The organism is Enterobacter cloacae complex sp. P13B, assembly GCF_014895915.1.
GTDB lineage: Bacteria > Pseudomonadota > Gammaproteobacteria > Enterobacterales > Enterobacteriaceae > Enterobacter > Enterobacter bugandensis.
Window position 1 is genome coordinate 56,107 of sequence record NZ_JADBQN010000002.1, and the last position, 56,401, is coordinate 112,507.

The window sequence follows — 56,401 nt, forward strand, 5'->3', positions numbered from 1 at the left end:
TAGTGTGATGCACTGTACCAGTACAAGAGTACAAAGGGAATAAAAAAAGCCCCGATAGCGTGTATCGGGGCTGTATATTTTACTTTACGTCAGAAGCGAAAGGCTTACGCGTCACCGAAACGACGACGGCTGGTGCCTTCTTCACGACGTGGGCCACGGCTTTCGCGGCGCTCGCCGGAGAAACGACGACCTTCACCACCGCGACCTTCACTGCGACCGCCTTCACGACGCTCGCCGCCGAAACCGCGACCACCGCCACGACGTTCGCCACCGCGGTCAGGACGTGGCTGCGCATCGCCCAGCAGCTGCATGTTCATCGGCTTGTTCAGGATGCGGGTGCGAGTAAAGTGCTGCAGTACTTCGCCCGGCATGCCTTTTGGCAGTTCGATGGTAGAGTGGGATGCGAACAGCTTGATGTTACCAATGTAACGGCTGCTGATGTCGCCTTCGTTAGCAATCGCGCCAACGATGTGACGAACTTCAACACCATCATCACGGCCCACTTCAATGCGGTACAGTTCCATGTCACCTGCGTCGCGACGTTCACGACGTGGACGATCTTCACCACCACGCTCTGGACGGTCACCACGTGGGCCACGATCGTTACGGTCGCCACGACGTTCGAAACGATCGTCACGGTCACGGAACTCACGCTTAGGACGCATCGGCGCATCTGGTGGCACGATCAGGCTACGTTCGCCCTGAGCCATTTTCAGCAGTGCTGCGGCCAGGGTTTCCATGTCCAGCTCTTCGCCTTCAGCAACAGGCTGGATCTGCGACAGCAGCGCGCGATACTGATCCAGATCGCTGCTTTCCAGCTGCTGCTGTACTTTGGCGGCGAATTTTTCCAGACGGCGTTTGCCCAGCAGGTCTGCGTTTGGCAGGTCGGCTTCTGGAATGGTCAGCTTCATGGTGCGTTCAATGTTGCGCAGCAGACGACGCTCGCGGTTCTCAACGAACAGCAGCGCACGGCCAGCACGACCCGCACGACCGGTACGACCGATACGGTGAACGTAAGACTCGGAGTCCATCGGGATGTCGTAGTTTACAACCAGGCTGATACGCTCAACGTCCAGACCACGTGCTGCCACGTCGGTTGCAATCAGGATATCCAGACGACCGTCTTTCAGACGCTCCAGCGTCTGCTCACGCAGGGCCTGGTTCATGTCGCCGTTCAGCGCTGCGCTGTTGTAGCCGTTACGCTCCAGCGCTTCAGCCACTTCCAGGGTCGCATTTTTGGTACGCACGAAGATAATCGCCGCATCAAAATCTTCCGCTTCCAGGAAACGGACCAGCGCTTCGTTTTTGCGCATGCCGTACACGGACCAGTAGCTCTGGCTGATGTCCGGGCGAGTGGTCACGCTGGACTGAATACGCACTTCCTGCGGCTCTTTCATGAAGCGGCGGGTAATGCGACGGATCGCTTCTGGCATGGTTGCAGAGAACAGAGCGGTCTGGTGACCTTCCGGGATCTGCGCCATGATGGTTTCTACGTCTTCGATGAAGCCCATACGCAGCATTTCATCTGCTTCATCCAGTACCAGGCCGCTCAGTTTAGAGAGGTCCAGAGTACCGCGCTTCAGGTGATCCAGCAGACGGCCCGGCGTACCGACGACAATCTGTGGGCCCTGGCGCAGGGCGCGTAACTGCACGTCATAACGCTGGCCGCCGTATAGGGCTACCACGTTTACGCCGCGCATATGTTTAGAGAATTCCGTCATTGCTTCAGCAACCTGAACAGCCAGTTCACGAGTTGGAGCCAGGACGAGGATCTGCGGTGCACGCAGGTCCGGATCGATGTTGTTCAGCAGCGGCAGCGAGAACGCTGCAGTTTTACCGCTACCAGTCTGGGCCATGCCCAGCACGTCACGACCAGAAAGCAGATGCGGGATACATTCTGCCTGGATCGGAGATGGTTTTTCGTAACCCAGATCGTTAAGGGCTTCAAGGATAGGAGCCTTCAGGCCCAGATCTGCAAAAGTGGTTTCGAATTCAGCCATGTAGTACGAGTGCCTCAATGTCAATGGCGGCCAGTCTACTTAGCTCATCGTGAAAATGATTAGCAATTTTCATTGAAAAGTGTGAACCGGCTCAAAGTAGGTGTATTGACGAACAACAACGCCCTCACCAGTGAAGGTGATGGCAATCAAAAGATTACGGGCTGATGTTTATGTCGTCAGCTATTGCTGGTCCGATTCTGCCAGGTCGTCTTGCTCCTGGCCCAAGAGCGATAATTCCAACAATGCATAACGGTGCTCAACGAAGTTATGTACGTTGTTAGCAACCGCTAATTTGAACAGTGCCGTAGCGCTGTCCATATCCCCCAGACTTAGGTAGTACTTACCTAAATAGAAGTTGGTTTCACTGAGATGCTCAGCGAGCGAGGTGTTATCCGTTGCGTCCGCCTTGAGGCGTTCCATCAGCGTTGCTTCGCTAATGTTGCCCAGGTAGAACTCGACAATGTTCCATCCCCACTGTTCCTTATCCGATTTCTCGAAGCGCTGTTGTAGTGCTTCTTTTGCCTGCTTCTCATCGAGCTTCCGCTCAACGATGTAAAGCCACAGGCTACGGAAAGGATCATTAGGATCGTCTTGATAAAACGCCAGCAGATCATCTTGCGCTAACTTATCACGACCGCCGTAATACAATGCGATACCGCGATTCAAGTGCGCGTAGTTGTAAGTTGGATCAAGCTCAAGTACAGAATCAAACGCTTCATAGGCAGCATCAAAATTGCCTGCCTGCGTTAAATAAATGCCTAAGTAATTGAATACTTCAGGCATATCAGGTCGGATAGCCAGCGCTTGTGAAAAATCATTTCGCGCTAATGCCCTCAGACCGAGACTATCATACAACACTCCGCGCTCATATAAAAGCTGTGCGCGTTCGTCATCGGTTAAAGCCCGACTGGCAAGTATTTGTTCCATGCGTGCCAGAATCACTTCCTGCTGCAAAGTCGGTTGCAATGGCACTGCGAGGACTTCGCTCTTACGCCAGGCAGAGTTGCTGCATCCTGCCAGCGTTAAAGCTGTCGCAACGAAACACCAGCGCAAAAAAGGCTTCATTTCCCACTCCCGAAGACAACTATTGGATGAACGTCCTGTCCCCCGGCGGCTTAACAAGGCGTCCTGCCTGATAACAGGCCCTCCGCAAAGCGGAGGGCAAATGGCAACTTACTCGCCTTGCTGTTCAGCAGCCGGAGCTTCCGGTGCCGCAGCAGGTTGAGACTGCTCGGTTGCTTCTTTAATGCTCAGACGGATACGGCCCTGACGGTCAACTTCCAGAACCTTAACCGGCACTTCCTGACCCATCTGCAGGTAATCGGTCACTTTCTCAACGCGCTTGTCAGCGATCTGAGAGATGTGAACCAGACCTTCTTTACCGCCACCGATGGCAACGAACGCACCAAAGTCAACGATACGGGTCACTTTACCCGCGTAGACGCGGCCCACTTCGATTTCAGCAGTGATTTCTTCGATGCGACGGATCGCGAATTTCGCTTTCTCGCCGTCGGTTGCTGCGATCTTCACAGTACCGTCATCTTCGATTTCGATGGTGGTGCCGGTCTCTTCGGTCAGCGCGCGGATAACAGAACCGCCCTTACCGATAACATCTTTGATCTTGTCTGGATTGATCTTGATGGTGTGAATACGCGGAGCGAATTCAGAGATATCACCGCGTGGCGCGTTGATAGCCTGTTCCATCACGCCCAGGATGTGCAGACGCGCACCTTTAGCCTGGTTCAGAGCAACCTGCATGATCTCTTTGGTGATACCTTCAATTTTGATATCCATCTGCAGGGCAGAGATACCGTCGCGGGAACCCGCTACTTTGAAGTCCATATCACCCAGGTGGTCTTCGTCACCCAGAATGTCAGACAGAACAACGAAGTTGTCGCCTTCTTTCACCAAACCCATTGCGATACCCGCAACGGCGGCTTTGATCGGCACGCCCGCATCCATCAGCGCCAGAGAGGCACCACACACGGAAGCCATGGAAGAAGAACCGTTGGATTCGGTGATTTCAGAAACCACGCGAACGGTGTACGGGAATTTGTCAGCTTCCGGCATCACTGCCAGCACGCCGCGCTTCGCCAGACGACCGTGACCAATTTCACGACGCTTCGGTGAGCCAACCATACCGGTTTCGCCCACAGAGTACGGAGGGAAGTTGTAGTGGAACAGGAAGTTGTCAGTACGCTCGCCCATCAGTTCGTCGATGATCTGCGCGTCACGTGCGGTACCCAGGGTTGCGGTAACAAGCGCCTGCGTTTCACCACGGGTGAACAGCGCAGAACCGTGAGTACGCGGCAGTACGCCAGTGCGTACGTCCAGACCACGAATCATGTCTTTTTCACGGCCATCGATACGCGGCTCGCCTGCCAGTACGCGGCTACGAACAACGTTTTTCTCGATAGCGTGCAGAATTTCGCCAATTTCGTTAGCGTCCAGCGTTTCGTCTTCGGCAACCAGGGTCGCGGTTACTTCAGATTTGATCGCGTCAACCTGAGCGTAACGCTCCTGTTTGTCGGTGATGCGGTAAGCGTCGCTCAGACGAGATTCTGCCAGTGCCGCAACGCGTGCGTTCAGCGCATCGTTTGCTGCTTCTGGCTGCCAGTCCCAACGTGGCTTACCGGCTTCTTTCACCAGGTCGTTGATGTTCTGGATAACAATCTGCTGCTGCTCATGACCGAACACCACAGCGCCCAGCATCTGGTCTTCGCTCAGCAGTTCAGCTTCGGATTCAACCATCAGCACAGCCGCTTCAGTACCGGCAACAACCAGGTCCAGCTTACTTTCTTTCAGCTCTTCCTGAGTTGGGTTCAGCACGTACTGGTCATTGATGTAACCGACGCGCGCGGCACCGATTGGGCCATTGAATGGAATACCAGACAGTGACAGGGCAGCGGAGGCACCGATCATCGCAACGATGTCCGGGTTAACCTGTGGGTTAACGGAAACAACGGTCGCAATAACCTGCACTTCGTTAACGAAGCCTTCCGGGAACAGCGGACGAACCGGGCGGTCAATCAGACGCGCGATCAGGGTTTCGCCTTCGCTTGGACGGCCTTCACGACGGAAGAAGCCACCCGGGATTTTACCGGCAGCGTAGGTACGCTCCTGGTAGTTAACGGTCAGCGGGAAGAAGTCTTGACCTGGTTTAGCTTTTTTCTGGCCCACAACGGTCACGAATACCGCGGTGTCATCCATGCTTACCATAACGGCAGCAGTCGCCTGGCGTGCCATCATGCCGGTTTCCAGCGTGACGGTATGTTGACCATACTGGAATTTACGAACGATCGGATTCAGCAAAATTCTATCCTTTCTTAAATGTATGACAGCACACCGCCGGCGTGCTGTCGATTTAACCCGACCTTCTTCGCATCCTCGCGACTAATGACAACCGACACCCCCATGGGTGAAGCCTCTCATTAGCCGCGCGAACCTCTGCAATGAAGATCATTTATAGCAACAATACAATAGTTTCCATTGAATTGCTGCCGTCTGGTTGAAAAAAGGGGCCATCAGGCCCCCTTTTCTGAAACTCGCAAGACTTAGCGACGCAGACCCAGACGCTCGATCAGCGCGGTGTAGCGTGCAACATCTTTACGCTTCAGGTAGTCGAGCAGTTTACGACGCTGAGAAACCATGCGCAGCAGACCACGACGGCTGTGGTGATCTTTTTTGTGCTCTGCAAAGTGACCCTGCAGGTGGTTAATCTGTGCAGTCAGCAGTGCAACCTGAACTTCGGTAGAACCGCTGTCGTTAGTACCACGACCAAACTCAGAAACGATTTTAGCTTTAGCTTCAACGCTTAGAGACATTTTCAAACTCCAAAGTATAAAAAATGTAAGGGTGCCGATCTCTAATTCAGCGACCCCATGTACGCCCCGCAGATTGTTAAACAATTTACCGGGCGTTAAGCGGCGATATTCTACTCGTCTCCCCTGCTTATCGCAAGGTGAGGCGTAATCACCGTCACGCGTCGACCGGATATTCGACGACCAGACGACGCGGCGCAACGCGCCCTTCACCGTCCATTTCGCCCATACCGATGAATTTCCCTTCGTCACCTTCCGTCACGCGTACCAGTCCATCCAGCGGCGCATCCGTCGTACGAACCGGGTTTCCGTTTTTAAAGTAAACGGACGATGTTAAAGGAAGATTAACGATCGGGAAGTCCGCTGCCGGACTGTCCATTGGCATCAGCAATGGATCCAGCAAATCTGCTGGTTCCACTCCCTGCGCTTGTGCCTGTTCAGCCAGCGCGCGCAGCTGCTCAAGCGTCACCATGCGTTCCACCGGATATTTACTGACCGCCAGACGACGCAGATAAATCACATGCGCACCGCAGCCCAGCTTTTCACCCAGGTCGTCGATGATGGTGCGAATATAGGTCCCTTTCGAACAGTGGACTTCCAGCTCCAGCTCGTCACCTTCGTGGCGAATGAACAGCAGCTCATACACGGTTATCGGACGCGCTTCGCGCGGGACGTCAATTCCCTGGCGCGCATATTCGTAGAGCTTCTTGCCCTGATATTTCAGCGCCGAATACATCGATGGCACCTGCATCGTGTCTCCGCGGAAGCTCTCCAGGGCCGCATCAAGCTGTTCGGCGCTGAAGGTCACCGGGCGCTCTTCCACCACCTGACCATCCGCGTCGGAAGTATCCGTACGCTGGCCCAGCTTAGCGATAACGCGGTAGCGTTTATCGGAATCGAGCAGGTACTGGGAAAACTTTGTCGCTTCACCCAGGCAAATCGGCAGCATGCCGGTCGCCAGCGGATCCAGTGCGCCGGTGTGGCCCGCACGGTTAGCGTTATAAATACGCTTCACTTTTTGCAGCACGTCGTTGCTGGATGCACCCTGTGGTTTATCCAGCAGCAGCACGCCATGCACGTCGCGACCGCGACGACGAGGACGACTCATCAGTCCTCCTTGCTGTCGTCCGTCGGGTTAACACGACGTTCGTCGTCATGTTTCACCACGCTGGTCACCAGGTTGGACATGCGCATACCTTCGACCAGCGAGTTGTCGTAGAAGAAGGTCAGCTCGGGAACAATACGCAGGCGCATCGCTTTGCCGAGCAGAGAGCGGATGAAACCAGAGGCTTCCTGCAGTGCTTTAATGCCGTTTTTAACCGCCGCTTCGTCCTGATCGTTCAGGAAGGTCACGAACACTTTGGCATAGGCCAGGTCACGAGACATTTCCACGCCAGAGACGGTGGTCATCATACCGATACGCGGATCTTTGATTTCGCGTTGCAGGATGAGTGCGATCTCTTTCTGCATCTCCTGCGCCACGCGCTGTGGGCGACCAAATTCTTTCGCCATAATAAATTCTCCAGACAAAAAAGGGGCTAAAAGCCCCTTTTAAAATTATTGCCGGGTGGCACGAGGCGATCCCGGCCTACATATGGACTTATCCCTAAGGATTAGTCGATGCTGCGTTGGATCTCGATGATTTCGAACACTTCGATCATATCGCCAACGCGAACGTCGTTGTAGTTCTTAACGCCGATACCACATTCCATGCCGTTACGGACTTCGTTAACGTCATCTTTGAAGCGGCGCAGGGATTCCAGCTCGCCTTCGTAGATAACCACGTTGTCACGCAGTACGCGGATTGGGTTGTGACGCTTGATGGTACCTTCGGTAACCATACAGCCCGCGATCGCACCGAATTTCGGTGATTTGAACACGTCACGCACTTCAGCCAGACCGATGATCTGCTGTTTCAGCTCAGGAGACAGCATACCGCTCATCGCGGCTTTCACTTCGTCGATCAGGTTATAGATGACGGAGTAGTAGCGCAGATCCAGGCTTTCCGCTTCGATCACGCGGCGAGCAGATGCATCAGCACGCACGTTGAAGCCAACCAGGATAGCGTTGGATGCCGCAGCCAGGGTTGCGTCGGTTTCGGTGATACCACCTACGCCAGAACCGATGATCTTCACTTTCACTTCGTCGGTAGACAGTTTCAGCAAGGAGTCGGAGATCGCTTCCACAGAACCCTGAACGTCTGCTTTCAGAACGACGTTCACTTCGTGAACTTCGCCTTCAGCCATGTTCGCAAACATGTTCTCAAGTTTAGATTTCTGCTGACGCGCCAGCTTAACTTCACGGAATTTGCCCTGACGATACAGTGCCACTTCACGCGCTTTCTTCTCGTCACGCACAACGGTCACTTCATCACCGGCAGCCGGAACACCGGACAGCCCCAGGATTTCCACTGGAATGGACGGACCTGCTTCCAGCACTTCCTGACCCAGTTCGTTACGCATCGCACGAACACGACCGTATTCGAAGCCACACAGAACGATGTCGCCCTTGTTCAGCGTACCTTCGCGAACCAGAACCGTTGCAACCGGACCACGACCTTTATCCAGGAAGGATTCGATTACCGCACCGCTCGCCATACCTTTACGAACGGCTTTCAGCTCCAGAACTTCGGCCTGAAGCAGGATAGCGTTCAGCAGGTCGTCGATACCAGTACCCGCTTTTGCAGATACAGGGATGAACTGCGCTTCGCCGCCCCACTCTTCCGGCATAACACCGTACTGAGACAGTTCGTTCTTCACGCGGTCCAGATCGGCTTCTGGCTTATCGATTTTGTTGACAGCAACAACCAGAGGCACCTGCGCCGCTTTCGCGTGCTGGATAGCTTCAATGGTCTGTGGCATAACGCCATCGTCTGCTGCAACAACCAGTACAACGATATCCGTAGCCTGAGCACCACGAGCACGCATTGAGGTGAACGCTGCGTGGCCTGGGGTATCCAGGAAGGTGATCATGCCGTTTTCGGTTTCTACGTGGTAAGCACCGATGTGCTGGGTAATACCACCCGCTTCGCCGGAGGCAACTTTCGTAGAACGAATGTAGTCGAGCAGAGAGGTTTTACCGTGGTCAACGTGACCCATGATGGTCACAACCGGTGCACGCGGTTCAGCCGCAGCGCCAGTGTCACGGTCGCTCATTACTGCTTCTTCCAGCTCGTTTTCACGACGCAGGATAACTTTGTGGCCCATCTCTTCGGCAACCAGCTGTGCGGTTTCCTGGTCGATAACCTGGTTGATGGTCGCCATTGCGCCCAGCTTCATCATCGCTTTGATGACCTGAGAGCCTTTAACCGCCATCTTGTTCGCCAGATCGCCAACGGTGATGGTTTCGCCAATCACGACGTCACGGTTAACCGCCTGAGCTGGCTTCTGGAAGCCCTGCTGCAGAGAAGAACCTTTACGCTTACCGCCTTTACCACCGCGAACCGCTGCACGAGCTTCTTCGCGGTCAGCTTTAGATTCAGCGTGTTTGTTACCTTTCTTAGCCGGACGCGCGGCTTTTGCATTACGACCACGGCCACGGCCGCCTTCTACTTCACGGTCGTTATCATCTTCAGCCTGACGCGCATGCTGAGAAGTGGTCACGTGATAGTCGCTGGTGTCTTCAGTCGGTTCAGCGGTATTCACGCCATTCTTCTCGTTTTCTTCTGCCATACGGCGCGCTTCTTCAGCGACGCGGCGAGCTTCTTCTTCCAGCTTACGGCGGGCTTCTTCTTCCGCTTTACGCTTCAGCTCGGCAGCTTCATTTTCACGGCGGGCTTTTTCAGCCTGGGCGGTTTTGGTCATTTCGTCTGTCTGTTGATTGCTCACTTTGTCTTTTTCCGCAGCGTCACGCTTCACTTTATCACTGGCGTCGCGTTTCGCTTTTTCTGCGGCCTCACGTTCAGCTTTTAATTCTGCTTCACGTTTGGCGGCTGCTTCCGCCTCACGCTGAGCTTGTTCTTCCGCTTCACGCTGTGCCTGCTCTTCCGCGGCCAGGCGTTCTGCCTCTTGCGGATCACGTTTTACAAAGGTGCGCGTCTTGCGGACTTCAATTTGTACCGATTTGCTTTTGCCACCGGTACCAGGAATGTTTAACGTGCTGCGCGTTTTGCGCTGCAGCGTTAACTTGTCAGGCGTAGAACCGTGTTCGCGGTTCAGGTGCGTTAACAAGGTTTGTTTTTCTTGCGCGGTCACCGAGTCATCAGCGGACTTCGGGATCCCTGCATCAGCAAATTGCTGTACCAGGCGGTCCACGGAGGTCTGAATCTCAGCAGCCAGCGATTTTACAGTTACATCAGTCATGCTGTTCCTTCCTGCTACAGTTTATTACGCTTCGTCGCCGAACCAGCAAATATTACGTGCGGCCATGATGAGTTCGCCGGCTTTCTCGTCGGTTAAACCTTCGATATCGGCCAGGTCATCAACGCCTTGCTCAGCGAGATCTTCCAGCGTACAAACACCACGGGCAGCCAGCTTGAACGCAATCGCACGATCAAGACCTTCCAGATTCAGCAGGTCATCAGCCGGCTTCTTATCGCCAAGGCTTTCTTCCTGAGCCAGTGCCAGGGTGGTCAGTGCGTTTTTAGCGCGTTCACGCAGGGCTTCAACGGTTGGCTCATCCAGACCGTCAATTTCCAGCAGCTCTTTCATTGGCACATAGGCCAGTTCTTCCAGCGTAGAGAAACCTTCTTCTACCAGAACAGTGGCGAAGTCTTCGTCAATGTCGAGGTATTTGGTGAAGGTATCGATCGCCGCATGGGCTTCAGCCTGATGCTTAGCCTGCAGGTCATCAACGGTCATGACGTTGAGTTCCCAGCCGCTCAGCTGTGACGCCAGGCGTACGTTCTGACCGTTACGGCCAATCGCCTGCGCCAGGTTGCCCGCTTCAACAGCGATATCCATGGTGTGTTTGTCTTCGTCAACAACGATAGACGCGACATCAGCCGGAGCCATTGCGTTGATCACGAACTGCGCCGGGTTGTCGTCCCACAGAACGATATCAATACGCTCGCCGCCCAGTTCGGTAGAAACCGCCTGAACGCGCGCGCCGCGCATACCGACGCAAGCACCGACCGGATCGATACGCTTGTCGTTGGTTTTCACCGCAATTTTCGCACGAGAGCCTGGATCGCGAGCTGCTGCTTTGATCTCAATAACTTCTTCGCCGATTTCCGGCACTTCGATGCGGAACAGTTCAACCAGCATTTCTGGTTTAGAACGGGTCACGAACAGCTGTGCACCACGCGCTTCAGGGCGCACGGCGTACAGAACACCACGAATACGGTCGCCCGGGCGGAAGTTTTCACGCGGCAGCATGTCTTCACGCAGGATCACGGCTTCAGCGTTGCCCGGCATCCCTTCGGATTTAATTTCCAGAGAGATGTTGTCACGGTTCACTTTCTTCACCACGCCAGTGATGATTTCGCCTTCCTGATCGCGGAACTGATCGACAACCAGCGCGCGCTCGGCTTCGCGCACTTTCTGCACGATAACCTGCTTAGCGGTCTGGGTGGTGATACGGTCGAAGGTCACAGATTCAATCTGATCTTCAACGTAGTCACCCACGTTCAGACTTTCGTCTTCAAAACGTGCCGCTTCCAGGGTGATCTCTTTGGTCGGCTGGGTCACTTCTTCAACGATTACCCAACGACGGAATGTATCGAAGTCACCGCTTTTACGATCGATTTCTACGCGAACATCGATCTCTTGTTCGTATTTTTTCTTGGTTGCTGTAGCCAGTGCACTTTCCAGCGCTTCGAAAATTTTCTCACGCGGCAGTGATTTCTCGTTGGAGACGGCTTCAACAACAGCCAAAATTTCTTTGTTCATCGCGGGCTTTTCACCTCAATCCAGACTGTTAAAAGTGGGGAACCAGGTTCGCCTTCTGGATATTACTCAGCGCGAACACTTCATCTTTGCCTTCGACTGTTACCGTGATCATTTCACCATCAACGGCTTTGATAATTCCCTGCCATTTACGGCGGTTCTGTACGGCCATACGCAGAACGAGAGCCACTTCTTCACCGGTAAAGCGCACATAGTGCTCGGCCGTGAACATCGGGCGATCCAGGCCAGGTGAGGAAACTTCCAGGTTGTACGCAACGGTAATCGGGTCTTCAACATCAAGAACCGCACTCACCTGGTGGCTGACATCAGCACAATCATCAACATTGATGCCATCTTCACTATCAATATAGATGCGCAGCGTCGATGTACGGCCGCGAACGAATTCGATGCCGACCAGTTCGTAGCCCAGTGCTTCGACCGGTGCAGTAATCATCTCTGTTAATTTTTGCTCTAATGTGGACAAGCCCACCCCCAAGACATAAAAAAAGGGCGTAAAGCCCAGTTATTCTGTAGTCAGATAACAAAAAACCCCGATAAATCGGGGCTTTAGATAACTGAACCCTATAGCCACAACTGTGGCCTGGAGCACTCTCCGAAAGAATTTTTTCAAATCCAGCTACGAAGGCTCTAAGTCTTCACAGTATATTTGAAAAAGAACTTTATGGGAAAGTGGTTGCGGGGGCCGGATTTGAACCGACGACCTTCGGGTTATGAGCCCGACGAGCTACCAGGCTGCTCCACCCCGCGCCTGAAACGTGGCAAATTCTACGCGTTTTGGACAGAATTTGCAAATAATGCTGGGATTTGGTACCGAAGACGGGACGTAAAATCGGCGTTTAGTATATTGATAGTTGACCCCACCTGTCAACCCAGCTTCCGCCAGAGAGAACAGGCCAAATTTTTTACAAAAAACGCATGAGTCTCTTCCGGTATTCGATAAAAGATGATTAAATGAATACTCACTTATTTTGCATAAAAATGCACAAGAGAACGAAAGCGGTCTCTAATCAGTCAATCAAGCAGGGTTTTATTCTATGACGACGATTCTCAAGCATCTTCCGGTAGGACAACGTATTGGCATCGCTTTCTCAGGCGGCCTGGATACCAGCGCTGCACTGCTGTGGATGCGCCAGAAGGGAGCGGTTCCGTATGCATATACTGCGAACCTGGGTCAGCCGGATGAGGACGATTACGATGCTATTCCTCGTCGCGCTAAAGAGTATGGCGCAGAAAACGCGCGACTGATTGACTGCCGTAAGCAACTGGTTGCTGAAGGTATCGCCGCTATTCAGTGCGGTGCGTTCCATAACACCACGGGCGGCCTGACCTATTTCAACACCACCCCGCTGGGCCGTGCCGTCACCGGCACCATGCTGGTTGCCGCCATGAAAGAAGATGGCGTAAACATCTGGGGTGACGGCAGCACCTATAAAGGCAACGATATCGAACGTTTCTATCGTTATGGCCTGCTGACCAACGCGGAGCTGCAGATCTACAAGCCGTGGCTGGACACCGACTTCATCGACGAGCTGGGTGGTCGTCATGAGATGTCCGAGTTTATGATTGCCTGCGGCTTTGACTACAAAATGTCCGTTGAGAAAGCCTACTCTACCGACTCCAACATGCTGGGTGCGACGCACGAAGCGAAAGACCTGGAATTCCTGAACTCCAGCGTGAAGATCGTTAACCCGATCATGGGCGTGAAGTTCTGGGACGAGAGCGTGAAGATCCCGGCAGAAGAAGTGACCGTGCGTTTCGAACGTGGTCATCCGGTTGCCCTGAACGGTAAGACCTTCTCTGACGACGTTGAACTGATGCTGGAAGCAAACCGCATCGGCGGTCGTCACGGTCTGGGCATGAGCGATCAGATTGAAAACCGTATCATCGAAGCGAAAAGCCGCGGTATCTATGAAGCTCCGGGGATGGCGCTGCTGCACATCGCTTACGAGCGTCTGCTGACCGGTATTCACAACGAAGACACCATTGAGCAGTATCACTCTCATGGCCGTCAGCTGGGCAAACTGCTGTATCAGGGTCGCTGGTTCGATCCGCAGGCGCTGATGTTGCGTGACGCGCTGCAGCGTTGGGTAGCGAGCGCGATCACCGGTGAAGTGACGCTGGAGCTGCGTCGTGGTAACGACTACTCCATTCTTAACACCGTGTCGGACAACCTGACCTATAAAGCCGAGCGTCTGACCATGGAAAAAGGTGAGTCTGTGTTTTCTCCGGACGACCGTATTGGTCAGTTGACCATGCGTAACCTGGACATCACCGATACCCGCGAGAAGCTGTTCAACTACGTTGAGAATGGCCTGCTCTCCGCGAATTCCGGTAACGGCCTGCCGCAGGTTGAAAACCTGGAGAATAGCGATAAGAAGTAATTGGCTGCAAGACATGTAAAAGGCGCCCAATGGGCGCCTTTTTTGTGGTCTTTTGTAGGCCCGTTAAGCGCAGCGCCACCGGGCAAAATGGCGGGTGGCGCTGCGCTTACCCGCCCTACGAAAACAACACATAATCTACAGACGAAAAAAAAGACGCCTTTCGACGTCTTTCTTCTGGAATATTGGTACCGAGGATGGGACTCGAACCCACAAGCCCGTTAGGGCACTACCACCTCAAGGTAGCGTGTCTACCAATTCCACCACCTCGGTACGGAATACTTACTGCGGGATATCGCTGGTTGGCTTAGCCGGTGCAGCTGGCTGAGTCTGCTCAGTTTTCGCTGGCGCGCTCAAATTTTCCCACTCGCTTCCTTTGCTGGTTTTGTTGCTGTTGATATTGCCCAGCACCAGACTGATGATGAAGAACAGCGTAGCCAGAATCGCCGTCGTGCGGGTCATGAAGTTCGCAGAACCACTTGAACCGAACAGCGTACCGGAAGCGCCTGCTCCGAAGGAGGCTCCCATATCAGCGCCTTTACCTTGCTGCAGCATAATCAGCGCTACGAGAGCGATGGCTACAATAAGGAAAATAACTAAAAGAGCTTCGTACATAATCAACCTGTTCCTTGCGGATTTGCCGCATACCAATGCTTCGACCAATTAGCAGGATTTTTGTTTCCCACTGAAGCGGGTGTGAATACTAACCAAAGCGAATCACCTTCGCAAGGGCATTTTCGACGCATTGTATCAACTGCGGAAAAAAACAGCAAAAAGCCATTAATTGCTTAAAACAAAGGCGGCAAACGCCGCCTTTTTAAACATTTAGCGTGCAAGACTATGCAGCTTTTACGGCATCCGCAATACGGTGCGCAAATTCGGTGACCTGCGCTTCGTCTTCGCCTTCCACCATCACGCGGATCAGTGGTTCGGTACCGGACTTACGCAGCAGCACGCGTCCACGGCTGCCCAGCGCCGCTTCAACGTCAGCCATTACAGCTTTCACGTTGTCATTTTCCAGCGGATCGCCTTTACCCGCAGTGAAACGCACGTTCACCAGGATCTGCGGGAACATTTTCATCCCGCTGCACAGATCGTGCAGGCTCATATGGTTGCGCGCCATCGCGGCAACCACCTGAAGCGCAGCTACGATACCGTCGCCAGTCGTGGTTTTGTCAAGCAGGATCACGTGGCCGGAGTTCTCAGCACCAATGCGCCAGCCTTTCTCCTGCAGCTTTTCCAGCACGTAGCGGTCGCCCACTTTCGCACGAACAAAAGGAATACCGAGCTGTTTCAGCGCCAGCTCCAGACCCATGTTGCTCATCAGCGTCCCAACCGCGCCGCCGCGCAGCTGGCCCTGGCGCAGGCCTTCACGGGCAATGATGTAGAGGATCTGATCGCCGTCAACCTTGTTACCTTCGTGATCGACCATGATCACGCGGTCACCATCGCCGTCCAGGGCAATACCCAGATCGGCTTTTTCCGCCAGCACGCGCGCCTGCAGGGCGCGCACGTCCGTCGCCCCGACTTCTTCGTTAATGTTCAGACCATCCGGCTCGCAGCCGATGGCGATCACTTTCGCACCCAGCTCGCGGAAGACATTCGGCGCGATGTGATAGGTCGCACCGTTCGCACAGTCCACCACAATTTTGAGATGCGCCAGGCTCAGCTCGTTCGGGAAGGTGCCTTTGCAGAATTCGATATAACGACCCGCCGCATCGACGATACGGTTCGCTTTACCCAGCTCGGCGGAATCAACACAGGTGATCTCTTTTTCCATTTCGGCTTCAATGGCCTCTTCCACTTCGTCCGGCAGCTTGGTGCCGTCAATGGAGAAGAACTTGATGCCGTTGTCGTAGAACGGGTTATGAGACGCCGAAATCACAATTCCCGCTTCCGCGCGGAAGGTGCGCGTAAGGTAGGCAACAGCAGGCGTTGGCATTGGGCCAGTAAAAGAGGCTGAAAGCCCTGCAGCCGCCAGACCCGCTTCCAGCGCAGATTCCAGCATATAGCCCGAAATACGGGTATCTTTACCAATAATGATCTTACGTGAGCCATGACGCGCCAGTACCTTGCCGGCAGCCCAGCCGAGCTTCAGAACAAAATCAGGGGTAATTGGAGCATCGCCTACGCGCCCACGGATACCATCGGTACCAAAATATTTACGGTTACTCATAGCGTTTGTTTTCCTTCGCTGCCAGTGTGGCTTCCACCACACGCATGGCTTCTACTGTTTCTTTGACGTCATGGACACGGATAATGTGCGCGCCTTGCATCGCCGCAATTACCGCGCAGGCCAGGCTGCCACTCAGGCGCTCGCTCGGTCCTACATTCAGCAATTGGCCAATCATCGACTTTCTCGACATACCCACCAGCAGCGGCAGACCAAAGTGATGAAATTCCGATAAGCGCGCAAGCAACGCATAATTGTGTGAGAGATTTTTACCGAAACCGAACCCCGGGTCGAGCAGCAATTTCTCTTTTGGGATGCCTGCACGCTCACAGCGTTCAATATGCTCAATAAAGAAGCGATTCACGTCGGCAAAGACATCATCATACTTCGGCGCTTCCTGCATGGTTTTCGGTTGCCCCTGCATGTGCATCAGGCATACCGGCAGACCGGTTTCTGCAGCGGCCTCGATCGCACCCGGTTCGGTCAGCGAGCGGATATCATTAATAATGTGAGCACCCACTCTCGCCACTTCACGGATCACTTCTGGTTTGGACGTGTCGACGGAGATCCACACCTCGAAACGTTGCGCGATTGCCTCAACCACCGGCACCACGCGCGCCAGCTCTTCTTCCACCGAAACATCTGCCGCGCCGGGACGCGTCGATTCACCGCCCACGTCAATGATGGTGGCACCCGCGTTGATCATTAGATTTGCGTGCTTAACCGCGTCGATAAGCGTGTTATGCGTGCCGCCGTCAGAGAAGGAGTCAGGGGTAACATTCAGGATCCCCATCACGTGCGGATGTGAAAGATCAAGATGCGAGTCCTGGGCGAAGAGTTTCATGGTCAAATCCCTGGTTTTAGTATGGTTTAACGGAAAAGAAAAACCCCGGAGCAAGCTCCAGGGTTTGGGGTACAGACAAACGCTTCAACAGCAGTGACTTACTTGTCGCCCAACTGCTCTGACATGGTGTTGCCCGGGTTTGGCGTACGCGGTTCATCGACCGGACGCGGCGCGCGCGGGGTACCATTGTTGTCAGAATTGTTGGAAGCGCCTGGGTCTTCCCAGCCTGCTGGCGGGCGCACTTCGCGGCGAGCCATCAGGTCGTCAATCTGCGGTGCATCGATGGTCTCATATTTCATGAGCGCATCTTTCATCGAATGCAGAATGTCCATATTGTCGTTCAGGATCTGACGCGCGCGACCGTAGTTACGTTCAATCAGCGCTTTCACTTCCTGGTCGATGATACGTGCCGTCTCATCGGACATATGTTTTGCTTTCGCCACGGAGCGGCCCAGGAATACTTCACCCTCTTCCTCTGCATACAGCAGCGGACCGAGTTTGTCGGAGAAGCCCCATTGAGTCACCATGTTACGCGCCAGGTTTGTCGCCACTTTAATGTCGTTCGACGCACCGGTAGAAACATGTTCTGGCCCGTAGATGATCTCTTCTGCCAGACGACCGCCGTACAGGGTCGAAATCTGGCTTTCCAGCTTCTGACGGCTGGCGCTAATCGCGTCGCCCTCAGGCAGGAAGAAGGTCACACCCAGCGCACGGCCGCGCGGAATAATCGTTACCTTGTGTACCGGATCGTGTTCCGGCACCAGGCGACCGATAATCGCGTGACCCGCTTCGTGGTAAGCCGTGGACTCTTTCTGCGCTTCCGTCATCACCATGGAGCGACGTTCCGCACCCATCATGATTTTGTCTTTCGCTTTCTCGAACTCCACCATGGAGACCACGCGCTTGTTACCGCGAGCGGCAAACAGTGCAGCTTCGTTGACCAGGTTAGCCAGGTCCGCACCGGAGAAGCCCGGGGTACCGCGCGCAATGATGGCCGCGTCGATATCTGGCGCCAGCGGTACGCGACGCATGTGCACTTTCAGAATCTGTTCACGACCACGAACATCCGGCAGACCGACAACAACCTGACGGTCGAAACGGCCTGGACGCAGCAGCGCAGGGTCAAGTACGTCCGGACGGTTAGTCGCCGCGATAACGATAATACCTTCGTTACCTTCGAAGCCATCCATCTCAACCAGCATCTGGTTCAGGGTCTGCTCACGCTCATCGTGACCACCGCCCAGGCCCGCGCCACGCTGGCGGCCTACGGCGTCGATTTCATCGATAAAGATGATGCACGGTGCTGCCTTCTTGGCCTGCTCGAACATGTCACGCACACGAGATGCACCGACACCCACGAACATTTCAACGAAGTCAGAACCTGAAATAGTAAAGAACGGCACCTTCGCTTCACCCGCGATGGCTTTCGCCAGCAGGGTTTTACCGGTACCCGGAGGGCCTACCATCAGGACGCCTTTCGGGATCTTACCGCCCAGTTTCTGGAAACGGCTCGGCTCGCGCAGGTATTCAACCAGTTCACCCACTTCTTCTTTTGCTTCGTCACAACCGGCGACGTCAGCAAACGTGGTCTTGATCTGGTCTTCCGTCAGCATACGCGCCTTGCTCTTACCGAACGACATGGCACCTTTGCCACCGCCGCCCTGCATCTGGCGCATAAAGAAGATCCAGACGCCGATAAGAAGCAGCATCGGGAACCAGGAAATGAAGATAGAAGCCAGCAGGCTTGGTTCTTCTGGCGGCTCGCCTACCACTTTGACGTTTTTGGTCAGAAGGTTATCAAGCAGCTTAGGATCGTTCACCGGGATGTAAGTCGTGTAACGGTTACTATCTTTCTTGGTAACGTTGATCTCACGTCCGTTGATACGCGCTTCGCGAACCTGGTCCTGATTGACCTCTTGCAGGAAGGTAGAATAATCCACCTTGCGGCCATTCGACTCGCTGGGCCCAAAGCTCTGGAATACTGACATCAGCACAACGGCAATGACCAGCCAGAGTATTAGGTTTTTCGCCATGTCACTCAAGGGATTAACCTCATATTACAACTGTGTTAAAAACAGCGTCAGGATACTCTATATCCAGTTTCATTCAAACTTTCGTCTGAAATCTCCCGGTTATCATTTTCGCCCGGTCGCTACAATATACACTTCACGGGAACGGGCCCGGGAAGAGTCCGGCTTACGAACTTTGACCTTCGCAAACAGGGAGCGAATTTCCTTAAGATACTCCTCGAAACCTTCGCCCTGAAACACCTTCACAACAAAACTACCACCAGGCGCTAGTACATCACGACACATTTCTAACGCTAGCTCCACCAGATACATGGCGCGGGGGATATCCACCGCCGGTGTTCCGCACATATTTGGTGCCATATCCGACATGACAACCTGGACCTTACTGTCACCAACACGATCAAGTAACGCTTTCAGCACTAATTCATCACGAAAGTCGCCCTGAAGGAAGTCGACACCAACGATGGGATCCATTGGTAAAAGATCGCACGCGATGATTCGGCCCGTTCCGCCGATCTGCGTTACCGCATACTGGGACCATCCGCCAGGTGCCGCACCGAGGTCGACAACCGTCATCCCCGGCTTAAAAAGTTTGTCACTTTGCTGTATTTCATCAAGTTTAAACCAGGCACGGGAACGTAACCCCTTTTTCTGTGCCTGTTGAACATATTTATCGCTAAAGTGTTCCTGAAGCCAGCGGCTGGAACTGGCAGAACGCTTTTTACCTGTCATTTAACATTTCCGTCCTGGTTCATCGTTGCTTGCCTGTGACGTAAATTTCTACGCAGCTATTTGGCGATATAAGGGAGATGGCGGTAGAATGAACCGTTTTCAATCCCAACGTAAGCAAAAATATACGATGAATCTGAGTACTAAACAAAAACAGCACCTTAAAGGTCTGGCACATCCGCTCAAGCCTGTAGTCATGCTTGGCAACAATGGTTTGACCGAAGGGGTGCTTGCCGAGATTGAACAAGCGCTGGAACACCACGAGCTGATCAAGGTGAAAATCGCCTCTGAAGACAGAGACACTAAAAACCTGATCGTGGAAGCCATCGTGCGCGAAACCGGCGCCTGTAATGTACAGGTCATCGGTAAAACGCTGGTGCTCTATCGCCCATCTAAAGAGCGTAAAATCTCGCTGCCACGCTAAGGATATCCTGAATCAATCACATTTTCTGTGTGAAACGAGGGATTTCTTTCAGCAGGCTCAGCAAAATGCCATGCTCCTTGAGTTGATAAAAGGCCGCTATGCGGCCTTTTTCTTTTCTTTACAATGTATCAACATCTTAGTAGAGAAGCGAATTACAGGTATTCAACCTTGATAATTTCGTATTCCACTTCACCGCCAGGGGTGCGGATGGTGACAACATCGTCCTGCTCTTTGCCAATCAGGCCGCGAGCAATGGGTGAGTTCACCGAAATCAGGTTCTGTTTGAAGTCTGCTTCATCATCGCCCACGATGCGATAGGTTTGCTCTTCATCGTTGTCGAGGTTCAGAACGCTGACGGTAGAACCAAAGATCACGCGACCGTTGTTAGGCATTTTGGTGATATCGATAACCTGCGCATTAGACAGTTTCGCTTCGATATCTTTAATGCGCCCTTCACAGAAACCCTGCTGCTCGCGCGCCGCATGGTATTCAGCATTCTCTTTCAGGTCGCCATGCTCACGGGCTTCCGCGATAGCGGCGATGATTTCAGGGCGACGCACGGATTTCAGGAAATCCAGCTCTTCGCGCAGTTTTTCGGCACCACGTAAGGTCATCGGAATAGCTTGCATTTGTTATACCTCTTAAACATTCCTGTTGGGAGCAGTGTTCCCTGCTCCTGCCCCCCGAAGCGGGCAAGAAGCAAAAAGAAAACCGACCCGGGAGCGACGCCCCAGGTCAGCAGCAATTTTTCAATTTGATACGCATTTTACCGCGAAGTTCACTATGGGTCATCGTTTACTTTGCAGTGCCATGCACCGTAGTATGACGGTTTGTTTTCGGGTTGTTAGCGCGAGATTATGCGATTTTCCAGTTTTATCATCGGATTGACTACCAGTATAACGTTCACCGCCCAGGCCGCGAATGTTGATGAGTACATTAATCAGCTCCCCGCAGGCGCGAACCTCGCCCTGATGGTGCAGAAGGTTGGCGCACAGGCTCCCGAGATTGACTATCACAGTCAACAGATGGCGCTGCCTGCCAGTACCCAGAAGGTGATCACTGCCCTCGCCGCCCTGCTCCAACTCGGGCCTGACTTCCGTTTTACCACCACGCTTGAAACCAAAGGTAACGTCGACGGTGGCGAACTGAAAGGCGATCTTATCGCCCGTTTCGGTGGCGATCCCACCTTTAAGCGCCAGGATATCCGCAACATGGTAGCGGTGTTGAAAAAATCCGGCGTGACAAAAATCGATGGCAACGTGCTGATCGATACCTCCATTTTTGCCAGCCACGATAAAGCACCAGGCTGGCCGTGGAACGACATGACGCAGTGCTTTAGCGCCCCGCCAGCCGCCGCGATTGTTGACCGCAACTGCTTCTCGATCTCCCTTTACAGCGCGCCCAAGCCAGATGATTTAGCGTTCATTCGCGTGGCATCTTACTATCCGGTGACCATGTTTAGCCAGGTGCGAACGCTGGCTAAAGGCTCCCCGGATGCCCAGTACTGCGAACTGGACGTGGTGCCTGGCGATCTTAACCGCTACACCCTCACCGGCTGCCTGACGCAGCGCGCCGATCCCCTGCCGCTGGCCTTCGCGATTCAGGATGGCGCAAGCTATGCGGGTGCGATTCTCAAGGATGAGCTGAAGCAGGCGGGAATAACCTACTCCGGCACGCTGCTACGCCAGACGCAGGTCAACCAGCCCGGAACGGTCATTGCCAGCAAACAGTCGCCACCGCTGCACGATTTGCTGCGAATTATGCTGAAAAAGTCTGACAACATGATTGCCGACACCGTGTTCCGCATGATTGGCCACGCGCGTTTCGGCGTGCCGGGAACCTGGCGCGCGGGCTCAGACGCTGTTCGTCAGATCCTGCGCCAGCAGGCGGGAATCGATCTGGGTAACACTATCGCCGTTGATGGTTCAGGATTATCGCGTCATAACCTGATTGCCCCGGCCACCATGATGCAGGTGCTTCAGTACATTGCACAACATGACACTGAGCTAAACTTTATCTCAATGCTGCCGCTTGCCGGACACGACGGTTCGCTGCAGTACCGCGCCGGGCTTCACGCAGCAGGTGTGGATGGCAAAGTCTCCGCGAAAACAGGTTCACTGCAGGGGGTGTATAACCTGGCAGGGTTCATCACGACCGCCAGCGGACAGCGCATGGCATTCGTGCAGTATCTTTCCGGCTATGCCGTCGAACCGACCGACCAGCGCAACCGCCGTATTCCACTGGTTCGCTTCGAAAGCAGGCTTTATAAAGACATCTACCAGAATAACTAGCGATGAAACTACTTATAGTTGAAGACGATCTGTTATTACAGGAAGGACTGGCTCTGGGACTCGCCAATGAAGGCTATGCCCTGGACTGTGCCGGCACCGCGGCAGAAGCAGATGCCCTGATCCAGAGCGGCGAATACAGCCTGGTGATCCTTGACCTAGGCTTGCCGGACAAAGACGGCGCGACGCTGCTTACCCAGTGGCGTCGCCGGGGCATCGCCAATCCGGTGTTAATCCTGACGGCACGCGACGCCATTGAAGATCGTATTACCGGCCTTGATGCTGGCGCCGATGATTATCTGGTGAAGCCCTTTGCGCTTGCAGAACTTCAGGCTCGGGTGCGAGCGTTAATACGCCGTTATCAGGGCCATAGTGATAACTTACTAACCGACGGGGACATTACCCTGAATCTGCAAACCCAGCAGGTATTGCGCCAGTCCCAGCCCGTTGAAGTCACACCAAAAGAGTTCGCCTTGCTGACGCGTCTGATCATGCGCAGCGGACAAACGGTACACAGAGAAACCCTTCAGCAGGATATCTATTCCTGGCAGGACGATCCGGGGTCAAATACCCTGGAAGTACACATCCACAACCTGCGTCGTAAGCTCGGCAAAGACCGGATTAAAACCGTCCGCGGCGTTGGCTACCGCCTGGAGAGCCAGAAATGAACAGCATGCGTCGGCGATTAATGGTGTTGCTGGCGGTCATTCTGTTATTTTTCCAGCTGATAAGCGTCATTTGGTTGTGGCACGAAAGCCGCGAGCAGATTGGCTTTCTGGTGAACGAAACGCTGTCGGCAAAATCGCGTAACAACCACGTCGAGAAAGAGATCCGCGAAGCGATTGCCTCGCTGCTGGTTCCTTCCCTGGTGATGGTTGGGTTTACGTTGTTTTTCTCGTTCTGGGCGGTCACCTGGATTACCCGACCGCTGAATAAACTGCGCGTGAGCCTGGCTAACCGTTCGGCGGATAACCTAACTCCACTTCCTATGTATTCCGACATGGAAGAAATCGGCGCCGTTACCACCTCGCTCAATCAGCTACTCGCCAGGCTGGACAGTACCATTCAGCAGGAGCGTCTCTTCACGGCTGACGCCGCCCATGAACTGCGAACGCCTCTTGCCGGAATCAGGCTCCATCTGGAGCTCATGGCCCAGTCAGGCTCTACACAGGCCACGACGCTCATCAGCCGTATTGACCAGCTAATGCACACCGTTGAGCAACTGCTGATGCTGGCCCGTGCAGGACAGGCAATGGCGAGCGGCCACTATGAAACCATCAACTGGACGGACACCATTATCACGCCTCTTGGTCTTGAGCATGAAGCCAAAGAGCATACGGTGATTTGGCCTGCTAAAAGCGCGCTCACGGTTCAGGGAGACGCGGTACTGCTGCGGCTGATGCTGCGCAACCTGCTGGAGAATGCCGGGCGCTACAGCCCGACAGGCACCACGATTACCGTGACGCTTACCGATGTCGAAGGCGGTACGCAGCTCAGCGTTATCGATCAGGGGCCTGGTATTGACGAAGCGCATCGACAGTCGATCACGGAGCCGTTCCGTCGCCTCGATCAGCGTTACGGCGGCAGCGGCCTGGGCCTGAGTATCGTACAGCGCATCCTGCAGCTTCATCACGGTAAGCTGATGCTGGAGAATGGTGCTGAAGGCGGCCTGATAGCAAGCTGCTGGCTGCCCTCAACGCTGGAATGAAAAAAGCCCCCTGATGGGAGCTTTGGACAGATATTAGTGCTTGTAGATGAACTCGACGCCTTCTTCGTCGTCTTCATCCCAGTCATCGTCCCAGTCGTCTTCCTCTTCCGCTTCCAGCTCTTCGAGCTGCTGGCGGTGGTAGTCATCCCACATGAATTCGACTTTTTCTGGCTGTTTCGCTTCTTCAGCCTGAACGACAGGGTTCTCGATGATGAAGGTCATCACATCCCAGCACAGATCTTTCACGCCAACCTGACTTGCCGCGGAGATAAGGTAGTATTTATCTTCCCAGCCCATCGCTTCGGCAATCGCTTTGGCTTTCGCTTCGGCTTCCGCTTTATCCATCAGGTCGATCTTGTTGAAGACCAGCCAGCGTGGTTTACTCGCCAGTTTTTCGCTGTATTTTTCCAGCTCACCGATAATGATACGGGCGTTTTCAACCGGATCGGAACCGTCGATCGGATCGATGTCGATGAGGTGCAACAGTACGCGGCAACGCTCAAGGTGCTTCAGGAAGCGAATACCCAGGCCAGCCCCTTCCGCAGCGCCTTCAATCAGGCCCGGAATATCGGCGACCACAAAGCTCTTCTCGTTATCCATACGGACAACGCCGAGGCTTGGTACCAGCGTGGTAAACGGATAGTCCGCTACTTTTGGCTTGGCCGCAGAGACGGCGCGAATAAAGGTCGATTTACCTGCGTTTGGCATACCCAGCATGCCCACGTCAGCCAGCAGCATCAGTTCAAGTTGCAGGTCGCGCTTATCACCCGGGGTACCCATCGTTTTCTGGCGCGGGGTACGGTTAACGGAAGATTTGAAACGGCTGTTACCCAGACCGTGCCAGCCGCCTTTTGCGACCATCAGGCGCTGACCGTGTTTGGTCATATCGCCCATGGTTTCACCGGTGCCCTGATCGATAACGCGCGTACCAACCGGAACCTTAATGGTCACGTCTTTACCGCGTTTACCGGTACAGTCACGGCTCTGGCCGTTCTGTCCGCGTTCTGCGCGGAAGGATTTTTCAAAGCGGTAGTCGATCAGCGTGTTGAGGTTTTCATCCGCCTCCAGCCACACGTCACCACCATCGCCACCGTCACCGCCGTCAGGGCCGCCACGAGGAATATATTTTTCACGGCGGAAGCTTACACAACCGTTACCGCCATCACCTGCCACGACCAGAATCGTCGCTTCATCAACAAACTTCATTTTACTCTCCGTAACTCATTCGCCTGAGCGGGGGACTACTACGACCGCTTCATTTTTGCGCCAACGTCCCCAAAGACGATGACCAATGGCGGAATACATCGCGCCCGCAACCACGACAAACGCACCGAGATAGCCCAACAGGTTGAGCATCGGTCTGACGAAGACATCGGGCCAGGCCATTGATAACAAATCTGAAAATAACAGCGTAAACAGCGGGGTAAGCGTGATCAATGCGCTCACCTGTGCTGCCTGCCAGCGCGCCATCGCTTCCGCCAGCGCGCCATAACCGACCAGCGTGTTAAGCCCACAAAAAATGAGGCACGCCAGTTGCCAGTCGCTCAGCTGGGTAATGACGCCCGGCTTCGCTAACGGCAATAATGCCACTGTACACAAAGTGTACAGCAAAAAAAGGATCTGCTGTGAGGCCAGGCGACGCAATAACACCTTTTGCGCGACGCCATAGCTCACCCAGACCGTTGCTGCACCCACGCCGAAGATCACGCCCCAGGTGTAGTCCGTAAGCCGGGTAAAAATCTCGATCAGGCTGGTGTTGAAGAACATCACCAGGCCGCATAGCAGCATGCTTGCCCCGATAATCTGCGTCCCGCGCATCTTCTCTTTGAGGATGAACACGCTAGCGACCATCATGCCCACAGGCGAAAGCTGACCAATCACCTGAGACGCCGTAGGGCTCAAATACTGCAGGGAAGAGCTGAACAGGATAAAGTTACCGAACAGACCGCCCGTCGCAATGGCCAGTAACACCAGCCATCGAGGTTTGCGGAAGAGCCGTAGCGGTGGAAGCTTGCCTTTAACTGCAAGGATGGTCCCGAGACCAATGCTTGCCATCAGAAAGCGATAAAAGACCACCGTAGGCGGCTCCATCACTTCCAGTACCTGCTTCATTGCAATTGGCAGCGCACCCCAGCACATTGCGGTCGTGAGCGCCAAAAGAATACCAATGCCGGCCTGCTGCTTCATGCCCGTTTTCCCTACAGAAAATTTTCCGGGTTTCCAATGTAAAAAGCCCCGCAACACGTTGCGGGGCTTTAATCCGTTACCGGACCGAGAAAACCTTACTCAGCAACGATGCTGATGTATTTACGGTTGTTCGGGCCTTTAACTTCAAATTTCACTTTACCGTCTGCTTTAGCAAACAGAGTGTGGTCACGACCGCAACCTACGTTGTTGCCAGCGTGGAATTTGGTACCACGTTGACGAACGATGATGCTACCCGCCAGAACGGATTCGCCACCGAAACGCTTAACGCCCAGGCGTTTAGCTTCTGAATCGCGACCGTTACGTGTGGAGCCGCCAGCCTTTTTATGTGCCATTTAAATCTCTCCTCAGGTCTTAGGCGCTGATGCCAGTAATTTTCACATCAGTGAACCACTGACGGTGGCCCTGCTGCTTACGGTAGTGTTTACGACGACGAAACTTAACGATTTTAACTTTCTCGCCACGACCGTGTGCAACAACTTCAGCTTTGATAACGCCGCCATCAACGAAAGGAACGCCGATTTTGACTTCTTCACCGTTTGCGATCATCAGAACTTCTGCGAACTCAACAGATTCGCCAGTTGCGATGTCCAGCTTTTCCAGGCGAACGGTCTGACCTTCGCTTACTCGGTGTTGTTTACCACCACTTTGGAAAACCGCGTACATATAAACTCCGCTTCCGCGCACGTCCTCGTATGAATCAGAGTGCGCTATAAATATTCACAATAGGGCGCGAATATTACGCAAAACGCGAGCCTTTGACAAGTGCTACCGTCAATACATGAAGAAAAAAAACACAACACGTACGGTAACGTTTATCTGAGCCGTTTTTTCAGTACAATCAGCACTACTATTGATAAACCGAAACCCTTCGTTACCCCATTGAAGATGGGATCAACAGGATATAAAGCCCGGCTTTTGCGATGAATTTAGAAAAAATCAACGAGTTAACCGCGCAAGATATGGCGGGTGTAAATGCAGCAATCCTGGAGCAACTCAACTCTGACGTTCAGCTGATCAATCAGTTGGGCTATTACATTGTCAGCGGCGGCGGTAAACGCATTCGCCCGATGATTGCCATTCTGGCTGCCAGAGCCGTTGGCTATCAGGGAAATGCCCACGTGACGATCGCCGCGCTGATCGAATTTATTCACACCGCGACGCTTCTGCATGACGATGTTGTGGATGAATCCGATATGCGTCGTGGCAAAGCCACGGCAAACGCTGCCTTCGGGAACGCCGCCAGCGTTCTGGTCGGGGACTTTATCTATACCCGCGCCTTCCAGATGATGACCAGCCTGGGCTCTCTGAAAGTGCTCGAGGTGATGTCCGAAGCCGTCAACGTCATCGCTGAAGGCGAAGTGCTGCAGCTGATGAACGTCAATGACCCCGATATCACCGAAGAAAACTACATGCGCGTTATCTACAGCAAAACAGCGCGCCTGTTTGAAGCGGCAGCCCAGTGTTCCGGCATCCTGGCTGGCTGTTCCGAGGCGCAGGAAAAAGGACTGCAGGATTATGGGCGCTACCTGGGTACTGCCTTCCAGCTGATTGATGATTTGCTGGACTACAGCGCGGACGGCGAAACGCTCGGCAAAAACGTTGGCGATGACCTGAACGAAGGCAAACCGACCCTGCCGCTGCTTCACGCGATGCGTAACGGAACGGCCGACCAGGCGAAAATGATCCGTGAGGCGATCGAACAGGGAAATGGCCGCCATCTTCTGGAACCGGTACTGGAAACGATGGCTATCTGCGGCTCGCTGGAATGGACGCGTCAGCGTGCTGAAGAAGAGGCTGACAAAGCCATCGAAGCTCTCCAGGTTATTCCAGACAGCCCATGGCGCGATGCTCTGATTGGTCTTGCCCACATCGCTGTTCAACGCGACCGTTAATCTTGCACCCACCTCCCCGTATCCATCGCGGGGAGGTTCAAAAACGCACCAGTAAATTCCGCATTCATGTAAATGAATCGGGTTAAAGCCCGCATGAATAAAGCCATGTCTTATTCTGAATATCCCTTCAAGTAACGCGAACTTTTTAGAACAAGAAGTCGAAATGGGTATAGTAAGCCAGTCGTTTCAGAAGAAACGGCGTAGGTGAATCCGAACTTAAGGACAGCGTTATGGATACGAAATTTATCGACTGGCATACGGCAGATATCATTGCGGCACTGCGCAAAAGAGGTACGTCACTTGCAGCAGAGTCCCGCCGCCATGGTCTGAGTTCTTCCACCCTGGCCAACGCCCTGACCCGCCCCTGGCCAAAGGGAGAATTGATTATCGCGACGGCGCTGGAAACGCACCCGTGGGTGATCTGGCCTTCACGTTATCACGATCCTGTTACTCATGAATTTATCGACAGAACGCGCATGATGCGCCAGAGAAAAGCAAAAACAGAACCGCAGGGATAACGGTTTTTTGACAGGAATAGCAACCCCCCGGTCATTTCTGGCAGGGGGCTGCCGGAACGATTACTCGCCCTTCACACGCTCGATATTGGCACCCAGCGCGCGCAGTTTGTCTTCAATACGTTCATAGCCACGATCGATGTGATAAATACGATCCACCACCGTTGTGCCTTCCGCGATACAGCCCGCCAGCACCAGGCTTGCAGACGCACGCAGATCCGTTGCCATTACCTGAGCACCGGACAGTTTCTCAACGCCATGGCAAATCACGGTATTACTTTCGATCTCAGCATGTGCACCCATACGGATCAGTTCCGGTACGTGCATAAAACGGTTTTCGAAAATCGTCTCGGTAATCACACCGGTTCCTTCGGCAACCAGGTTCAGCAGAGTGAACTGTGCCTGCATATCGGTCGGGAATGCCGGATGCGGAGCCGTACGCACGGTCACCGCTTTAGGACGCTTGCCGTGCATGTCGAGGCTGATCCAGTCTTCACCAGTTTCAACATCGGCACCCGCTTCACGCAGCTTCGCCAGAACGGCATCCAGAGTGTCTGGCTGTGCATTACGGCAGACAATCTTACCGCCAGAGATCGCCGCAGCCACCAGGAAGGTGCCGGTTTCGATACGGTCCGGCAGAACGCGATACACACCGCCGCCCAGACGCTCAACGCCTTCAATGGTGATGCGGTCAGTACCCTGGCCGGAAATCTTCGCGCCCAGCGCCACGAGGAAATTGGCGGTATCCACGATCTCCGGTTCGCGCGCGGCGTTTTCGATGATGGTGGTACCTTCTGCCAGCGTTGCCGCAGACATGATGGTGACGGTAGCGCCTACGCTCACTTTGTCCATGACAATGTGCGCGCCTTTCAGACGACCGTTGACGGAGGCCTTAACGTAACCCTCTTCCAGCTTGATCTCTGCACCCAGTTTCTCCAGGCCAAAGATATGCAGGTCAACCGGACGCGCGCCGATGGCGCAACCGCCCGGCAGCGAAACCTGACCCTGACCGAAACGTGCCACCAGCGGGCCAAGCGCCCAGATAGATGCACGCATGGTTTTAACCAGATCGTAAGGCGCAGAGAAGTTGTTCACGTTGCTGGCGTCGATCCAGACGGAACCGTTGCGCTCAACTTTAGTGCCCAACTGGGTGAGCAACTTCATGGTCGTGTCGATATCTTTCAGCTTCGGTACGTTCTGAATTTCTACCGGCTCTTCCGCGAGCAGCGCAGCAAAGAGGATTGGCAGCGCGGCGTTCTTCGCGCCAGAAATTGTGACTTCGCCCTGGAGACGCGTTGGCCCCTGTACACGAAATTTATCCATTGTGTGCTCTCTTATAAATTCAACCGTGCTGCGGGCCTGTCGCCCTCAGCTCAAAAACCGTTTAGTTTGCGATCGCGTGCCCACTCTTGCGGGGTGAACGCTTTAATCGACAGGGCGTGGATGCGGTTATCCGCAATATATTCCATCAGCGGCGCGTACACAGCCTGCTGCTTCTTCACACGGCTCATACCGTCGAACATCTCACCCACAGCAATAACCTGGAAGTGACTGCCATCGCCAGTGACGTGGGCTTCCTGAAGGGAGAGTGCATTCATCAGCACTGTCTGGATTTCATGATTTTCCATGGGCTCTTAATCATCTGATAGTGAAAACAAGCCCAACATCTTAGAGCAAAGTGGCGTCGTCTTAAACAAGCAAAAAGCCCCGACGATGAAACTGTCAGGGCTTTCGGAAGTAACGCACTGAAAATATTAACGAGGCAGTACGTCCTGAGGCAGATTGTAGAGTTGCGCAAGGGTAACGACATTGTCACTCGCGCCATGAAGCATGACGCTTGTTCCCTGCTTTTTGCCCACGGCAACCAGATGGGCGAGCAGCGCAACGCCTGCCGTATCCACCCGCGTGACGTCGGTTAAGTCGATAAGCGTCACGCCCTGCATCGCCTCCTGGCGTTTATCCCACAGTGGGTTCAGCAGATCCTGGTCCAGCTCACCGGACAGCCTTAACGTCTCACCTTCACGCGACCAGCGGAGTTGCTGCGACATTACTTCTTCTCGTCCAGGGTAATTTTCTGACGAGCAATGGACTGCAGCTGTGCGGTCAGGCCATCAATGCCCTTGGTGCGCAGCAGGTCGCTCCACTCGTTTTGTTTAGTGGTGATCATGCTTACGCCTTCGGCGATCATGTCATACGCCTGCCAGTGGCCGGTCTGGCTGTTTTTACGCCACTGGAAATCCAGGCGCACCGGCGGACGGCCGTTAGGATCGATGATCGTTACGCGAATAGGCACGATGGTCGCATCACCCAGCGGCTGCTCCGGGGCGATCTGATAGGTCTGACCGTGGTACATCGCCAGCGCCTGGCCGTAAGCCTGCTTCAGGTATTCACGGAATGCGGCAAAATAGGCCTCACGCTGCGCCGGGGTGGCGTCTTTGTAATAGCGGCCGAGCACCAACGCTCCCGCATATTTGATCTGCACATACGGCAGCAGTTCCTGGTCAACCACGTCACGCAGATAGTCAGGATTCGCGCGAATTTTTGGCTGTTCGTTTTTGAGACGGTCGAAGGTTTTCTTCGCAGCTTCGTCCATCAGTTTGTACGGGTTGCTCTGATCCGCAGCATGTGCCGCAGTGAGAGGGGCAATGACCAGCATGGCAACCATTAACAGTCGTTTAAACATGAATGACTTCTCCTGAATTAATTCGCAGCACCAGGGGTCGGCGCAACGTTGGTATGGTCTTCACTCTGCGCAGGGGCATCGTCAGACTTTTTATCATCCCCTTTACTGTTGTAAAGGAACTGACCAATCATGTCCTCCAGCACCATCGCGGACTTCGTATCCTGGATAACGCTACCGTCTTTAAGGATAGTCGTTCCCAGCTCAGGATCTTCAAAGCCGACGTTAAGTGCCAGATATTGTTCACCCAGCAGGCCGGAAGTACGGATAGAAAGGGAGCTGGTGTCCGGAATGTGGTTGTAACGTTCTTCGATATCCATCGCAACGCGCGGCAGATACGTTTTCTCATCGAGCGTAATGTCAGATACGCGGCCGATCACCACGCCGCCAATGCGGACCGGTGAACGCGCCTTCAGCCCGCCGATGTTATCGAACGTGGCATAGATGCGATACGTCGGCTCGGTGCGTACTGAGGTGATATCCGCCGCTCTCAGGCAGATAAACAGCGCCGCCAGCAGCGCCAGCAGCAGGAAAACGCCGACCCAAATTTCATTTTTTCTCGTTTGCATGAACTCAATTCCCAAACATCAGTGCGGTGAGCACAAAATCCAGGCCCAGTACGGCCAGCGACGAATGTACGACAGTACGTGTAGTTGCACGGCTAATGCCCGCCGAGGTCGGGATGGCATCGTAACCATTGAACAATGCAATCCAGGTGACCGTAATGGCAAACACCACGCTTTTAATCAGGCAGTTAACCAGATCCATTCGCAGGTCGATGGCGTCCTGCATCGCGGACCAGAAGAAGCCGGCATCGATGCCTTTCCAGTGGACCCCAACCAGCGAACCGCCCCAGATCCCCACGGCGACAAACAGAATAGTCAGTAGCGGGAGCGAGATCACCCCCGCCCAGAAACGCGGCGAGATCACGCGACGCAGCGGATCGACCGCCATCATCTCCATGCTGGAGAGCTGCTCGGTGGCACGCATCAGGCCAATCTCAGCCGTTAATGCCGACCCAGCGCGTCCGGCAAACAGCAGTGCCGCCACAACCGGACCCAATTCGCGCAGCAGCGAAAGCGCCACCAACATTCCGAGGCTGGTTTCCGCACTGTAGGTTGTCAGAACAAGGTAGCCCTGCAGCCCAAGCACCATGCCGATAAACAGACCGGAAACAATAATGATGAGCATCGACAGTACGCCGACATTATAAAGCTGACGCACCAGCAGAGGGGCGTGCTTGCTAAACTCCGGCTTGCCGACCAGCGCGTTGAATAACATCAATCCGGCACGCCCGAACGTCCTGATGGTTTTTATGCCACGGTGTCCGAGAGCGGCCAACGCATTTAACAGCATGAGTGGCTTAACTCCCTATTCCCAGTAAATCGTCACGATAATCGCCCGCCGGGTAGCGGAACGGTACGGGTCCGTCAGCAATACCGTCGAGGAACTGCCGCACGCGTGGATCGCAATTTTCCTGCAGCGCCTGGGCACTGCCGTGTGCAACGATCTTTTTGTCCGCCACGATATAGGCGTAATCGGCAATGCTCAACACTTCCGGTACATCGTGAGACACCACGATACAGGTGACGCCGAGCGCGCTGTTCAGTTCAGAGATGAGCTTTACCAGCACGCCCATCGTGATGGGATCCTGCCCGACGAACGGTTCGTCGAACATGATTAAATCGGGCTCTAATGCAATAGCTCGCGCCAGCGCGGCGCGGCGCGCCATCCCGCCGGACAGCTCCGAAGGCATTAGCTTCGCGGCTCCCCGCAACCCCACAGCTTCAAGCTTCATCATCACCGTGCTTTTCAGCAGCTCAGGCGGCAGGCTGGTATGCTCACGCAGCGGATAGGCCACGTTATCAAAGACGTTCATGTCGGTGAACAACGCCCCCGACTGAAAGAGCATACTCATACGTTTGCGGACAGTATACAGGCGCGAGCGCGACATCTTCGGGACGTTTTCGCCATCGAAGAGGATTTCACCGCTATCCGGTGGGATCTGACCACCAATAAGGCGCAGGAGGGTCGTTTTACCGATCCCGGACGGCCCCATGATGGCGGTGATTTTGCCACGCGGTACGGTCAACGAAATATCATCGAATATCAGTCGATTGCCGCGAGAAAAACTCACACCGCGGACATCGACGATATTCGCCATCGTTTGGCTCATTTATAGTTCCTTTCTTACCCTGCTCACGTTAAGACGTGCAGCCTGAATCAGCCCTTAACCCCGCATTTTTACAGAATATTAGCCGTTGAGGTTAGCGAAAGCTGGCATTTGTTTTACTTTTCCGGCGCATAAAGTCAAAATTAGGAATTCGTTACGCCTCAGACCGTATGCAGTCCAGCCATTCCCGCGCGATGGACCGACAAGTATACCTGAAGAAAGGACTTTTGATGCTTTTAGCAACAGCACTGTTAATCATTGGTTTACTGTTAGTGGTCTACAGTGCTGACCGTTTAGTCTTTGCTGCATCTATCCTGTGTCGCCTGACGGGTGTACCGCCTGTAGTCATCGGGATGACCGTGGTCAGCGTTGGCACGTCACTTCCTGAAATCATCGTCTCCGTCTCGGCGTCGCTGCATGGTCAGTTAGACCTGGCAATTGGCACCGCGATTGGCTCTAACATCGTCAATATATTACTGATTTTAGGCCTTGCGGCACTGCTCCATCCATTTCGCGTGCATTCTGATGTTCTGCGCCGTGAATTGCCGCTAATGTTAGTCGTAAGCCTGCTGGCAGGGTGCGTATTTTATGATGGCGTATTGAGCTATAGCGACGGCATTTTCCTGCTGGCGCTGGCCGTCATCTGGTTACTGTATAGTGTTAAAATTGCCCGCCAGGCGGAAAAACAGGGTCAGGATAGCCTGACGCGTGAACAGGTTGCCGAACTCCCGCGGGAAGGCACGCTGCCGGTCGCCCTCCTCTGGCTTGGCGTTGCGCTGATCATTATGCCGATGGCAACGCGCATGGTCGTGGATAACGCGACGGTACTGGCGAACTATTTCGCCATGAGCGAACTGACGATTGGCCTGACGGTTATTGCTATCGGCACCAGCCTGCCGGAGCTGGCCACCGCCATTGCGGGGGCGCGTAAAGGGGAAGATGACATCGCCATTGGTAATATCATCGGCTCCAACATATTTAATATCGCGATTGTCATGGGCCTGCCGGCTCTGATTACGCCGGGGCCGTTTAATCCTCTGGCGTTTTCACGCGATTACGGGGTGATGTTGCTGGTCAGCGTGATATTTGCCCTGCTCTGCTGGCGGCGGCAACGCCAGATCGGCAAAGGCGCAGGCGCGCTGCTGACGGGTGGATTTATCGTATGGATGGCGATGCTGTACTGGCTCTCGCCTCTTCTCTCTGGGTAAACGGAAACGCATTATGTCGCAAATAGAATTGCAGCCGGGTTTTGACTTTCAGAAAGCAGGCAAAGAGGTTCTGGAGATTGAACGTGAAGGTCTGGCGCAGTTAGATCAGTACATTAATCAGGATTTTAGTCTGGCATGTGAGAAGATATTCTACTGTGCCGGGAAAGTCGTGGTGATGGGGATGGGCAAGTCCGGCCACATTGGGCGCAAAATGGCGGCAACGTTTGCCAGCACCGGAACCTCGTCCTTCTTTGTACACCCGGGGGAAGCCGCGCACGGCGACCTGGGGATGGTCACGCCGCAGGATGTCGTTATCGCGCTGTCCAACTCCGGTGAGTCCAATGAAATTCTGGCATTGATCCCCGTACTGAAGCGTCTGCAGGTGCCGCTGATTTGCATGACCAGCCGTCCGGAAAGTAGCATGGCACGTGCAGCCGATATTCATCTGTGCGTTAAAGTACCGAAAGAGGCCTGCCCGCTCGGCCTGGCGCCAACATCCAGCACCACCGCCGCGCTGGTCATGGGCGATGCGCTTGCCGTCGCGCTGCTTGAAGCCCGCGGTTTTACGCCGGAAGATTTCGCGCTCTCCCATCCGGGCGGCGCGCTGGGGCGCAAGCTGCTGCTGCGGGTAAACGATATTATGCACACCGGGGATGAGATCCCTCACGTCAGCAAAGAAGCCTCCCTGCGTGATGCGCTGCTGGAAATCACCCGTAAGAATCTGGGTATGACGGTCGTGTGCGACGATCTGATGAAAATTGAGGGGATCTTCACCGATGGCGACCTGCGTCGCGTGTTCGACATGGGTGTAGATGTCCGCACGCTCGGCATTGCCGATGTGATGACGCCCGGCGGCATTCGCGTGCGTCCGGGAACGCTGGCCGTGGATGTACTGAACCTGATGCAGTCCCGCCATATCACCTCCGTTATGGTTGCCGATGGCGACCAGTTGCTGGGTGTGGTACATATGCATGATCTGCTGCGCGCTGGCGTAGTGTAATAAAGGATAAGACAATGAGTAATGCGGGTGCATCCCTTGCAACCTGTTATGGTCCGGTCAGTACCCAGATGATGGCAAAGGCGGAAAATATTCGTCTGCTCATTCTGGATGTGGATGGCGTACTTTCCGATGGCCTGATTTACATGGGCAATAATGGTGAAGAGCTGAAAGCGTTTAACGTTCGCGATGGCTACGGTATCCGCTGTGCGCTCACCTCGGGTATTGAGGTTGCTATCATCACCGGACGAAAAGCTAAACTGGTAGAAGACCGCTGTGAAACCTTAGGCATTACCCATCTTTACCAGGGTCAATCCGATAAGATGGCAGCGTTCAATGATTTACTGGGTAAACTGGCTATCGCACCGGAAAACGTGGCCTACGTCGGGGACGACCTGATTGACTGGCCGGTGATGGCTGAAGTCGGTCTCAGCATCGCGGTTGCTGATGCTCATCCGCTGTTGATCCCGCGCGCTGACTACGTTACCCACATCAACGGTGGCCGGGGTGCCGTCCGTGAAGTCTGCGATCTGCTTCTGCTGGCGCAGGGCAAGCTTGATGAAGCCAAAGGGCAATCGATATGAGTAAAACCAGACGTTGGGTTATCATTCTGCTTTCGCTTGTCGCACTGGTATTGATTGGCGTGAACCTTGCCGATCGCGACGATACGCAAACGGAAGTCGTCAACAATAACGATCCAACCTATAAAAGCGATCACAGCGACACCGTGGTCTATAGCCCGGAAGGTGCGCTGAATTATCGCCTGATTGCCCAGCACGTTGAATACTTTTCCGATGACGGCGTTTCGTGGTTTACCCAACCTGTCATGACCACTTTCGATAAAGACAAAGTGCCGACGTGGTCAATTAAGTCAGATCGGGCCAAACTGACAAATGACCGTATGCTTTATCTGTATGGCCACGTTGAAGTCAACGCCCTGACCGCTGACTCGCAACTGCGAAAAATTACGACGGATAATGCCCAGATCAACCTGGTAACCCAGGACGTGACGTCGCAGGATCTGGTCACACTGTATGGCACAACATTTAATTCCAGCGGTTTAAGAATGCGCGGGAACTTACGCAGCAAGAACGCCGAGCTGATTGAAAAGGTTAGAACCTCCTATGAAATTCAAAACAAACAAACTCAGCCTTAAAGTAATTATCGCCAGCGCGATGCTGGCGGCCAGTCTCCCCGCGCTTGCTGTAACGGGCGATACCGACCAGCCGATCCATATCGAGTCCGACACTCAGTCTCTCGATATGCAGGGTAACGTCGTCACCTTCACGGGTAACGTCGTCATGACTCAGGGGACCATCAAAATTAACGCCGATAAAGTGGTCGTTACCCGTCCGGGCGGCGAGCAGGGCAAAGAGATCATTGATGGTTACGGCAACCCGGCCACCTTCTACCAGATGCAGGACAACGGCAAGCCGGTGAAGGGCCACGCCTCGCATATGCACTATGAGCTGGCGAAGGACCTGGTCATCCTGACCGGAAACGCGTATCTGGAACAGCTGGACAGCAATATTACCGGTGACCAGATTACTTATCTGGTGAAAGAGCAAAAAATGCAGGCCTCCAGCGAGAAAGGCAAACGCGTAACCACCGTGCTGGTTCCGTCGCAGCTGCAGGACAAAGGCAAGGGCCAAGCCCCGGCACAGAAGAAGAGTAACTAATTCGCTATGGCAACATTAACTGCAAAAAATCTCGCGAAGGCCTATAAGGGCCGCCGTGTCGTAGAAGATGTCAGTCTGACCGTCAACTCCGGCGAAATTGTGGGCCTGCTTGGCCCGAACGGTGCGGGTAAAACCACCACCTTCTACATGGTGGTGGGTATTGTGCCGCGCGATGCCGGCAACATTATTATTGACGATGAAGATATCAGCCTGCTGCCGCTGCACGCGCGCGCGCGCCGTGGCATCGGCTATCTGCCGCAGGAAGCCTCTATTTTCCGTCGTCTGAGCGTCTTTGATAACCTGATGGCAGTCCTGCAAATTCGCGACGACCTGACCAACGAACAGCGTCAGGATCGCGCCAACGAGCTTATGGAAGAGTTTCATATCGAACACCTGCGCGACAGCCTGGGCCAGGCCTTGTCCGGGGGGGAACGCCGTCGTGTTGAGATTGCGCGCGCGCTGGCCGCCAATCCGAAGTTTATCCTTCTGGATGAACCGTTTGCGGGCGTTGACCCGATCTCCGTTATCGACATTAAACGCATTATCGAGCATCTGCGTGACAGCGGACTTGGCGTGCTGATCACAGACCACAACGTTCGTGAAACGCTGGCGGTATGTGAACGCGCGTATATCGTGAGCCAGGGCAATCTGATCGCTCACGGTACGCCGCAGCAGATCCTCGAAGACGATCATGTTAAGCGCGTCTATCTTGGGGAAGACTTCAGACTCTGATAGGGTAGAGGTAACGTAACGCCGAACCGGAGAAAAATGCTCTGAACATGAAGCAAGGTTTGCAATTAAGGCTCAGCCAACAGCTGGCGATGACGCCGCAGTTACAGCAGGCAATTCGTCTGTTGCAACTGTCCACCTTAGAACTCCAGCAGGAGCTCCAGCAGGCGCTGGACAGCAATCCCCTGCTGGAGCAAGCCGATCTTCATGACGAGGTAGATACCCAGCAGTCACAGGACACAGAAGCGCTCGACACCGCGGATGCACTCGAACAAAAAGAGATGCCGGACGAGCTTCCGCTGGATGCCAGCTGGGATGAAATCTATACCGCCGGGACCCCTTCCGGCACGCGTGCAGACTACCAGGACGACGAGCTACCGGTCTACCAGGGCGAAACCACCCAGTCGCTGCAGGATTACCTGATGTGGCAGGTAGAGCTTACCCCCTTCTCCGATACCGACCGCGCTATTGCCACGTCGATTGTCGACGCCGTTGATGACACCGGTTATTTGACCGTCACGCTGGACGACATTCTGGAAAGCATGGGCGATGAAGAGATTGAGATTGAGGAGATTGAAGCGGTACTGAAACGCATTCAGCGCTTCGATCCGGTCGGGGTGGCCGCGAAGGACCTGCGTGACTGTCTGCTGATCCAGCTTTCTCAGTTCAGCAAAGAGACGCCGTGGCTCGACGAGGCACGCTTAATCATCAGCGATCATCTGGATCTTCTGGCTAACCACGATTTCCGCACCCTGATGCGCGTCACGCGCCTGAAGGAAGAGGTGCTGAAAGAGGCGGTAAATCTGATCCAGTCCCTCGATCCGCGTCCCGGTCAGTCGATCCAGACCAGCGAACCCGAGTACGTTATCCCGGACGTGCTGGTCAGAAAACACAATGACCGCTGGGTCGTTGAACTGAACTCTGACAGCATCCCTCGCCTGCAAATCAACCAGCAGTACGCCTCCATGTGTACTAGCGCGCGCAACGACTCTGACAATCAATATATTCGCAGCAATCTTCAGGAAGCGCGATGGCTGATCAAGAGCGTGGAGAGCCGGAATGATACCCTGCTTCGCGTGAGCCGCTGCATCGTCGAACAGCAGCAGGCCTTCTTTGAGCAGGGCGAAGAGTATATGAAGCCGATGGTGCTGGCGGATATCGCCCAGGCCGTCGAGATGCATGAATCCACTATTTCCCGCGTTACTACGCAGAAGTATCTGCACAGTCCGCGCGGTATTTTTGAGCTTAAGTATTTCTTCTCCAGCCACGTGAACACCGAGGGTGGCGGCGAAGCCTCCTCAACGGCGATTCGCGCCCTGGTGAAGAAGTTGATCGCCGCGGAGAACCCCGCGAAGCCACTAAGTGACAGTAAGTTGACCACCATGCTGTCCGATCAGGGTATTATGGTGGCACGTCGTACTGTTGCGAAGTATCGAGAGTCTTTATCCATTCCGCCGTCTAACCAGCGTAAACAGCTGGTCTGACACAACCGATAAGGAAGACACTATGCAGCTCAATATCACAGGACATAACGTCGAGATTACTGAGGCTTTACGTGACTTCGTGAACGCTAAGTTCGCGAAACTCGAGCAGTATTTCGAAAGGATCAATCAGGTCTACGTTGTGTTAAAAGTGGAGAAAGTGACTCATATCTCGGATGCAACCCTGCATGTAAACGGGGGTGAACTCCATGCCAGTGCGGAAGGGCAAGACATGTACGCGGCTATCGACGGCTTGATTGACAAGCTTGCGCGACAGCTCAATAAACATAAAGATAAACTGAAACAACACTAATTGTCCGGGCAGTTAACGGGTGCAGGACGGCCTGTTGTGAAACACAACGGGCCATTTGTACAGTTAGCGCTTAGGTGAAATTATGATGAACAACGATTCCGCTCTTCAACTGAGCAATGTCCTTAACCAGGAATGTACCCGCAGTGCCGTTCACTGCCAGAGCAAAAAACGTGCGCTGGAGATCATCAGTGAATTAGCTGCAAAACAGCTGGGCCTGCCGCCGCAGGTGGTGTTCGAAGCCATTCTGACCCGTGAAAAGATGGGCAGTACCGGTATAGGCAACGGCATCGCGATCCCGCACGGCAAGCTGGAAGAGGACACCCTGCGTGCCGTCGGTGTGTTTGTGCAACTGGAAACCCCAATCGCTTTTGACGCCATTGATAACCAGCCCGTCGATCTCCTCTTCGCGCTGTTGGTGCCTGCAGACCAGACCAAGACCCACCTGCATACGCTTTCGCTGGTTGCTAAACGTCTGGCGGATAAAACCATCTGCCGTCGACTGCGCTCAGCCCAAAGTGATGAAGAGCTTTATCAAATTATCACTGAAGCAGAAGGCAATCAGGATGACGCATAACCAGGTGATGGCCTTCACATCTGTTGTCCTGAGGAGAAACGGAACATGGTGCTGATGATTGTCAGCGGTCGTTCAGGGTCGGGGAAATCCGTTGCCCTGCGCGCGCTGGAAGACATGGGTTTTTACTGCGTCGATAACCTGCCGGTCGTGTTATTGCCCGATCTGGCACGCACGTTAGCGGAGAGACAAACCTCCGCCGCCGTCAGTATCGACGTTCGTAACATGCCGGAATCGCCAGAGATCTTCGAACAGGCAATGAGTAACCTGCCTGACGCGTTTTCGCCTCAGCTGCTGTTCCTTGATGCCGACCGCAATACCCTGATCCGCCGCTACAGCGACACCCGTCGTCTGCACCCGCTTTCCAGCAAGAATCTCTCGCTGGAGAGCGCCATCGACGAAGAGAGCGATCTGCTTGAGCCGCTGCGCTCTCGTGCCGATCTGATTGTCGACACCTCAGAGATGTCCGTTCACGAGCTGGCGGAAATGCTGCGAACCCGGCTGCTGGGCAAACGCGAGCGCGAGCTGACGATGGTGTTCGAATCCTTCGGCTTTAAGCACGGTATTCCGATTGATGCGGACTATGTTTTCGACGTGCGCTTCCTGCCGAACCCGCACTGGGATCCTAAACTGCGTCCAATGACCGGTCTGGATAAGCCCGTGGCGGCGTTCCTCGACCGACACACAGAAGTTCACAATTTTATCTACCAGACGCGAAGCTACCTTGAGCTATGGTTACCTATGCTGGAGACAAACAATCGTAGCTACCTGACAGTGGCGATTGGCTGTACCGGCGGTAAACATCGTTCGGTCTACATCGCCGAACAGCTGGCCGACTATTTCCGCTCGCGCGGTAAGAACGTTCAGTCCCGTCATCGCACGCTGGAAAAACGTAAAACATGACCGTAAAACAAACCGTTGAGATCACCAATAAGCTGGGCATGCATGCACGCCCGGCGATGAAGCTGTTTGAGCTGATGCAGGGTTTCGATGCAGAAGTGCTGCTGCGTAATGACGAAGGCACCGAAGCGGAAGCCAACAGCGTGATTGCGCTGCTGATGCTGGACTCCGCCAAAGGGCGTCAGATTGAGGTTGAAGCCACCGGTCCTCAGGAAGAGGAAGCTCTGGCAGCGGTAGTTGCGCTGTTTAACGCCGGGTTCGACGAAGATTAGGCCTGCTATTCTGGCGGGTGGCGCTGCGCTTACCCGCCCTACATTAACGCATTTCTCTCCATAAACCCTTCCCCACCCAGCTGGCGCATCTGGCGCATGATCCACGCCTGACGGCTTCGCACGTACCCTGACGGGGCGCTGGCCTTGAAGCGGACAGGATTAGGCAGAACAGCCGCGAGCAGCGCCGCCTCCGACATGCTCAGCCTGCTGGCAGGTTTATTAAAATAGCGTTGTGATGCAGCTTCGACACCAAATACCCCGTCGCCGAACTCGGCGATATTAAGGTAAACGGTCAGAATACGCTTTTTGCTCCAGACCGTTTCCATTCCCAGGGTCAGGCCCGCTTCCAGCCCTTTTCGCACCCAGCTTCGGCCATCCCACAGGAACAGGTTTTTAGCCGTCTGCTGCGACAGCGTTGACGCACCGCGCACGCGGTTTTCGTGACGTTCGTTATGGGCCAGCGCCTTTTCGATCGCGGCCACATCAAACCCCCAGTGCTGCGGGAATTTTTGATCTTCCGCCGCGATAACCGCCAGCCCCATGAACGGAGAAATTTCATCCATGCTCACCCAGTCAGAATGGGCAACATAGCCGAAATCACCGGAGAACCACGCGCTAAGCTGGCGCTCAACCATGACCGCTGAAAACGGTACCGGCAAAATGCTGAACACGGCCAGGCCGCCCCCCCAGAACACCGCCAGGACGAGAACGATGCGTAAAAGAAGGCGTTTCACCCATGCGCCTGCGGAAGACTGACGCCTCATTCCGTCAGCACCAGCACTCGGGCGACCAGCTTTTCAATGCCCACGGCGGCTTCCGCAATATTCTTCGCCAGCATATACGCGGGCGTGGTGACAATTTTGTTGTCTTCATCCACCACAATGTCATCGACCGGACACGGAACGTGTTCACCCCCCATATCCTCGACGACCTCTGCGGTATCAATATCGGTTCCGATCGTCAGCCGTAACGGAAAATCGAAAATATTTGGCAGCATGGCCGGTGCAATACAGATAAAGCCCAGCGGCTTGCCCGCGGCATGCATCGCCAGCGTCAGCGCTTTGAGATCAGGGTCCACCGTGCATGCGGCACCCTCGGCAGCAAAGGTGCTGAGATTTTTCGCGGCGCCGAAGCCGCCCGGCACAATGAGCGCATCCAGTTCAGCGGCATCTGCCTGCGCCAGCGGATGAATCTCTCCCCGGGCAATACGCGCGGCTTCAATCAGCACGTTACGCGTTTCGGCCATCGGCTCGCCGGTCAGATGGTTAATCACATCCGACTGATTTTTGTCGGGCGCAAAACAGATAACCTCTGCTCCCTGTTTTGTCAGGGCCAGCAGCGTGATTACGGCTTCATGTATTTCTGAACCATCAAAAACACCGCATCCGCTCAGGACAACACCAATTTTTTTCATCTTGACGATCCTTCTTTGCAACTCGCTGAAGCACATTAATAATTTTGATTAAAACGCTATGCTTCACACATTTCACTGATTCATGTAACAAACCATTTAAGATTTGCTATCTTATCTGCGTGCGGCCTAAATTTTTACGGCGGCGCCCATTAGAAAATTACTTTAAAAAACAGGCGCAGCCACGATTTCCCTGGTGTTGGCGCAGTATTCGCGCACCCCGGTCTAGCCGGGGTCATTTTTTTCTGGCATCCACCCAGGCTTTAAGCACCGCAACATCGTTCTGCCACTCTTGTTTCATCTCTTCAACCCAATCACCAACGTTATCTTCCCAAGCTGGTAAATCAGGCGACTGAATCTGTTGACCCAACTGCTGCAGGTGGCGTAACCCGACCGAGCCGGCTGCGCCTTTGATTTTATGCCCTTCTTCCACGATGCCCTTCTGGTCACGCGCCGTCAGGTTTGACTCCAGCACGCTCAGATAACCCGGCATCATTTTTTCAAACACCGCCAGGCCGTCGGTAATCAGTTTCGGGCCGACCAGATCGATATACTGCTCCAGCATCGCGGTATCGAGTATCGTTTGGGCTTTTGCGCTATCAACAGACGTCATGGTGCTCTCCTCTTCATCGTGGGTATCCCAGAACTTCTTGATCATGGCGGTCAGAGCAGGCACCGCCAGAGGCTTGCTGAGTACATCGTCCATACCGGCGTCGAGGTACTCTTTTTTATCTTTCAGCACGTTCGCCGTCAGCGCCACCAGCGGCGGCAGTTCATCAGCCGCGTACTGACGCGTCAGTTCACGCGAGATATCCAGCCCGGTCATATCCGGCAACTGGATATCCAGCAGAACGAGGTCATATTCACCAGGTGTAAACATCTCCAGCGCGGCTTTACCGGTCATCGCGACATCCACGCTGTTGCCCAGTTTTTCCAGCACCGAGCGCGCTACAATCACGTTAAGCTCAATATCCTCCACCAACAGGACGTGCAGCGCAGGCAGCGGCATATCGTCATTTTCAAAGGTATCCTCTACCTCTTCCGCCACCGCCGGCGCATGCACCGTCAGCGTGAAGGTTGACCCTTTGCCCGCCTGGCTGGCAACGGTGATGTCACCGCCCATGCTCTTCGCCAGCCGCTTAGACACCGCCAGGCCGATTCCGGTACCAGTGGCCGGTTTTCCACCGTTGCTGTCCTTCACCTGGTAGTACATCGCGAAAATCTTGTCCTGCTCCTCCTGCGGAATACCAATCCCGGAGTCCTCCACCTCAAAGTGCAGCATGTCGCCGTCGTCATAGCGAATACGCACCGCCACCTGCCCCTTCTGGGTAAATTTCACCGCGTTGCTGATGAGATTCCACAGGATCTGACGCAGGCGCGTGCCGTCGGTAATCACTTTATGCGGCAGCGGCAGGGTGGGATCCATGACAAAATTCAGCCCCTTCTGCTGGGCCTGCAGACCAGACAAGTTTTCCAGATCGGCAAGGAAGCTGGTGAAATCAACCGGCTGATTATCAAGCTGAACCTTTCGGCGCTCCATCTTATCCATGTCAATAATATCGTTGAAGATATTACCCAGCGTGACCGCCGAGACATGAATCGTTTTGAGGTATTTTTCCTGCTCTGCGGTCAGGTCGGTATCCAGCAGAATGCGGCTCAGCCCCACAATGCCGTTAAGCGGCGTACGAAGCTCATGGCTGATGGTGGAGATGAAGGTGGTCTTGTCGCGGCTGGCGCGCTCCAGCGCATCCTGATAGCGCTTACGCTCGGTAATATCACGGCCGAAGCCCATCAGGCCGTGGCGCTTCCCGACGCGGTCATAGTACGGCACCTTACGGATCTCAAAGCAGGCTTTGCGCCCGTCTGGGTAATCCAGCCACTGTTCGTAGGTCAGCGAGACGTTATGGCGGAACACTTTTTCATCCGTCTCCATGACCTTGGCGGCCGCCTCTTCGGAGTAAACGTCCTGCGGCTTGAGGTGAATCAGCTGCTTCTCGCTTTTCCCGGTCAGGAGCTCCATCGCCCGGTTACAGCCTGAAAATTCTTTATCTTCGTTACGGTAGAATACCAGATCCGGCGAAGCGTCCAGGAACGAACGCAGGAAGGAGGATTGCTGCTCAAGCTGGATCTGCGTCACCTCGCGCTCTTTCATTTCGATTTTCAGCTGTTCCAGCGTGGCCTGACGCTCTGCCTCCGCCTTCTCACGATCTGAAATTTCCTGATTCAACTGAGCAATGTTGTCTTTAAGCTGAACGTTGAGCTTCAGGTCGCGCTCGCGCATCTCCTCCAGCTTATCGACCAGTTTTGATAAGCGCTGACGGGACTCCTCCAGCTGCTCGACCACCACGGAAAGGAAATAGACCGCCCAGGGGGTAATGAGCAGGCCGAAGAAGATAGAGCGGATAACGTCGATACTCTCGACCTGACCATGCAGAACCATCGTAACGGCCATCTGCACGACAATCGCCAGAACGACCAGCGCCAGCGCCAGCAGCATGGAGAAACGCACCAGCCCAAGCTTCATCATCAGGTCGACGTAGTACTGGGCTAGCATTCGAATTTGCTTCATAGAGGATCCCTTCACGACTTTATCGCTCAATAATACTCAAATTCGAGGCGGGACGTTGAAGGTTGTGAGAAAAAGTGCGGGTTGAAACAGGAGATTAGCCTCGCCTCCGGTTCACCGGAAGCGAGGAGAGGTCAATCAGGAGCGTTTCAGCAGCAGCCAGAGGCTGATCAGGAAGAAGCTGGCGCTCGGCAGCAGCGCACCGATAATCGGCGGAATGCCATAAACCAGCGTCAGCGGACCGAAGATCTGATCGAGTACATAGAAGACAAAGCCGAAGCTAATACCGGTCACGACGCGCACGCCCATCGGCACGCTACGCAGCGGGCCGAAGATAAACGACAGCGCCATAAGCATCATCACCGCCACGGACATCGGCTGGAAGATTTTGCTCCACATGTTGAGCTGATAGCGTCCGGCATCCTGCCCGCTCGACTTCAGGTACTTCACATAGTTGTGCAAGCCGCTGATAGAGAGCGCGTCAGGATCCAGCGCAACAACCCCGAGCTTATCCGGCGTGAGGTTGGTCTTCCAGGTGCCGGTCACCGTCTGTGACCCGGTAATCTGTTTTGGATCGGTCAGGTCAGATTCATCAACCTGCGACAAACGCCACTGCTTATGTTCAGCGTCAAACTTCGCGGAAGAGGCGTGTCGGACAGACTCCAGACGGCGCTGGTCGTTGAACGCGTAGATGCTCACCCCGCCCAGTTCATCATTACCCTTTACCCGTTCGATGTAGACGAAGTTTTTCCCGTCTTTCGCCCATAAACCTTGCTGAGTCGAGAGCAGTGAACCACCGTACATTGCCTGAGCACGATAGTTACGCGCCATCTGCTCGCCCTGCGGTGCCACCCACTCGCCAATCGCCATGGTCAACAGCACCAGCGGGATTGCGGTTTTCATTACCGACAGCGCAACCTGCATACGGGTAAAGCCTGAGGCCTGCATCACCACCAGCTCGCTGCGCTGAGCCAGCATCCCCAGCCCCAGCAGCGCGCCCAGCAGAGCCGCCATCGGGAAGAAGATCTGCACATCTTTTGGCACGCTGAGCAGGGTGTACATCCCCGCCCCCATCGCGTCATAGCTGCCCTGTCCGGCTTTTTTCAGCTGATCGACAAATTTGATAATGCCGGAGAGCGACACCAGCATGAACAACGTCATCATGATGGTGGTGAAAATGGTTTTACCGATATAGCGATCAAGAACGCCAAACGCCTGCATTAGATGGCTCCTTTACGCGAGAATCGGGCACGTATGCGGCGCACAGGCACCGTATCCCACAGGTTTAATCCCAGCGCCAGTAAGATGTACAGGCTGTTAACGAACCACGTCCAGACCATCGGATCCAGCTTACCCTTCGCGCCGTTAGAGCGAATCGAGGTTTGCAGCAGGAAGTAGATCAGGTAAAGCAGCATCGCTGGCAGCATAGAGAGCACGCGACCCTGGCGCGGGTTCACCACGCTCAGCGGCACGACAATCAGTGCCATCATAAACACGGTGAATACGAGCGTAATACGCCAGTGGAACTCAGCCCGCGCTCTGTCGGTATCGCTATTCCACAGCGTGCGCATATCCATTTGCTCGGTATCCGTCGGATCGAGCGCCACCGCCTGATGACCAATAATGGCCTGATAGTTCTGGAAATCCGTAATACGGAAGTCACGCAGCATCGCGGTGCCTTCGAAACGGGTGCCTTTATTCAGCGTGACGACCTGAGAACCGTCTTTGCGCTGAGAAAGCTGGCCAGAATCGGCAACCACCACTGACGGACGCGCGTTACCTTTAGGACGCAGCTGCGCCAGAAATACATCGTTGAATTTACTGCCGTCAACGCTCTCAATAAACAGCACGGAGTTTCCGTCAGTCGCCTGCTGGAACTGCCCCTGCGCGAGCGCCGCCATGCCGGGGTTTGCTTTCGCCTCGGCCAGCACTTCGTCCTGATGACGGGAAGACATAGGGCCCGCCCACATCACATTCACCGCCGCAACAATGCCCGTGAACAGCGCCAGTATCATCGCCGCTTTCACCAGTACGGCTTTACTCAGGCCGCAGGCATGCATCACCGTAATTTCACTCTCGGTGTACAGCTTACCGAGGGTCATCAGCAGGCCGAGGAATAGACTCAGCGGCAGAATAAGCTGCGCCATTTCCGGGATCCCCAGCCCAAGCAGGGAAAGCACCAGATTCGTTGGAATTTCGCCGTCAACGGCCGCACCGAGGATCTTAACCAGCTTCTGACAGAAAAAAATCAGCAGCAGGATGAAGAGGATCGCCAGTTGGCTTTTGAGCGTCTCCCGCACCAGATATCTTATGATTATCACTTTAAATACGCCCGTAAAAACCCGTCTCTTTGCTGGAAAATCGCTTGTTTCATGGCTTAAACGTCATTTATTCTCTTGAGTCGTCGAAATCGTCGCTAAGATTAAAACATCCGGCGGATTCACGCTTCAGGACTTTTTCTGACGTGTCGAAACCGTAGTAACGTAAGATTAACACGAAGTCACCACAACAGCGGACATGAGTTACGAAAGGTTTCAATTCTATCCGTAGCAGCCGCCGTTGTCTTTAAGATTCAGGAGCGTAGTGCATGGAGTTCAGTGTAAAAAGCGGTAGCCCGGAGAAACAGCGGAGTGCCTGCATCGTTGTGGGCGTCTTTGAACCGCGCCGACTCTCCCCGATCGCCGAGCAACTCGATAAAATCAGTGACGGCTATATCAGCGCCCTGCTGCGCCGTGGCGAACTGGAAGGCAAACCTGGGCAGACGCTGTTACTGCACCATGTTCCGAACGTCCTGTCAGAGCGTATTCTGCTGATTGGCTGCGGCAAAGAGCGCGAGCTGGATGAACGTCAGTATAAGCAGGTTATTCAGAAAACCATTAATACGCTGAATGACACCGGTTCAATGGAAGCCGTCTGCTTCCTGACCGAGCTGCACGTCAAAGGCCGTAACACCTACTGGAAAGTGCGTCAGGCCGTCGAAACGGCAAAAGAGAGCCTTTACAGCTTCGATCAGCTTAAGACCAACAAAAGCGAGCCGCGTCGCCCGCTGCGCAAAATGGTCTTTAACGTGCCAACCCGTCGCGAACTGACCAGCGGCGAGCGCGCCATCCAGCATGGTCTGGCGATTGCCGCCGGTATTAAAGCGGCAAAAGATCTCGGCAACATGCCGCCAAACATCTGTAACGCCGCCTACCTCGCCTCTCAGGCGCGCCAGCTGGCTGACTCCTACAGCAAAAACGTCATCACCCGCGTCATCGGCGAACAGCAGATGAAAGAGCTGGGGATGCACTCTTATCTGGCGGTGGGTAACGGCTCGCAGAACGAATCCCTGATGTCGGTCATCGAATACAAAGGCAACCCGTCTGAAGACGCGCGTCCGATCGTGCTCGTCGGTAAAGGGCTGACCTTTGACTCCGGCGGTATCTCCATCAAGCCTTCAGAAGGCATGGACGAGATGAAGTACGACATGTGCGGCGCGGCGGCGGTTTACGGCGTCATGCGCATGGTTGCGGAGCTTCAGCTGCCCATCAACGTAATCGGCGTGCTGGCAGGCTGCGAAAACATGCCTGGCGGTCGCGCGTATCGTCCGGGCGACGTCCTGACCACCATGTCCGGCCAGACCGTTGAAGTGCTGAATACCGACGCCGAAGGCCGTCTGGTACTCTGTGACGTGTTGACCTACGTTGAGCGCTTCGAGCCAGAAGCGGTTATCGACGTGGCCACCCTGACCGGTGCCTGCGTGATTGCCCTGGGCCATCACATCACCGGCCTGATGTCGAACCACAACCCGCTGGCGCACGAGCTTATCGGCGCGTCCGAGCAGGCCGGTGACCGCGCATGGCGTCTGCCGCTGGGTGACGAGTATCAGGAACAGCTGGAGTCTAACTTTGCGGACATGGCTAACATTGGTGGTCGTCCTGGCGGCGCAATTACCGCAGGCTGCTTCCTGGCGCGCTTCACCCGTAAATATAACTGGGCGCACCTGGATATCGCGGGGACCGCATGGCGCTCCGGTAAAGCCAAAGGCGCTACCGGACGTCCGGTTGCCCTGCTGTCGCAGTTCCTGCTTAATCGTGCGGGTTTTAACGGCGACGAGTGATGTAATGTGCCGGGTGGCGGCTTCGCCTTACCCGGCCTACACGCCGCTCAACCGTAGGCCGGGTAAGCGAAGCGCCACCCGGCTTTGCATTTAAATCCACGACAAGAAGCCCCATATATGAAGAATGCAACGTTCTACCTTCTGGACAACGACACCCATCAGGATGGCCTCAGCGCCGTTGAACAGCTGGTGTGTGAAATTGCCGCAGAACGTTGGCGCGCAGGTAAACGCGTACTGATTGCCTGTGAAGATGAGCAGCAGGCGATTCGCCTGGATGAAGCGCTATGGGCGCGCCCGCCGGAAAGTTTTGTTCCGCATAACCTGTCGGGCGAAGGTCCACGCGGCGGGGCTCCGGTCGAAATAGCCTGGCCGCAAAAGCGCAACAGCAGCGCGCGCGATATTCTCATTAGCCTGCGGACAGACTTTGCAGATTTTGCCACCGCTTTCACAGAAGTGGTAGACTTTGTCCCTTACGAAGAATCCTTGAAACAACTGGCGCGCGAACGCTATAAAGCGTACCGCCTGGCCGGTTTTAACCTGAATACGGCAACCTGGAAATAATGGAAAAGACATATAACCCACGCGATATCGAACAGCCGCTTTACGAGCACTGGGAACAGCAGGGCTATTTCAAGCCTAACGGCGACGAAAGCAAAGAGTCCTTCTGCATCATGATCCCGCCGCCGAACGTCACCGGCAGTTTGCATATGGGGCATGCTTTCCAGCAGACCATCATGGACACCATGATCCGCTACCAGCGCATGCAGGGCAAAAACACCCTGTGGCAGGCGGGGACTGACCACGCGGGTATCGCGACCCAGATGGTGGTTGAGCGTAAAATTGCCGCTGAAGAAGGTAAAACTCGTCACGACTACGGTCGCGATGCGTTCATCGACAAAATCTGGCAGTGGAAGGCAGAATCCGGCGGCACCATTACCCGTCAGATGCGCCGTCTCGGCAACTCCGTGGACTGGGAGCGCGAGCGCTTCACCATGGACGAAGGCCTGTCCAACGCCGTAAAAGAAGTGTTCGTCCGTCTGTACAAAGAAGACCTGATTTACCGCGGCAAACGCCTGGTAAACTGGGACCCGAAACTGCGCACCGCAATTTCTGACCTGGAAGTGGAAAACCGCGAGTCCAAAGGCTCCATGTGGCACATCCGCTATCCGCTGGCCGACGGCGCAAAAACCGCAGACGGTAAAGATTACCTGGTGGTGGCGACCACCCGTCCGGAAACCCTGCTGGGCGATACCGGCGTGGCCGTTAACCCGGAAGATCCGCGCTATAAAGATCTGATCGGCAAATTTGTGGTGCTGCCGCTGGTGAACCGCCGCATTCCGATTGTGGGCGACGAACACGCCGACATGGAAAAAGGCACCGGCTGCGTGAAAATCACCCCGGCGCACGACTTCAACGACTATGAAGTGGGTCGTCGTCACGCCCTGCCGATGATCAACATTCTGACCTTCGACGGCGATATCCGCGAAAGCGCAGAGGTGTACGACACCAAAGGCAACGAATCCGACGTTTACTCCAGCGAGATCCCGGCGGAGTTCCAGAAGCTGGAGCGCTTTGCCGCACGTAAAGCCATCGTAGCCGCCGTTGATGCCCTCGGCCTGCTGGAAGAGATTAAGCCTCACGATCTGACCGTGCCGTACGGCGACCGTGGCGGCGTGGTTATTGAGCCAATGCTGACCGACCAGTGGTACGTCCGTGCCGACGTGCTGGCGAAACCGGCTGTGGAAGCGGTTGAGAACGGCAGCATCCAGTTCGTGCCGAAGCAGTACGAAAACATGTACTTCTCCTGGATGCGCGACATTCAGGACTGGTGTATCTCCCGTCAGCTGTGGTGGGGTCACCGCATCCCGGCATGGTACGACAACGAAGGCAACGTCTACGTTGGCCGTAGCGAAGACGAAGTGCGTCAGGAAAATAACCTGAGCGCTGACGTGGCCCTGCGCCAGGACGAAGACGTGCTGGATACCTGGTTCTCCTCCGCGCTGTGGACCTTCTCTACCCTCGGCTGGCCTGAAAACACCGACGCGCTGCGTCAGTTCCATCCTACCAGCGTAATGGTGTCCGGCTTCGACATCATCTTCTTCTGGATTGCCCGCATGATCATGATGACCATGCACTTCATCAAAGACGAAGACGGCAAGCCGCAGGTTCCGTTCCATACCGTCTACATGACCGGCCTTATCCGCGACGACGAAGGGCAGAAGATGTCCAAGTCCAAGGGCAACGTGATTGACCCGCTGGACATGGTTGACGGGATCTCCCTGGAAGACCTGCTGGAAAAACGTACCGGCAACATGATGCAGCCGCAGCTGGCTGAGAAAATCCGCAAGCGTACCGAGAAGCAGTTCCCGAACGGGATCGAATCTCACGGTACCGACGCCCTGCGCTTCACCCTGGCGGCGCTGGCCTCTACCGGCCGCGACATCAACTGGGACATGAAGCGTCTGGAAGGTTACCGTAACTTCTGTAACAAGCTGTGGAACGCCAGCCGCTTCGTCCTGATGAACACCGAAGATCAGGATTGCGGCTTCAACGGCGGCGAGATGACTCTGTCTCTGGCAGACCGCTGGATCCTGGCGGAATTTAACCAGACGGTGAAAGCCTTCCGCGAGGCGCTGGACAGCTACCGCTTCGATATCGCAGCGGGCATTCTGTATGAATTCACCTGGAACCAGTTCTGCGACTGGTATCTGGAGCTGGCGAAGCCGGTCATGAACGGCGGTTCTGAAGCAGAGCTGCGCGGCACGCGCAACACGCTGATTACCGTCCTGGAAGGCCTGCTGCGCCTGGCGCATCCGGTTATTCCATTCATCACCGAGACCATCTGGCAGCGCGTGAAGGTCATTGCGGGCATCAACGCCGATACCATCATGCTGCAGCCGTTCCCGGAATTCGATGCGGCTAAGGTTGATGAAGCCGCGTCAGCGGATACCGAGTGGCTGAAGCAGGCGATCGTTGCGGTACGTAACATCCGTGCCGAAATGAACATCGCCCCGGGTAAACCACTGGAGCTGCTGCTGCGCGGCTGCAGCGACGCTGCCGTTCGTCGCGTCACCGAGAACAACACCTTCCTGAAAACCATGGCGCGTCTGGAAAGCATCACCGTGCTGCCTGCCGATGACAAGGGTCCGGTTTCCGTGACTAAAATTATCGACGGTGCGGAGCTGCTGATCCCGATGGCGGGCCTGGTCGACAAAGACGCAGAGCTGGCGCGTCTGGCGAAAGAAGTGGCGAAGGTCGACGTGGAAATTGGCAAAATCGAAAGTAAGCTGGCGAACGAAGGCTTTGTTGCCCGCGCGCCGGAAGCTGTCATTGCCAAAGAGCGTGAGCGTCTGGTTGCCTTCGCCGATGCGAAGACCAAACTGATCGAGCAGCAGGCCGTTATCGCGGCCCTGTAATGCTTTTACCCCTTACGCTTCAGGGCGTAAGGGGTAACCTTCCTGAAAACTCCTCGCTTGCACTCCCTTTTCTGCGGTGCTATTAACAGCAACTGTGTGTCAATTTTTGTAATGAGTAATGCTATGAGCGTGATTACCCCCGTCGCGACGACGATGCGTCGGATCACTGAGCAGGACAATCCGGCTATCGCCGCCGTTATCCGCACCGTTTCTGCAGAGTTTGGGCTGACGGCGGATAAAGGTTACACCGTTGCCGACCCGAATCTTGACGAACTGTTTAAGCTGTACAGCCAGCCGGGCCACGCCTACTGGGTCATTGAGCAGGACGGCCAGGTTGTGGGCGGCGGCGGTGTTGCACCGCTGAGCTGCAGCGAGCCGGATATCTGTGAGCTGCAGAAAATGTATTTCTTGCCGTCGGTTCGTGGACAGGGTCTGGCGAAAAAGCTGGCGCTGGTCGCCCTGGAGCACGCGCGCAATCAGGGTTTTAAACGCTGTTACCTCGAAACCACCGCCTTCCTCAAAGAGGCCATCGGCCTGTATGAACATCTGGGCTTTGAGCATATCGATGCGCCGCTGGGCTGCACGGGCCACGTTGACTGCGAAGTCAGAATGCTGAAAAGTCTGTAAGTTTCGTTCCTGCCCCCTTCTGTTAAGCGGCTGTAAACTGAATGCTCTACACTCTCAGTTCACACCACAACGGGGGAAACACGATGTCGAAGATAAAAAGCTACGCCGCACCGCAGGCGGGTGCAGAACTTGAGCTGTACGAGTACGATGCGGGCGAACTAAAAGCAGAAGACGTCGAAGTACAGGTTGATTACTGCGGGGTCTGCCACTCAGATCTCTCGATGATCGACAACGAATGGGGCTTCTCCAGCTATCCGCTGGTTGCCGGGCACGAAGTGATTGGCCGCGTCGTCGCGCTCGGCAGCGCCGCGCAGGACAAAGGGCTGAAGGTTGGCCAGCGCGTGGGCATTGGCTGGACAGCACGCAGCTGCGGCCACTGCGACGCCTGTATCAGCGGCAACCAGATCAACTGCCTAGAAGGCGCAGTGCCCACCATCCTGAACAAGGGCGGTTTCGCCGATAAGCTGCGCGCCGACTGGCAATGGGTCATCCCGCTGCCGGACAGCATTGATATTGAATCTGCTGGTCCACTGCTGTGCGGCGGGATCACCGTCTTTAAACCGCTGCTGATGCACCACGTCACCGCCACCAGCCGCGTGGGCGTGATCGGTATCGGCGGTCTGGGCCATATCGCCATCAAGCTGCTGCACGCGATGGGCTGTGAAGTGACGGCGTTTAGCTCGAACCCGGCGAAGGAGAAAGAAGTGCTGGCAATGGGCGCGGACAAAGTCGTGAACAGCCGCGATCCGGACGCGCTGAACGCGCTGGCTGGGCAGTTTGACCTGATCATCAACACCGTGAACGTCGATCTCAACTGGCAGCCGTACTTTGAAGCGCTGGCCTACGGCGGTAACTTCCACACCGTGGGTGCGGTGATGAAGCCGCTGCCGGTTCCGGCCTTTACCCTGATCGGCGGGGATCGCAGCGTGTCAGGCTCCGCGACCGGTACGCCATACGAGCTGCGCAAGCTGATGAAGTTTGCCGGCCGCACCAAAGTGACGCCGACCACCGAGCTGTATCCAATGTCGAAAATTAACGAAGCCATCCAGCACGTGCGCGACGGCAAAGCCCGTTATCGCGTGGTGTTGAAAGCAGATTTCTGATGTGAGTTTGCCGGGTGGCGGCTTCGCCTGACCCGGCCTACTTTTGCTACTGCGCCAATGTATTAAACACTTCCGCCACCGCGACCGCCCCCGGGTCCATTACCCCATCCAGATTCTCTTTATTCACATACGATGAGCGCCCTGCTCCGGCTTTCGCCATTTTCGCCGTTGCCTCCGCTCCCTGCTGCGCAGCGTGCGCTGCCGCCTGAAGATCTTTTTTCTTCAAGGCTTCCAGCGCCGGTTGCAGCGCATCGATCAGCGTACGATCGCCGAGATCTGCCCCGCCATACTGCTTCATCTGCGCCAGTCCGCTCAGCAATGCTTCAGGTAGCGGCTGTCCATCGTGAAGCTTTTGCCCCGCCGCCGTGAAGAAGATCGACATGAGTACACCGCTCGATCCGCCCATCACCGTGGCCAGTCGTTCCCCCACCAGCAACAGCAGCTTAGGCACGTCATTCAGCGGGAGAGTGTTTTCTTCCAGGCGCTGCGCAATATCCCGTGCACCTTGCGCAAACGTAGAGCCGGTATCGCCATCGCCCACTTTGGCATCCAGCGCATTCAGGCGGTTTTCAAGCTGTATGAGCGTCTTCGTCACCTGTGAAACAGACTCCTTCACCTGCGGATTGTCGGACGCGGCATATTCCACGCTATCGTGAATAGCGCTTTGCGGAACGGTACGCAGAGGGGCAAACGCCACAGGCTTCTGCCAGCCCAGCGTCTCGACCTCGGCGTGAATCGCCTTTTCAAAGTAATCGTTGAGCTTTAGCAGCGTCAGAGAAAAGCCCTTCATATCCAGCGCGCTCACCAGCGGCGCAGGGCCAATCAGGTACGCAATATTCTCTTTCAGCGCTGAATGTGCCAGCTCTTTGGTGAGAAGAGCCATCTCCAGCGCGGACACGCCGCCGAGGTTGTTGATCAGTACCGCGAAACGCCCCTCGCCCGCCTGCGCTTTGAGCGGCGTCACCAGCGTGTCGATAATCGCTTTACTGTTTTGCGTATCAACCACCGAGGCACCCGGCTCCCCGTGGATCCCCAGCCCCAGCTCGACATGGCCCTGCTTGATGCGCCCCTCTTCATCGTCGCTGCCCGGCAGGTTGCAGGTTTGCATCGCAACGCCCAGGCTCCAGAGGTTATCGCAGGCCTGCTGCGCAATATCCCGCACCTCGCTCAGCGATTTTCCTTGCTCCGCTGCATAGCCCGCAATCTTGTGCACCAGCGCCGTGCCGGCAATGCCGCGCGGCTGCTTGTTGCCGGGCAGCGCGATATCGTCCGCCACAATCACCATCTCGACCTTCAGGCCGTAGCGTTTGGCCTTTTCTG

57 protein-coding genes and 2 tRNA genes (1 of these 59 cut by a window edge) are annotated in these 56,401 nt (G+C 54.9%); 23 read left to right on the top strand and 36 right to left on the bottom strand.

The features are described from left to right. Positions 1 to 104: 104 nt before the first annotated feature. The 11 genes from IM273_RS00565 to IM273_RS00615 all read right to left on the bottom strand — a co-directional run bounded on the left by IM273_RS00565 (position 105) and on the right by IM273_RS00615 (position 12,414). Complete coding sequence (locus tag IM273_RS00565) at positions 105 to 2,000, bottom strand: DEAD/DEAH family ATP-dependent RNA helicase (protein ID WP_041907893.1); 1,896 nt, start codon at positions 1,998 to 2,000, stop codon at positions 105 to 107. Then, on the bottom strand, positions 1,993 to 2,073 hold the full coding sequence (gene yrbN / locus IM273_RS22700) for a protein YrbN (RefSeq protein ID WP_100122156.1): 81 nt from the start codon (positions 2,071 to 2,073) through the stop codon (positions 1,993 to 1,995). The genes IM273_RS00565 and yrbN overlap by 8 nt, the downstream gene beginning before the upstream one ends. Positions 2,074 to 2,180: 107 nt before the next feature. Continuing rightward, positions 2,181 to 3,065, bottom strand: a complete 885-nt coding sequence (gene nlpI, locus IM273_RS00575; protein ID WP_028014546.1) for a lipoprotein NlpI — start codon at positions 3,063 to 3,065, stop codon at positions 2,181 to 2,183. 108 nt (positions 3,066 to 3,173) lie between these two features. Then, complete coding sequence (pnp, locus tag IM273_RS00580; RefSeq protein WP_028014547.1) at positions 3,174 to 5,312, bottom strand: polyribonucleotide nucleotidyltransferase; 2,139 nt, start codon at positions 5,310 to 5,312, stop codon at positions 3,174 to 3,176. A gap of 242 nt (positions 5,313 to 5,554) precedes the next feature. After that, a complete protein-coding gene (gene rpsO / locus IM273_RS00585; protein WP_003861789.1) occupies positions 5,555 to 5,824 on the bottom strand; it encodes a 30S ribosomal protein S15 in 270 nt (89 codons plus the stop codon). A gap of 154 nt (positions 5,825 to 5,978) precedes the next feature. Beyond that, positions 5,979 to 6,929 (bottom strand): tRNA pseudouridine(55) synthase TruB, encoded by a 951-nt coding sequence (gene truB, locus IM273_RS00590; protein ID WP_028014548.1) that lies wholly within the window; start codon positions 6,927 to 6,929, stop codon positions 5,979 to 5,981. Next, positions 6,929 to 7,333: a 30S ribosome-binding factor RbfA gene (rbfA, locus tag IM273_RS00595; protein WP_041907887.1), complete on the bottom strand. Its 405-nt coding sequence runs from the start codon at positions 7,331 to 7,333 to the stop codon at positions 6,929 to 6,931. Before rbfA ends, truB begins: the two co-directional genes overlap by 1 nt. A gap of 101 nt (positions 7,334 to 7,434) precedes the next feature. Continuing rightward, a complete protein-coding gene (gene infB / locus IM273_RS00600; protein WP_041907885.1) occupies positions 7,435 to 10,122 on the bottom strand; it encodes a translation initiation factor IF-2 in 2,688 nt (895 codons plus the stop codon). A 24-nt stretch (positions 10,123 to 10,146) separates the two neighbouring features. Next, the gene (gene nusA / locus IM273_RS00605) at positions 10,147 to 11,649 is read right to left on the bottom strand and encodes a transcription termination factor NusA (protein ID WP_014885374.1); all 1,503 of its coding nucleotides are present in this window, start codon (positions 11,647 to 11,649) and stop codon (positions 10,147 to 10,149) included. Positions 11,650 to 11,677: 28 nt separating this feature from the next. Next, positions 11,678 to 12,130, bottom strand: coding sequence for a ribosome maturation factor RimP (gene rimP, locus IM273_RS00610; protein ID WP_014833432.1), 453 nt, complete (start codon positions 12,128 to 12,130; stop codon positions 11,678 to 11,680). 207 nt (positions 12,131 to 12,337) lie between these two features. Next, positions 12,338 to 12,414: transfer RNA gene (locus IM273_RS00615), tRNA-Met, on the bottom strand. 287 nt (positions 12,415 to 12,701) lie between these two features. Between IM273_RS00615 and argG the strand changes: the two genes are divergently transcribed. Continuing rightward, entirely contained in the window at positions 12,702 to 14,048 is a 1,347-nt protein-coding gene (gene argG, locus IM273_RS00620) for an argininosuccinate synthase (protein WP_028014551.1), read from the top strand. Positions 14,049 to 14,231: 183 nt separating this feature from the next. Here the strand turns inward: argG and IM273_RS00625 are convergent. The 6 genes from IM273_RS00625 to rlmE form a co-directional block, all read right to left on the bottom strand. Further along, positions 14,232 to 14,318, bottom strand: a tRNA-Leu gene (locus IM273_RS00625). Between the two features lie 9 nt (positions 14,319 to 14,327). Next, on the bottom strand, positions 14,328 to 14,660 hold the full coding sequence (secG, locus tag IM273_RS00630) for a preprotein translocase subunit SecG (protein WP_003861803.1): 333 nt from the start codon (positions 14,658 to 14,660) through the stop codon (positions 14,328 to 14,330). A 223-nt stretch (positions 14,661 to 14,883) separates the two neighbouring features. After that, positions 14,884 to 16,221, bottom strand: coding sequence for a phosphoglucosamine mutase (glmM, locus tag IM273_RS00635; protein WP_028014552.1), 1,338 nt, complete (start codon positions 16,219 to 16,221; stop codon positions 14,884 to 14,886). Continuing rightward, on the bottom strand, positions 16,214 to 17,062 hold the full coding sequence (gene folP, locus IM273_RS00640; protein WP_014885377.1) for a dihydropteroate synthase: 849 nt from the start codon (positions 17,060 to 17,062) through the stop codon (positions 16,214 to 16,216). The genes glmM and folP overlap by 8 nt, the downstream gene beginning before the upstream one ends. Positions 17,063 to 17,160: 98 nt before the next feature. Continuing rightward, a complete protein-coding gene (gene ftsH, locus IM273_RS00645) occupies positions 17,161 to 19,095 on the bottom strand; it encodes an ATP-dependent zinc metalloprotease FtsH (protein ID WP_013098921.1) in 1,935 nt (644 codons plus the stop codon). A 102-nt stretch (positions 19,096 to 19,197) separates the two neighbouring features. Next, a complete protein-coding gene (rlmE, locus tag IM273_RS00650; protein ID WP_003861812.1) occupies positions 19,198 to 19,824 on the bottom strand; it encodes a 23S rRNA (uridine(2552)-2'-O)-methyltransferase RlmE in 627 nt (208 codons plus the stop codon). Between the two features lie 127 nt (positions 19,825 to 19,951). Here rlmE and yhbY point away from each other — a divergent pair, with 127 nt between their 5' ends. Then, complete coding sequence (yhbY, locus tag IM273_RS00655; RefSeq protein ID WP_003861814.1) at positions 19,952 to 20,245, top strand: ribosome assembly RNA-binding protein YhbY; 294 nt, start codon at positions 19,952 to 19,954, stop codon at positions 20,243 to 20,245. 152 nt (positions 20,246 to 20,397) lie between these two features. Here yhbY and greA read toward each other — a convergent pair whose 3' ends face one another. Beyond that, positions 20,398 to 20,874 (bottom strand): transcription elongation factor GreA, encoded by a 477-nt coding sequence (greA, locus tag IM273_RS00660; RefSeq protein WP_006812122.1) that lies wholly within the window; start codon positions 20,872 to 20,874, stop codon positions 20,398 to 20,400. 228 nt (positions 20,875 to 21,102) lie between these two features. Between greA and dacB the strand changes: the two genes are divergently transcribed. The 3 genes from dacB to pmrB are packed head-to-tail and all read left to right on the top strand — an operon-like array spanning position 21,103 to position 24,241. Beyond that, positions 21,103 to 22,536, top strand: a complete 1,434-nt coding sequence (gene dacB, locus IM273_RS00665; protein ID WP_028014554.1) for a serine-type D-Ala-D-Ala carboxypeptidase — start codon at positions 21,103 to 21,105, stop codon at positions 22,534 to 22,536. Positions 22,537 to 22,538: 2 nt separating this feature from the next. After that, a complete protein-coding gene (pmrA, locus tag IM273_RS00670; RefSeq protein WP_028014555.1) occupies positions 22,539 to 23,201 on the top strand; it encodes a two-component system response regulator PmrA in 663 nt (220 codons plus the stop codon). Continuing rightward, positions 23,198 to 24,241, top strand: coding sequence for a two-component system sensor histidine kinase PmrB (gene pmrB, locus IM273_RS00675; protein WP_193050497.1), 1,044 nt, complete (start codon positions 23,198 to 23,200; stop codon positions 24,239 to 24,241). Before pmrA ends, pmrB begins: the two co-directional genes overlap by 4 nt. A gap of 33 nt (positions 24,242 to 24,274) precedes the next feature. On the opposite strand, the gene cgtA is transcribed toward pmrB, so the two are convergent. From cgtA to rplU, 4 genes are all read right to left on the bottom strand, one after another. Further along, on the bottom strand, positions 24,275 to 25,447 hold the full coding sequence (gene cgtA, locus IM273_RS00680) for an Obg family GTPase CgtA (RefSeq protein WP_014885381.1): 1,173 nt from the start codon (positions 25,445 to 25,447) through the stop codon (positions 24,275 to 24,277). A gap of 15 nt (positions 25,448 to 25,462) precedes the next feature. Then, the gene (locus IM273_RS00685; RefSeq protein ID WP_028014557.1) at positions 25,463 to 26,428 is read right to left on the bottom strand and encodes a DMT family transporter; all 966 of its coding nucleotides are present in this window, start codon (positions 26,426 to 26,428) and stop codon (positions 25,463 to 25,465) included. A 95-nt stretch (positions 26,429 to 26,523) separates the two neighbouring features. After that, a complete protein-coding gene (gene rpmA / locus IM273_RS00690) occupies positions 26,524 to 26,781 on the bottom strand; it encodes a 50S ribosomal protein L27 (protein ID WP_004385076.1) in 258 nt (85 codons plus the stop codon). 19 nt (positions 26,782 to 26,800) lie between these two features. Beyond that, the gene (gene rplU, locus IM273_RS00695) at positions 26,801 to 27,112 is read right to left on the bottom strand and encodes a 50S ribosomal protein L21 (protein ID WP_003025032.1); all 312 of its coding nucleotides are present in this window, start codon (positions 27,110 to 27,112) and stop codon (positions 26,801 to 26,803) included. A 257-nt stretch (positions 27,113 to 27,369) separates the two neighbouring features. Here rplU and ispB point away from each other — a divergent pair, with 257 nt between their 5' ends. Both ispB and sfsB read left to right on the top strand, forming a co-directional pair. Further along, positions 27,370 to 28,341 carry an octaprenyl diphosphate synthase gene (gene ispB, locus IM273_RS00700; RefSeq protein ID WP_028014558.1) on the top strand — a complete coding sequence of 324 codons (972 nt, stop codon included), beginning with the start codon at positions 27,370 to 27,372 and terminating at the stop codon, positions 28,339 to 28,341. Positions 28,342 to 28,571: 230 nt separating this feature from the next. Continuing rightward, positions 28,572 to 28,859: a DNA-binding transcriptional regulator SfsB gene (gene sfsB / locus IM273_RS00705; protein ID WP_028014559.1), complete on the top strand. Its 288-nt coding sequence runs from the start codon at positions 28,572 to 28,574 to the stop codon at positions 28,857 to 28,859. 60 nt (positions 28,860 to 28,919) lie between these two features. Here sfsB and murA read toward each other — a convergent pair whose 3' ends face one another. From murA to mlaF, 7 genes are all read right to left on the bottom strand, one after another. Then, positions 28,920 to 30,179 carry a UDP-N-acetylglucosamine 1-carboxyvinyltransferase gene (gene murA, locus IM273_RS00710; RefSeq protein WP_028014560.1) on the bottom strand — a complete coding sequence of 420 codons (1,260 nt, stop codon included), beginning with the start codon at positions 30,177 to 30,179 and terminating at the stop codon, positions 28,920 to 28,922. 50 nt (positions 30,180 to 30,229) lie between these two features. Next, the gene (gene ibaG, locus IM273_RS00715; RefSeq protein WP_008501458.1) at positions 30,230 to 30,484 is read right to left on the bottom strand and encodes a BolA family iron metabolism protein IbaG; all 255 of its coding nucleotides are present in this window, start codon (positions 30,482 to 30,484) and stop codon (positions 30,230 to 30,232) included. Positions 30,485 to 30,610: 126 nt separating this feature from the next. Further along, entirely contained in the window at positions 30,611 to 30,904 is a 294-nt protein-coding gene (gene mlaB, locus IM273_RS00720; RefSeq protein WP_028014561.1) for a lipid asymmetry maintenance protein MlaB, read from the bottom strand. After that, entirely contained in the window at positions 30,904 to 31,539 is a 636-nt protein-coding gene (gene mlaC / locus IM273_RS00725; RefSeq protein WP_028014562.1) for a phospholipid-binding protein MlaC, read from the bottom strand. Before mlaC ends, mlaB begins: the two co-directional genes overlap by 1 nt. 17 nt (positions 31,540 to 31,556) lie before the next feature. Beyond that, positions 31,557 to 32,105 carry an outer membrane lipid asymmetry maintenance protein MlaD gene (mlaD, locus tag IM273_RS00730; RefSeq protein ID WP_041911946.1) on the bottom strand — a complete coding sequence of 183 codons (549 nt, stop codon included), beginning with the start codon at positions 32,103 to 32,105 and terminating at the stop codon, positions 31,557 to 31,559. Between the two features lie 4 nt (positions 32,106 to 32,109). Then, positions 32,110 to 32,892, bottom strand: a complete 783-nt coding sequence (gene mlaE / locus IM273_RS00735; protein ID WP_028014564.1) for a lipid asymmetry maintenance ABC transporter permease subunit MlaE — start codon at positions 32,890 to 32,892, stop codon at positions 32,110 to 32,112. Between the two features lie 7 nt (positions 32,893 to 32,899). Continuing rightward, positions 32,900 to 33,712 carry a phospholipid ABC transporter ATP-binding protein MlaF gene (gene mlaF / locus IM273_RS00740; RefSeq protein ID WP_193050495.1) on the bottom strand — a complete coding sequence of 271 codons (813 nt, stop codon included), beginning with the start codon at positions 33,710 to 33,712 and terminating at the stop codon, positions 32,900 to 32,902. Between the two features lie 227 nt (positions 33,713 to 33,939). Here mlaF and IM273_RS00745 point away from each other — a divergent pair, with 227 nt between their 5' ends. The 11 genes from IM273_RS00745 (at position 33,940) to npr (ending at position 41,859) form a co-directional block, all read left to right on the top strand. After that, positions 33,940 to 34,917, top strand: coding sequence for a calcium/sodium antiporter (locus IM273_RS00745; protein WP_028014566.1), 978 nt, complete (start codon positions 33,940 to 33,942; stop codon positions 34,915 to 34,917). 13 nt (positions 34,918 to 34,930) lie between these two features. Beyond that, positions 34,931 to 35,917 (top strand): arabinose-5-phosphate isomerase KdsD, encoded by a 987-nt coding sequence (kdsD, locus tag IM273_RS00750; RefSeq protein WP_193050493.1) that lies wholly within the window; start codon positions 34,931 to 34,933, stop codon positions 35,915 to 35,917. A gap of 14 nt (positions 35,918 to 35,931) precedes the next feature. Continuing rightward, a complete protein-coding gene (gene kdsC, locus IM273_RS00755; RefSeq protein ID WP_025756695.1) occupies positions 35,932 to 36,498 on the top strand; it encodes a 3-deoxy-manno-octulosonate-8-phosphatase KdsC in 567 nt (188 codons plus the stop codon). Further along, on the top strand, positions 36,495 to 37,070 hold the full coding sequence (lptC, locus tag IM273_RS00760; protein WP_028014568.1) for an LPS export ABC transporter periplasmic protein LptC: 576 nt from the start codon (positions 36,495 to 36,497) through the stop codon (positions 37,068 to 37,070). Before kdsC ends, lptC begins: the two co-directional genes overlap by 4 nt. Continuing rightward, the gene (gene lptA / locus IM273_RS00765; protein WP_028014569.1) at positions 37,039 to 37,593 is read left to right on the top strand and encodes a lipopolysaccharide ABC transporter substrate-binding protein LptA; all 555 of its coding nucleotides are present in this window, start codon (positions 37,039 to 37,041) and stop codon (positions 37,591 to 37,593) included. The genes lptC and lptA overlap by 32 nt, the downstream gene beginning before the upstream one ends. Positions 37,594 to 37,599: 6 nt before the next feature. Further along, the gene (gene lptB, locus IM273_RS00770) at positions 37,600 to 38,325 is read left to right on the top strand and encodes an LPS export ABC transporter ATP-binding protein (RefSeq protein WP_028014570.1); all 726 of its coding nucleotides are present in this window, start codon (positions 37,600 to 37,602) and stop codon (positions 38,323 to 38,325) included. 47 nt (positions 38,326 to 38,372) lie between these two features. Further along, positions 38,373 to 39,806 carry an RNA polymerase factor sigma-54 gene (gene rpoN, locus IM273_RS00775; RefSeq protein ID WP_193050491.1) on the top strand — a complete coding sequence of 478 codons (1,434 nt, stop codon included), beginning with the start codon at positions 38,373 to 38,375 and terminating at the stop codon, positions 39,804 to 39,806. A 22-nt stretch (positions 39,807 to 39,828) separates the two neighbouring features. Further along, a complete protein-coding gene (gene hpf / locus IM273_RS00780; RefSeq protein WP_014171818.1) occupies positions 39,829 to 40,116 on the top strand; it encodes a ribosome hibernation promoting factor in 288 nt (95 codons plus the stop codon). A gap of 82 nt (positions 40,117 to 40,198) precedes the next feature. Further along, complete coding sequence (gene ptsN, locus IM273_RS00785; protein WP_008501443.1) at positions 40,199 to 40,690, top strand: PTS IIA-like nitrogen regulatory protein PtsN; 492 nt, start codon at positions 40,199 to 40,201, stop codon at positions 40,688 to 40,690. A gap of 45 nt (positions 40,691 to 40,735) precedes the next feature. Then, positions 40,736 to 41,590, top strand: coding sequence for an RNase adapter RapZ (gene rapZ / locus IM273_RS00790; RefSeq protein ID WP_014885397.1), 855 nt, complete (start codon positions 40,736 to 40,738; stop codon positions 41,588 to 41,590). Further along, positions 41,587 to 41,859 carry a PTS phosphocarrier protein NPr gene (gene npr / locus IM273_RS00795; protein ID WP_025756690.1) on the top strand — a complete coding sequence of 91 codons (273 nt, stop codon included), beginning with the start codon at positions 41,587 to 41,589 and terminating at the stop codon, positions 41,857 to 41,859. Before rapZ ends, npr begins: the two co-directional genes overlap by 4 nt. Positions 41,860 to 41,897: 38 nt before the next feature. On the opposite strand, the gene mtgA is transcribed toward npr, so the two are convergent. From mtgA to IM273_RS22705, 6 genes are all read right to left on the bottom strand, one after another. Beyond that, complete coding sequence (gene mtgA / locus IM273_RS00800) at positions 41,898 to 42,623, bottom strand: monofunctional biosynthetic peptidoglycan transglycosylase (RefSeq protein ID WP_049136842.1); 726 nt, start codon at positions 42,621 to 42,623, stop codon at positions 41,898 to 41,900. Next, positions 42,620 to 43,273 (bottom strand): isoprenoid biosynthesis glyoxalase ElbB, encoded by a 654-nt coding sequence (elbB, locus tag IM273_RS00805; RefSeq protein WP_193050489.1) that lies wholly within the window; start codon positions 43,271 to 43,273, stop codon positions 42,620 to 42,622. Before elbB ends, mtgA begins: the two co-directional genes overlap by 4 nt. 232 nt (positions 43,274 to 43,505) lie before the next feature. Beyond that, positions 43,506 to 45,839: an aerobic respiration two-component sensor histidine kinase ArcB gene (gene arcB, locus IM273_RS00810; protein ID WP_045260464.1), complete on the bottom strand. Its 2,334-nt coding sequence runs from the start codon at positions 45,837 to 45,839 to the stop codon at positions 43,506 to 43,508. 135 nt (positions 45,840 to 45,974) lie between these two features. Beyond that, positions 45,975 to 47,057: an LPS export ABC transporter permease LptG gene (gene lptG, locus IM273_RS00815; protein ID WP_028014575.1), complete on the bottom strand. Its 1,083-nt coding sequence runs from the start codon at positions 47,055 to 47,057 to the stop codon at positions 45,975 to 45,977. Further along, positions 47,057 to 48,157, bottom strand: a complete 1,101-nt coding sequence (gene lptF, locus IM273_RS00820; RefSeq protein WP_193050487.1) for an LPS export ABC transporter permease LptF — start codon at positions 48,155 to 48,157, stop codon at positions 47,057 to 47,059. The genes lptG and lptF overlap by 1 nt, the downstream gene beginning before the upstream one ends. A 63-nt stretch (positions 48,158 to 48,220) precedes the next feature. Next, positions 48,221 to 48,280: a hypothetical protein gene (locus IM273_RS22705; RefSeq protein WP_213743486.1), complete on the bottom strand. Its 60-nt coding sequence runs from the start codon at positions 48,278 to 48,280 to the stop codon at positions 48,221 to 48,223. A 143-nt stretch (positions 48,281 to 48,423) separates the two neighbouring features. Between IM273_RS22705 and pepA the strand changes: the two genes are divergently transcribed. The 5 genes from pepA (at position 48,424) to IM273_RS00845 (ending at position 55,081) form a co-directional block, all read left to right on the top strand. Then, positions 48,424 to 49,935 carry a leucyl aminopeptidase gene (pepA, locus tag IM273_RS00825; RefSeq protein WP_028014577.1) on the top strand — a complete coding sequence of 504 codons (1,512 nt, stop codon included), beginning with the start codon at positions 48,424 to 48,426 and terminating at the stop codon, positions 49,933 to 49,935. A gap of 117 nt (positions 49,936 to 50,052) precedes the next feature. Beyond that, a complete protein-coding gene (gene holC / locus IM273_RS00830) occupies positions 50,053 to 50,496 on the top strand; it encodes a DNA polymerase III subunit chi (protein ID WP_003861884.1) in 444 nt (147 codons plus the stop codon). Then, positions 50,496 to 53,351, top strand: coding sequence for a valine--tRNA ligase (locus tag IM273_RS00835; protein ID WP_045630735.1), 2,856 nt, complete (start codon positions 50,496 to 50,498; stop codon positions 53,349 to 53,351). The genes holC and IM273_RS00835 overlap by 1 nt, the downstream gene beginning before the upstream one ends. Before the next feature lie 123 nt (positions 53,352 to 53,474). Continuing rightward, a complete protein-coding gene (locus IM273_RS00840) occupies positions 53,475 to 53,978 on the top strand; it encodes a GNAT family N-acetyltransferase (protein WP_028014579.1) in 504 nt (167 codons plus the stop codon). Positions 53,979 to 54,061: 83 nt separating this feature from the next. Further along, positions 54,062 to 55,081 carry an NAD(P)-dependent alcohol dehydrogenase gene (locus IM273_RS00845; protein WP_028014580.1) on the top strand — a complete coding sequence of 340 codons (1,020 nt, stop codon included), beginning with the start codon at positions 54,062 to 54,064 and terminating at the stop codon, positions 55,079 to 55,081. A gap of 46 nt (positions 55,082 to 55,127) precedes the next feature. Here the strand turns inward: IM273_RS00845 and IM273_RS00850 are convergent, their stop codons facing one another. Next, a protein-coding gene (locus IM273_RS00850) for a dihydroxyacetone kinase subunit DhaK (RefSeq protein ID WP_193050485.1) crosses the window boundary here: on the bottom strand, positions 55,128 to 56,401 show its 3' portion. Its footprint extends 364 nt past the window's final position; the window shows 1,274 of its 1,638 coding nt (coding positions 365-1,638); its start codon lies off the right edge, out of view — the gene reads right to left on this strand; its stop codon occupies positions 55,128 to 55,130.

What these genes read in the sequence shown, in the direction of transcription:
- IM273_RS00745 (WP_028014566.1), top strand. Translation starts at nt 33,940, where the DNA reads ATGCTTTTAGCAACAGCACTGTTAATCATTGGTTTACTGTTAGTGGTC.
- dacB (WP_028014554.1), top strand. Translation starts at nt 21,103, where the DNA reads ATGCGATTTTCCAGTTTTATCATCGGATTGACTACCAGTATAACGTTC.
- rbfA (WP_041907887.1), bottom strand. Translation starts at nt 7,333, where the DNA reads ATGGCGAAAGAATTTGGTCGCCCACAGCGCGTGGCGCAGGAGATGCAG.
- mlaB (WP_028014561.1), bottom strand. Translation starts at nt 30,904, where the DNA reads ATGTCGCAGCAACTCCGCTGGTCGCGTGAAGGTGAGACGTTAAGGCTG.
- kdsD (WP_193050493.1), top strand. Translation starts at nt 34,931, where the DNA reads ATGTCGCAAATAGAATTGCAGCCGGGTTTTGACTTTCAGAAAGCAGGC.
- rpsO (WP_003861789.1), bottom strand. Translation starts at nt 5,824, where the DNA reads ATGTCTCTAAGCGTTGAAGCTAAAGCTAAAATCGTTTCTGAGTTTGGT.
- pmrA (WP_028014555.1), top strand. Translation starts at nt 22,539, where the DNA reads ATGAAACTACTTATAGTTGAAGACGATCTGTTATTACAGGAAGGACTG.
- IM273_RS00845 (WP_028014580.1), top strand. Translation starts at nt 54,062, where the DNA reads ATGTCGAAGATAAAAAGCTACGCCGCACCGCAGGCGGGTGCAGAACTT.
- yhbY (WP_003861814.1), top strand. Translation starts at nt 19,952, where the DNA reads ATGAATCTGAGTACTAAACAAAAACAGCACCTTAAAGGTCTGGCACAT.
- pepA (WP_028014577.1), top strand. Translation starts at nt 48,424, where the DNA reads ATGGAGTTCAGTGTAAAAAGCGGTAGCCCGGAGAAACAGCGGAGTGCC.
- mtgA (WP_049136842.1), bottom strand. Translation starts at nt 42,623, where the DNA reads ATGAGGCGTCAGTCTTCCGCAGGCGCATGGGTGAAACGCCTTCTTTTA.
- ibaG (WP_008501458.1), bottom strand. Translation starts at nt 30,484, where the DNA reads ATGGAAAATCATGAAATCCAGACAGTGCTGATGAATGCACTCTCCCTT.
- rlmE (WP_003861812.1), bottom strand. Translation starts at nt 19,824, where the DNA reads ATGACAGGTAAAAAGCGTTCTGCCAGTTCCAGCCGCTGGCTTCAGGAA.
- mlaF (WP_193050495.1), bottom strand. Translation starts at nt 33,712, where the DNA reads ATGAGCCAAACGATGGCGAATATCGTCGATGTCCGCGGTGTGAGTTTT.
- lptG (WP_028014575.1), bottom strand. Translation starts at nt 47,057, where the DNA reads ATGCAGGCGTTTGGCGTTCTTGATCGCTATATCGGTAAAACCATTTTC.
- ftsH (WP_013098921.1), bottom strand. Translation starts at nt 19,095, where the DNA reads ATGGCGAAAAACCTAATACTCTGGCTGGTCATTGCCGTTGTGCTGATG.
- ispB (WP_028014558.1), top strand. Translation starts at nt 27,370, where the DNA reads ATGAATTTAGAAAAAATCAACGAGTTAACCGCGCAAGATATGGCGGGT.
- lptC (WP_028014568.1), top strand. Translation starts at nt 36,495, where the DNA reads ATGAGTAAAACCAGACGTTGGGTTATCATTCTGCTTTCGCTTGTCGCA.
- truB (WP_028014548.1), bottom strand. Translation starts at nt 6,929, where the DNA reads ATGAGTCGTCCTCGTCGTCGCGGTCGCGACGTGCATGGCGTGCTGCTG.
- yrbN (WP_100122156.1), bottom strand. Translation starts at nt 2,073, where the DNA reads ATGAAAATTGCTAATCATTTTCACGATGAGCTAAGTAGACTGGCCGCC.
- holC (WP_003861884.1), top strand. Translation starts at nt 50,053, where the DNA reads ATGAAGAATGCAACGTTCTACCTTCTGGACAACGACACCCATCAGGAT.
- mlaE (WP_028014564.1), bottom strand. Translation starts at nt 32,892, where the DNA reads ATGCTGTTAAATGCGTTGGCCGCTCTCGGACACCGTGGCATAAAAACC.
- hpf (WP_014171818.1), top strand. Translation starts at nt 39,829, where the DNA reads ATGCAGCTCAATATCACAGGACATAACGTCGAGATTACTGAGGCTTTA.
- rplU (WP_003025032.1), bottom strand. Translation starts at nt 27,112, where the DNA reads ATGTACGCGGTTTTCCAAAGTGGTGGTAAACAACACCGAGTAAGCGAA.
- argG (WP_028014551.1), top strand. Translation starts at nt 12,702, where the DNA reads ATGACGACGATTCTCAAGCATCTTCCGGTAGGACAACGTATTGGCATC.
- ptsN (WP_008501443.1), top strand. Translation starts at nt 40,199, where the DNA reads ATGATGAACAACGATTCCGCTCTTCAACTGAGCAATGTCCTTAACCAG.
- arcB (WP_045260464.1), bottom strand. Translation starts at nt 45,839, where the DNA reads ATGAAGCAAATTCGAATGCTAGCCCAGTACTACGTCGACCTGATGATG.
- secG (WP_003861803.1), bottom strand. Translation starts at nt 14,660, where the DNA reads ATGTACGAAGCTCTTTTAGTTATTTTCCTTATTGTAGCCATCGCTCTC.
- npr (WP_025756690.1), top strand. Translation starts at nt 41,587, where the DNA reads ATGACCGTAAAACAAACCGTTGAGATCACCAATAAGCTGGGCATGCAT.
- greA (WP_006812122.1), bottom strand. Translation starts at nt 20,874, where the DNA reads ATGCAAGCTATTCCGATGACCTTACGTGGTGCCGAAAAACTGCGCGAA.
- folP (WP_014885377.1), bottom strand. Translation starts at nt 17,062, where the DNA reads ATGAAACTCTTCGCCCAGGACTCGCATCTTGATCTTTCACATCCGCAC.
- rpoN (WP_193050491.1), top strand. Translation starts at nt 38,373, where the DNA reads ATGAAGCAAGGTTTGCAATTAAGGCTCAGCCAACAGCTGGCGATGACG.
- mlaD (WP_041911946.1), bottom strand. Translation starts at nt 32,105, where the DNA reads ATGCAAACGAGAAAAAATGAAATTTGGGTCGGCGTTTTCCTGCTGCTG.
- lptB (WP_028014570.1), top strand. Translation starts at nt 37,600, where the DNA reads ATGGCAACATTAACTGCAAAAAATCTCGCGAAGGCCTATAAGGGCCGC.
- nlpI (WP_028014546.1), bottom strand. Translation starts at nt 3,065, where the DNA reads ATGAAGCCTTTTTTGCGCTGGTGTTTCGTTGCGACAGCTTTAACGCTG.
- IM273_RS00840 (WP_028014579.1), top strand. Translation starts at nt 53,475, where the DNA reads ATGAGCGTGATTACCCCCGTCGCGACGACGATGCGTCGGATCACTGAG.
- kdsC (WP_025756695.1), top strand. Translation starts at nt 35,932, where the DNA reads ATGAGTAATGCGGGTGCATCCCTTGCAACCTGTTATGGTCCGGTCAGT.
- rapZ (WP_014885397.1), top strand. Translation starts at nt 40,736, where the DNA reads ATGGTGCTGATGATTGTCAGCGGTCGTTCAGGGTCGGGGAAATCCGTT.
- IM273_RS00565 (WP_041907893.1), bottom strand. Translation starts at nt 2,000, where the DNA reads ATGGCTGAATTCGAAACCACTTTTGCAGATCTGGGCCTGAAGGCTCCT.
- nusA (WP_014885374.1), bottom strand. Translation starts at nt 11,649, where the DNA reads ATGAACAAAGAAATTTTGGCTGTTGTTGAAGCCGTCTCCAACGAGAAA.
- glmM (WP_028014552.1), bottom strand. Translation starts at nt 16,221, where the DNA reads ATGAGTAACCGTAAATATTTTGGTACCGATGGTATCCGTGGGCGCGTA.
- pmrB (WP_193050497.1), top strand. Translation starts at nt 23,198, where the DNA reads ATGAACAGCATGCGTCGGCGATTAATGGTGTTGCTGGCGGTCATTCTG.
- sfsB (WP_028014559.1), top strand. Translation starts at nt 28,572, where the DNA reads ATGGATACGAAATTTATCGACTGGCATACGGCAGATATCATTGCGGCA.
- cgtA (WP_014885381.1), bottom strand. Translation starts at nt 25,447, where the DNA reads ATGAAGTTTGTTGATGAAGCGACGATTCTGGTCGTGGCAGGTGATGGC.
- IM273_RS00835 (WP_045630735.1), top strand. Translation starts at nt 50,496, where the DNA reads ATGGAAAAGACATATAACCCACGCGATATCGAACAGCCGCTTTACGAG.
- mlaC (WP_028014562.1), bottom strand. Translation starts at nt 31,539, where the DNA reads ATGTTTAAACGACTGTTAATGGTTGCCATGCTGGTCATTGCCCCTCTC.
- murA (WP_028014560.1), bottom strand. Translation starts at nt 30,179, where the DNA reads ATGGATAAATTTCGTGTACAGGGGCCAACGCGTCTCCAGGGCGAAGTC.
- IM273_RS00685 (WP_028014557.1), bottom strand. Translation starts at nt 26,428, where the DNA reads ATGAAGCAGCAGGCCGGCATTGGTATTCTTTTGGCGCTCACGACCGCA.
- lptA (WP_028014569.1), top strand. Translation starts at nt 37,039, where the DNA reads ATGAAATTCAAAACAAACAAACTCAGCCTTAAAGTAATTATCGCCAGC.
- rpmA (WP_004385076.1), bottom strand. Translation starts at nt 26,781, where the DNA reads ATGGCACATAAAAAGGCTGGCGGCTCCACACGTAACGGTCGCGATTCA.
- infB (WP_041907885.1), bottom strand. Translation starts at nt 10,122, where the DNA reads ATGACTGATGTAACTGTAAAATCGCTGGCTGCTGAGATTCAGACCTCC.
- elbB (WP_193050489.1), bottom strand. Translation starts at nt 43,273, where the DNA reads ATGAAAAAAATTGGTGTTGTCCTGAGCGGATGCGGTGTTTTTGATGGT.